The sequence below is a fragment of the Effusibacillus lacus genome (assembly GCF_002335525.1).
Lineage (GTDB): Bacteria > Bacillota > Bacilli > Tumebacillales > Effusibacillaceae > Effusibacillus > Effusibacillus lacus.
This window is the reverse complement of sequence record NZ_BDUF01000121.1, coordinates 1-57,671: the sequence shown is the minus strand read 5'-3', so window position 1 is coordinate 57,671 and position 57,671 is coordinate 1. Positions and strand designations below refer to the sequence as shown.

Genomic DNA, 57,671 nt, shown 5'->3' with positions numbered 1-57,671 from the left:
GATAGTAGCCCTGCTGGTTCAGTTGGTTGTTTTGCCCTATCTGTTTCCAGCCTGGCATTCGGGCAACGGACTTCTGGTTGGAGGAGATTGGCTAACTTTTCATCGTATCGCTGCTGATCTTGCACAAAGAATTCTGATTCACGGATGGTCCGAGTGGGAACTGAGGCCTGATGGACAAGCTCCTGCTGGAATTGCGGCGATTGTCTATGCCTTAACAATACCCGAACCGTGGACATTGGTTCCGATTCATGCAGCGCTGCATGCAACAGCCGGAGTAGTTCTGTTACGTATTGTCAAGGTTTTTGTGTCTGTCGATCGTTATGCTTTATGGTGCGTTCTTCCATTCGTGATGTATCCGTCCGCAGCTACCTGGTATACGCAAATCCACAAGGATGGATATTCCATATTAGGATGCTTTTTGTTTGTTTATGGATGGATACGGTTGGCGCAGATGAAAGACCGATGGAATTTCTGGTTCGTTTTACGAGTTGTACTATGGATAATGACCGGAAGTTTCTTGGTTTGGGTTGTCCGCCCATATGGAACACAAATGCTGCAGGGTACGGCGGTATTATTAAGCATTTTTCTGACATTCATCTTTTTTCTTAGGGCGATCCAGACAGACTGGCCATGGGAGCGGGCGGTATCCGGAATCTTGTTGATGTGGAGTCTGGTGATTGGAATCTCCCCGCTGGCGCAAACCGGTATTGTGAAACAGGTACCGGTTGCAGAAGATAAGAAAGTACCGGTTGCAGAAGATAAGAAAGTGCCGGTTGCAGAAGATATGCAAAAAAAGACCGTACCAGACAATCATTGGCAAGCGACGGGGTGGATGCCTAGTGCTCTGGAAAGCAAAGTGTATTCCCTTGCAGTAACAAGGGAGGATTTTCTTAGAGGGTACCCGTCTGCGGCCAGCAATATAGATATGGAAATCAGTTTTCACAGCGTAAAAGACATGATCTTGTATCTTCCGAGAGCTATTCAAATCGGCTTTTTGGCTCCGTTTCCAAGTCAATGGTTTGAGGGAGGGAGCTTGGAATCTAATACGATGATGCGGCGATTGTCGATGTTCGAAATGATAGGCATTTACATTTCGCTAATGGCATTTCCAATTGCAATCGCTCGTTGGGGACGACGTACAGAATTTTGGATTGTCCTTATATTTAGCTGCGTTATGATCCTGATATACAGTTATACGATTCCAAATGTAGGTACTTTGTACAGAATGCGATATGGATTTCTAATGTTGATTGCAGCCGTCGGATTCGCTGGGCTGTTGTCTTTTATCAAAAATGAATACCAGTATTTGAACCGGGAGTGATGGGCATGAACCGAAAAATTGCGGTTGTAGGGCTTGGATATGTAGGCTTGCCGGTAGCTGTAGCCTTTGGAGAGAGGGTTCCGGTTGTCGGATTTGATATTAATTCAAAACGAATTGCAACATTGCAGCAAAACATTGATTATACGGGTGAAGTGAAATCAGAAGAACTGGAAAGGGCGAAAATCGAGTTCACGAATGATGAAGCTCGCTTGAGAGAATGTGACTTTATTATTATTGCGGTTCCTACTCCGATTGATCATGCAAAGCAGCCTGATCTGACTCCTCTGATAAAAGCGTCAGAAACGGTAGGTAGAAATCTGCAGCCAGGAACGATTGTTGTCTATGAGTCTACCGTGTATCCGGGAACTACCGAAGAAGTATGTATTCCCGTGCTTGAACAGCATTCCGGTTTGCGAGCCAGTCAAGACTTTTTTGTTGGGTATTCCCCGGAGAGAATCAATCCTGGTGACAAACAACATACTTTCAAAACAATCGTTAAAGTGGTTTCCGGTCAGACTGAAGATACGTTGAATGTCATTGCGGATGTGTATGGTATGGTTGTAGAGGCGGGTGTCTACCGGGCATCCTCGATCAGGGTGGCAGAAGCGGCGAAAGTAATTGAGAATACCCAGAGGGATTTGAATATTGCCCTCATGAATGAACTCGCAATTATCTTTGATCGTCTAGAGATAGACACAACCGAAGTTCTTGCTGCTGCTGGAACCAAGTGGAACTTTCTACGGTTTACGCCCGGGCTTGTCGGAGGTCATTGTATTGGTGTAGATCCATACTATTTAACGTATAAGGCAGAGAGTATTGGTTACCATCCTCAAGTAATATTGGCGGGGCGCAGGATTAATGATGGGATGGGGAAATTTATTGCAACATCTTTAGTTAAGCAGATGATACTCAAAGGAATTCCGATTCAAGGTTCTCGTGTGACCATTCTGGGACTCACCTTTAAAGAAAACGTGCCGGATATACGCAATTCTAAAGTGATTGATATCATCCGCGAATTATGGGAATTTGGAGTAGAAGTTCAGGTTACGGACCCCCTGGCAGATGCGAAGGAAGTACATGCAGAATACGGATTGGACCTAATTGAGGTAAATGAGCTCCTGGCGGCCGATGCAGTGATTTTAGCAGTGTCTCACAAGAATTATATCGACATGGGATGGAAAGGTATAACCGCCTTATTAAAGAACGAACAGGGGATTGTAGCGGATGTGAAAAGTGTGTTAGATGTGAACACTATCCCTGACAAAGTGACTCTGTGGAGACTGTAGAGGGTGAAATGTTGTGATTTTAATAACAGGGTGGACAGGTAATACGGGAAGTTTTGTGCTGAAGAAGATACGTGAGAAGTTCCCGCATAAAGAGATAATAGGGATCTCCCGGTCTCATAACGGTCAGAAGAATGAAGGGATATTGGTAGAAATAGCGGATCTTTCCAAAGAAGATCAGGTGAGAGCGGTTTTTGAGAAATACCGTTTTGAAACCATCATTCATATTGCAAATATTCGATACTCTTCACTATTGATGCAATTGGCAAATACCTATCGTGTTCCCCATATCATTATGGTGCATACTACAGGCATCTATTCGAAATATCAAGCGTACAGTTCCCTGTATAAGGAAATTGAAGAATCCATTCTTAAGAAATCGTATGAAAACACCACATTCACGATTCTCCGTCCTACTATGATTTATGGGAACAGTCGGGATCATAATATGCATAAACTGATTCGTTTCCTGGCACGATCACCTGTTTTCCCTGTTTTTGGGGATGGATCGGCAGTCATGCAACCGGTTCATGTGGAAGACTTGGCTGCTGCGATTGTTGCTTGTGTAAATAATGAAAAGGCAAAAAACAAGGATTATGATCTTTCCGGGGGAACTGTTGTAACATATAAAGAAATCTTACAGATGATTATCGGATTATTACAGAAAAAAGTTATTTTTTTTCATGTTCCCTTAAAATTGGCCATAGGGCTGGCTTCTATTTATGGTAAACTGTCAAAGAAACCATTGATTTCTGTGGAACAGATAGAAAGGTTGCAAGAAGACAAATCCTATCCATTTGATAAAGCGGCGGCCGATCTTAATTACCATCCGCGCTCTTTCTTTGAAGGCATTAAACAAGAGATAAGCGAACTCAAAAAAGAAGGGCTAATATAGATGAAGATACTTCAGGTAACTGCGGTTGATTTTACATTAAAAAAGTTTTTGTTACCACTGGTTGACGCTCTTCAGAACGAAGGGCATACGGTTGATACTGCTTGTAATTGCGGAGAAATTGGCACTGAATTGAAGCGGAAAGGCTATACTTTACACCATATTCCCTTTGCAAGAAATCTTAATCTGGTCAGCCATGTTTTGAATGTCTGGAGATTAATTAAACTGATAAAAAGAGAAAAGTATCATTGCATTCATACACATACGCCTGTTGCCAGTATTATTGCACGTTTAGCCGGTAAAATTGCTAGAGTACCGGTTATCGTGTATACGGCTCATGGATTTTATTTTCATGAGAACATGAACCCCATAGCTTATAATATTGCCTATTATCTTGAGAAAATATGGGGGAAGTATTTCACTGACTACCTTTTCTTTCAGAGTAGAGAAGATTATCAATTAGCGTTTGTGAATCGGTTTAATCTTCCTGATCGGTTAATTCATATAGGGAATGGTGTTTCGGCAGAATTATTCAATCCTTCTTTGTATGATAGGGATGTCCTCCGGAAAAATATGGGATTTGTAGAGGACGATATAGTATTGATTTTCGTAGGGAGACAGGTGAGAGAAAAAGGGATTGAAGAGTTGATTGACGCATATAAGATTGTGAAGGAAAAACACGACAGCATCAAGTTAATGGTTGTTGGAGGCAGTGTTGAAGGGGATCGAGATGGTCTTGACGTTTCCTGCTTGTTGAACCGGTTGCCTGAAAAGGTTAGGCGTGATGTATATTTATTGGGATTACGAAACGATATACCGCAATTGTTAAGTATGGCTGATGTGTTTTTGCTCCCTTCATATCGTGAAGGTCTTCCAAGGTCAATCATTGAAGCGATGGCTATGGGAAAACCTATCATTGCAACCGATATTAGAGGATGCAGAGAAGAAATAATTCCGGAATTTAATGGATATTTGTGTCAGGCCAAAGATAGCGATGATTTGGCCCGGAAAATATTAAAGCTACTTGAAGCACCTGATGCTGTCAAGCGTTTTGGCCAAAACTCAAGAGAACTTTTTCTTGAGGAATTCGATGAAAAGAATGTTTTGGAAAAACAGTTGATGGTTTTCCGGAACATAGATGGAGAGATGAAGAGTGTACAATTATCTAAAGCGTACAATTGATTTTTCGTTGGCCATTGTATCATTGGTACTGCTTTCTCCACTCTTTCTTATGATAAGCATTTTAATAAAGATTGAGTCCAAGGGACCCATTTTCTTTACTCAAAAACGAGCCGGTCAAGACGGTAGATTATTTACAATTTATAAGTTTCGAAGCATGAGAATTGATACACCTAACGTTGCTACTGATAAACTTGGCGATCCTTCTGAATATGTAACGCGGGTTGGACGTTTCATCCGCAAAACCAGTTTGGATGAACTTCCTCAATTGATTAATATCTTGCGTGGGGATATGTCCTTCGTTGGTCCTCGCCCTGCATTGTTCAATCAATATGAATTGATTGAAGAAAGACAACGGCAAGGCATTCACCGAATTAAGCCGGGGTTGACAGGGTATGCCCAGATTATGGGGCGGGACTACATCTGTGATGAACAAAAAGTGGCATATGACAGGTTTTATCTGGAACACATGTCCCTTTCTTTGGATTTCAAGATACTATTCTTAACTTTTTTCAAGGTTATGAATGCAGAAAACGTCAAGGGATGACAATCATCAAAGGGTGGGATCGTCTTGGGGGCTCGCCAGCGGTTTCTATTGCTTGGTTTGGTAGACACCATAATTATTGCATGCGCTATCACTCTAGCGTATTTATTACGTTTTGATTTCCAAATTCGAATGCCGTATTTCAAATTGGTTCCATATGTGATACTCATGCATGTAGGTATTCTGCTCCCCGCGTTTTACAAGGCAAAATTGTATCGGAGAGTGTGGCAGTATGCCAGCGTTGGGGAACTCATCTCAATTGTAAAAGCAGTAACTGTTTCAGAGCTGCTTTTTTATGCGATTCATCTTACCCTGCAGATGATTGAACCAACTTTGGTTGTTCCACGCTCCGTATATATTTTGTCTTGGGCATTTATTGTCTTGGGGGTGGGTGGGTCACGGTTTGCCTGGAGGATGTTTCGCGACAGCTATTTAAAAATTCAGCCCCACCACAAACGAACGATGATCATAGGTGCGGGGGATGCGGGGGCCATGATAGCCAAAGAGTTGAAGCATTCTCCGGATACAGATTGCTATCCGGTTGTGTTTATTGATGACGATCCTTCAAAAAAATTGCTGGAAGTTATGGGATTGCCCATTGTTGGCTCGCGACATGACATACCCGAAGTGGTAAAAAGATTCAAGATCCAGGAGATCATCATTGCTTTACCCTCTGCATCCCGGAGTGAGATTGCCGATGTTCTCAATATTTGCAAGAAAACCAGGGCCAATATAAAAATTCTTCCAAGGGTTGCGGACCTGGTAAACGGCAAAGTGTCCTTAAAAATGATCCGTGATGTCAAAATCGAAGACCTGTTAGGGCGCGAACCTGTAAGGGTGGATCTCAATCATATTGTTAATTATGTGAAAGATAAAGTAGTTATGGTGACTGGAGCCGGGGGATCCATCGGATCTGAGCTGTGTCGCCAGATTGCGTCATTTTCACCTGAAAAGTTGCTATTGCTGGGCCATGGTGAAAACAGTATCTACGATATTGAATTGGAATTATTGAGGAACTATCCAGATATTAAGCTTGAACCGATAATCGCAGATATTCAAGACCGACACCGCATTGAGAGTATCTTCGCCCGGTACAAACCAGCCGTTGTCTTTCATGCAGCCGCTCATAAGCATGTACCGCTTATGGAGCGAAACCCCTCGGAAGCGATAAAAAACAATGTTTTGGGCACAAAAAATGTTGCGGAATGTGCCCACATTTATGGTGCGTCGCATTTTGTTCTGATTTCTACTGATAAGGCAGTAAATCCGACCAGTGTGATGGGGACGACAAAGCGGATTGCCGAAATGATTGTTCAAAGTTTGGATAAGGAAAGCAATACAAAATTTGTGGCTGTTCGATTTGGAAATGTCTTGGGGAGCAGGGGGAGTGTAATTCCTGTCTTCAAACAGCAAATTGAACATGGAGGTCCAGTCACCGTTACACATCCTGATATGGTTCGATACTTTATGACCATACCTGAAGCTGTTCAGTTGGTAATTCAGGCAGGTGCACTGGCAAAAGGGGGCGAAATCTTTATCTTGGATATGGGTGAGCCTGTAAAGATTGATGATTTGGCTCGTGATTTAATACGTTTGTCAGGTCTGGAACCTGACGAAGACATCAAAATCATATATACAGGCATCCGCCCTGGTGAAAAACTTTTTGAAGAGATTTTGGCTGATGAAGAGGGAACGGAAGCTACCCGACATGACAGGATCTTTGTGGGGAAACCTCTTGATTTTTCCAGGGACGAATTGTTCTTCATGTTGCGGATGCTTGAACAAACCATATCGAAGGAAACGATTGAATCGGCAAATCAAATCCGACAGATTTTGCGCCAAATAGTTCCCACCTATCAATGGAAACCGGAAAAAACAGGTTCAGCCGTGGGAACTTCCAAATTGGAAGCCATGGCTGCATCCAGAGAATTTGCCGCTGGCACAGAAAAATGATATTCATGAAGAAGCGGAAAGCAGCGGTTATCCTTGTCCTGTCAATTATTCTGGCGGCCACTTTTTTTAGAGATTCCTGGTTGCCCGCTCTGGCGGAACATTTGGCAATTCAAGAGAATGCGACTCCAAGTGATGTGATCATAGTGCTTGGGGGAGAACGCAAGGGTGAACGAACGGAAAGAGCAGTCAAACTTTATAAAGAAGGCTATGCACCTCAGTTGCTGTTTTCTGATGGCACAGACCTTTCGTGGCGAATTCGTTCCGTTAATGAGATGACTGCCTTGGCCAAACAGCTGGGAGTTCCCGAGGCTTCCATCTATATTGAAGACCGGTCACGAAGTACTTATGAAAATGCTTTGTTTACAAAACAAATTCTATTGGACAAGGGTTGGAAGTCCGCAATTATAGTTACTACCAACTGGCACTCTCGTAGAACGAAAATGGTATTTGAAAAAGTGTTTGAAGGGTCAGGAGTTCAGTTGAGTTATGCGGCTGCTGCGGACAAAGTACACAATAGTCTGGACAAATGGTGGAAGGATCCGGAGAAACAACAGACGGTCTTGACTGAATGGGCCAAATTAATTGTATATTGGATAAAGTATTTAATGTAGGAAATTGTCGTCTTCCGGCGAATTCTAGTAGACTAGAAGAATTTGCCGGGGGAGGACTTTTTTTCTATGCGGCGGAGAGGGAACAGGCGGTCTGAACGGAAGATTCCGTTTGTCATACTCGCATTGAGTACTATTTTGGCATCTACTGGGGTGCCTTTCGGGGCAGCGACTGCGTATGGGGCTGAGGGTAAGCAAGTAAATACCGTGCAGCAGGGTGTAATAAACGACATTGTCAATTTGCGGCAGGGGCCGGGAACCACTTTTTCGATACTTACGACACTGCCGCCGGGCACAGTAGTCGAACTGCTGCAGAAGAATCAAGACAATTGGTGGCAAGTACGGGTGAATGGGCAGACGGGCTGGGTTTTCGGAGAATATGTCGTTCCGAAGACTCCCGCTGATCAAACGGTATTGCGGATCGAACAGCATCCGAAAGATCCGAATTTCTATGAAGTGAAAGACGGAAAGCTGTATCATGTTTTGGGGACTCCCGAGAAACGGTCGGCCTCTTTCCTAGTGGGCACTGCGCCTTCTTTCCTGAGAACAGGTGCTGTGTATGTGCGGGATGCGAACTATCAATTCTATCGTCGGGACCCGGACGGGGACAAGAAGGTGGGCACCCATGTGCCTGCTTACGTGACGTTGGATCTGCGCTACCAGGCTCCCATTTCGGCAGCTGACATCGACCGGTTCATCAGCTCCAGTCGCCCCAATAGTCCCTTGGTTGGGAAAGGCCAGATTTTTCTCAATGCCCAGAAACAATACGGGGTGAATGCCCTCTATCTGGCGTCTCATGCGATTCATGAAAGTGACTTTGGCTTGTCGCAGATTGCACGGGACAAGAACAATCTGTTCGGCTATATGGCGTACGATTCTGACCCTTATGGCTCCTCGGCTTATTTCAAGACGATGGAGGACTCGATCCTGTACGAGGCTTATTTTGTCGCCACCCAATATTTGAGCCCTTCCGGCAAGTGGTACCAGAAAGCTTCCACGCTGGACGGCATGAACGTGTACTATGCAACCGACCCCTACTGGGCGGAAAAAATCGCCGGCATCATGGAGCGAATCCGTCCCTACAATGCGAAGGACTATGCCAATTCGCGACCCTTGCCGATTGTGGCTGCGAAACCGGCGGGGCCTGTGCAGGAACCGATTGATACGACTTTGGCGCAAGCATTTCCGGCGGGTACCTTTGCTGTAACGTCGGAAGAGGTGAACTTCCGTGCTCTTCCGTCGACCTCGGCGCAAAAGTATGGGATGCTGCCGGGCGGCCAGAAAGTGACTGTACTCGGCAAGAGCAAGAAGAACTGGTACCAGGTGAAGGTGAATGACCAAATTGGATGGGTGTTTGGGGATTATATCACGGGGATCGCTGTTGCGAATCCGGTACAAGATCCCTCGGGGGTCTTGGGCAGCAGATCCGGTTTGCCCGGCAGTTCCAATGTGATTACCGTATGGTTGGACGGGGAACTGTTGAGCTTTGACCAACCGCCGATCAAGACGAATGATCGGGTACTGGTGCCGCTGCGAGTGATTTTCGAGAAGTTGGGAAGCAAAGTGGAGTGGGAAGGCAGCACGCAAACGGTCACTGCTGTCAAAGGCAAAACCATCGTTACGCTGCAGGTCGGTTCGAAAGTGGCCAAGAAGGATGGTAAGTCGATACCGCTGGATGTGGAGCCAATTACTCTAAACGACCGCACGCTAGTCCCCGTGCGGTTTGTGAGTGAAGCGTTGGGGGCGAAGGTGGAGTGGGATGGCGCTGCCAATAGGGTGAATATATTTACAAAGTAGGAACAAAAATTCTCGGTGGAAGAGATCCTCGTCGGTAGCTGTAGAGTTTACAGGTGCTGGCGGGGGTTTTTCAATTCCTAAGATAATAGTGGGCAGTACCCTGATTTGGAGAATTTTTCTCGAAAACTGTTTATTTTTTTTCGTAAATGTATAATATAGAACTATATAATGAGAAATTTTCGGAGGTGTACTATGCTGGTACAGTTTAGCGTTGGCAACTTTTTGTCATTTAAAGAAGTTGTTACATTAAGCATGGTAGCTTCATCAATCAGAGAACATCGAGACACTAACGTGTTTGAAGTGCATAAAGATCTAAGATTGTTGAAGAGTTGCGTTGTTTATGGTGCAAATGCGAGTGGTAAAAGCAATCTTTTTAAAGCAATGAGTTTCATGCGCAAATTCATTAGAAACTCATCCAAAGAAGGTCAATTTGGTGAAGAAATTGAAGGTGTGGAAAGCTTTCGTTTAAGTACGGAAACATATGATAAACCGAGTCATTTTGAGATTGTATTCTTTCATGAGAACGTCTTATACAGATATGGGTTTGAGGTTGATTATCAAGAAGTCAAGAATGAATGGCTATTTTATATGCCAAAAAGCACAGAAATTGAGCTTTTTACACGTGCTGGAGAAGAGTTTAAGATCTCGAAGGGATTCAAGGAAGGCCACGGCTTGGAAGACAGAACAAGAAATAATGCCCTCTTTCTGTCTGTGGTTGCTAATTTTAAAGGGAAAATCTCTACAAAAATCCTTGAATGGTTTGGAACATTTAACATTATTTCCGGTCTTGAAGATAATTATTTTGATTACACTAGACGAAAACTCAAAGATGAAGATTTCAAAAAACTATTTATTAACCTCATGCACTCCGCTAATTTAGGAATTGACGATATCGAAACTGATGATGAAGATGATGTTCCCAAATTTGTTTTGGAGGATGTGCTTAAAAAGTTTGCCCCAATTGCTAATAGTCCGGAATTGGCGGTTAGGATCAGGAATTTAACCCTTAACACTCTACACAAAAAATATGATCATGACAAAAATATCGTTGGCTATGAAAAATTTCAGTTGTTCGAGCATGAATCCGAGGGAACCAAAAAGTTATTTTCTTTGTTTGGTCCGATTATTGATTCTCTAAATAACGGTAAAATTCTTGTTGTTGATGAATTGGATGCCAAGCTGCACCCATTGTTAACTAGGTTCATTATTCAGTTGTTCCATTCAAACGACCATAATCCGAAGAATGCACAGTTAATCTTTAATTCCCATGACACAAACTTGTTAAGCAGACTTTACTTTAGAAGAGATCAGATCTGGTTTACCGAGAAAGATGATTATGGAGCAACTGATTTGTATTCTCTTGTAGATTACAATGTCAGAAATGATGCATCTTATGAGAAGGATTATTTGTTGGGTAAATACGGGTCGATTCCCTACATTGGACACTTCCATTTTTATGATGAAGCCAAGGAGGATGTCCATAATGGGGAGTGACGATTTATTCAAGAAAAGAAAGACTAGGAAAGACTACCGAAGAAGAGTGGCGCAAAGAGGAAACGATAGAGATCTTATTTTGATTGTTTGTGAAGGAACACAATCAGAACCGCTTTACTTTCAAGGTTTTCGACTAACAAATGTTGATGTGGTGGGAATCGGCGGAGATCCGTTAACTGTAGTGGAAAGGGCCAAAGTAGAAAGAAATAAGGCTAAAAAAGAGGGAAAAGTATACGATCAAGTGTGGTGTGTATTTGATCGAGATAATTTTCCAAAACAAAGATTTAATGCTGCATTGCAAAAAGCTGACAGTTATGGTTTTAAAGTCGCTTATTCGAATGAAGCTTTTGAATTGTGGTACGTTCTTCATTTTGAATTCCTGAACAGTGGGATAACACGGGAGGATTACAAGGATAAATTGTCTGCACGCCTTGGTTTTAAATATCAAAAGAATGACCCCAAGATCTATGAATATCTTTTGGTTAAAGGCAATCAAGAAACGGCCATTCGAAATGCTGACAGGCTATTGGGTCTGTATCCATCCTTTAATCCTGAAGCGAATAAACCTTCAACCACTGTACACCACTTGGTTCAGGTGCTGAAACAATGGAAAAAAAGTTGATTCAACAACAAGCCGGATCTTGCAACAAGACCCACTTTAAGTTGACTCAAGTTTGACACAGCCGTACGGGACGAAACCTCCCGGAAAGTGATCCTGGAGAAGCAATGTGATAACCGTATGGCTGGACGGGGAACCGTTGAGCTTCGACCAGCCTCCGATCAAGACGAAGGATCGGGTTCTGGTGCCGCTACGAGTGATTTTCGAGAAGTTGGGAAGTAAGGTGGAGTGGGAAGGCAGCACGCAGACGGTTACGGCTGTCAAAGGCAAAACCACCGTTACACTGCAGGTCGGGTCGAAAGTGGCCAGGAAGGATGGTAAGTCGATACCGCTGGATGTGGAACCAATTACCCTAAACGACCGCACGCTAGTCCCCGTGCGGTTTGTGAGTGAAGCGTTGGGGGCGAAGGTGGAATGGGATGGCGCAGCCAATAGGGTGGATATATTTACAAAGTAGGAACAAAAATTCTTGGTGGAAGAGATCCTCGCCGGTAGCTGTGGAGTTTACAGGGGCTGGCGGGGTTTTTCAGAGGATTTCGCTTCATTACAAAAAGGTGTTCGAGGGACGTTTCTGTGGTATGCTGAAAAGTAAAGAAAGTATGATTTTGAAAGAAAGGTGGAGTCGTATATGGAAGTATCACGTATTAGTTCAAAGGGGCAGGTTACGATCCCTAAGTCGATTAGAGAACGGTTGAAGCTTGACGCAGGGGATAAGGTTGCATTTATTGAAGAGAACGGCAAAATTATCATCACAAAATCAAGTACTATTGCTTTAAGAGAGTTTTTTGAGTCCGTTGCTAAAGAGGCTGAAGCCAAAGGAATAACTGGAGAGGATCTGCTAAATGATTTAGAAAAAGTCCGGGAGGAAATGTGGAATGAGCGGTACAAAAAATAATGCGATGAGGGTATTTGTCGACTCAAACGTACTCATATCCGCTATTCAAACAGACAAGACGCTATCGTTAAAGCTATTGCTCACCCTTTCAGAAGAACATAGGCTGATCATATGTAGTCATTCAATAACGGAAGTATCAAAGGTTTTGAGTATGCGGTTTCCAAATAAAATGGCAGAGTGGGACCGGTTATTATCTCGGCTTGAGTTTGAATTAGCGTATACCCCGTCAGACTTGTCCGCATTCAAAGCCCCTTATATCCGTGATGATAAGGATATTCCCATCCTGGTGTCAGCCGTTATTGCCCAGCCCGACATTCTCATTTCCGGAGATCAGGACTTTCACACAAAAGAAATTCGTGAATATTTTGCGGTATATACACCGGCTGAATTTTTGAGGTATTTTGGATACATAAAATAAGCAAGCTAGTAACCCGTTATTTGTTTTGTTCATTCCACATTTCCTCCCGAACTTTCTTCAACTCCTCTAACAAATCTTCTTCAGTGATTCCTTTTTCCTTTGCCTCTTTACTTAAAGCATCCTGCAGATTTCGCAACGCAACTAAGCTGGCTTTGGTTATGACCACCTTGCCATTCTCTTCAATGAAGGCAACGCGATCCCCTTCGTTTAACTCAAGCCTGTCACGAATCGATTTGGGAATTGTAACTTGCCCCTTGGAACTGATTCTTGATACTTCCATGATCGTATCCCCCTTTTCTTTACATTCTTACTTTCTTTACTTTTCAGTATACCACAGGTGGCTGTTAAAAACGCAAGTGTCGTCCACAATGTATAGCCCGTTCTTAGACGCTTTTATAGTTTTTTTCTGGTTGAAATAGACGAGAATAGCGGCCAAAAAAGAAAGAGAAGAAAGAGAAAAAACAGAGAACAAGTTGTGGCGAAGTTAATCCTAAACTATAGCACCCATTTGCATTTAAAAATAATTTGTAAGCATGTTGGGCAAATAGTCTTGGCCTCCCCTGTAGTAAACGAAATCAAAGAGCTTGCTGAAAGCGATTGTGTTGAATTGGGGAGTAAAATTATAGAGCCGGATAGCGTAATAATCCTAAGTATATTACAGATGAGATTGTAAAAAGGGCTTTTCAAAGATTAGGACTCTGACAACCTACTCCAACAAACCTTCTTCAGTTATCCCTTTTTCCTTTACCTCTTTACTTGAAGCATTCTGCAGATCCTGCAATGCAATCAGGTTGGCTTTGGTCATTTCTTACTATTCAGTATACCGCAAGATACTGTCAAAAAAATTGAAAGTGCCGCCTGGATCCCCTATTGTGGTGCACTCCGGTCAAATTGGGGAAAAATAGGTCTGATTGACAGTCTTATAATTGATTTTTCGATGGATACCCAATCAATAGAACTGATTTCCAGTTCTATTCGGGGAGATCTCGGGGTGGGTACCCCTAATCTGGTATATAGGACGGAAAAACAGTCCTATTTTGAGAAGTTCCTCTGAAATCGGCAAAATAAGACTGGAAAACAGTCTTACTGTTACCGTCACCTTTATGCCGCCTTTTCGTTCGCATTTGGGGCAGGGGGCAGCTCTCGGTTTCGGGAGCCGATTTTAAGCCGAATCCGCAACCCAGTCAGTACCCGCAACCCAGTCAGTACCCGCAACCCAGTTCATACCCACAACGTTGTTTAACAAAACGAGAAATCTTGAAGGCCCCCATCCACCTCGCAACGTCTAATCCATTGGCATGGTTCGCCGACCACCTCACGCCAAATTTTTTCCAACGCCTCATAATCAACAACTGTGTGCTGGGGGTAGAGGACTCCTCGCTCCTCTGGATTAAATATGTATAATAAACAAAAGGACGGTGACCGGAAATGAAATTTATTACTGCCGATAGGGTTGAATGGTCCAGAGCAGGATTGATTGAGCTGGCCAGGATGTATGCTGATCCCTTGGAACTATTTCAATTGACATGTTGATAATGAACCAAAAGTATCATATGCTTGAAGAAAGTAAATTTGGTTTTGGGAAAGAGGCGATATCTTATGAAAAAGGTCGCTGGCTTTCTTGTCTTTTTGGCAGCGGGCATCTTAGTATATGGCTCCCTCGGTGCGACCGGAGTCCTGCCGGAATCGAATTGGGACCCCGTTGCTTTCTTGCTGGGTGTTTGTGGATTGGCAGCCACGATAGCCGGAATAGGTTTTGCACTTTACGGTTATTACAATATAAACCACGCTGAAAAAATTATAGAACAAAAGCTTCGGGTGAAGCTCGAAGAGTTTAAACAAGAGGCCCATGAAGAAAGTATTAAAATGCAAGAGGCGTTACAAAAACTAATAACCGGTTATAACATGGAATTCAACGTCAAAAATATTGACGCTGCGATTAGTTTGTATGAGCAAGCTGTTCAAACGTATCCAAAAGTTTATAATGGATTCACCGCTCTTGCCTATGCTTACTGGAACCATAAAAATGACCTTGTGTTAGCGAAAGAGTACTTCGATCTGGCTTTACAATATAGCCCAAACTCTTATCAGGCTTTGTTTGACTTGGCACGCTTCTCGGCTTCGAACGGCGAACTCCTTTCCGCCTATAACTATCTGAAACGGGCTTTAGACATTAACCCTGATTCCTATAGAGATATTGAACCCGATCCTGCATTCCATCCTGTTCGCAACCATTATCCATGAAATTGACCATGACAAAGTTATTGGTGAAGTGCTAAAAATCAAAAGAAACAAGTTTGATGAAAACCAAATAAGGAAAGCGATGGATGAGTTAACTCGTATCCCTTGGCTTTCTTTATGAAAAACAGGACGTGTAGCCGATTATGATGAACGACAGAACGCTTGTCCCCGTACGGTTTGTGAGTGAAGCGTTGGGGGCAAGGGTTTTTTCTTCCACATTTCCACCGGGTTTTTCTCCAACTACTCCAACAAATCTTATTCTGTTATCCCTTTTTCCTTTACCTCTTTACTTGAAGCATTCTGCAGATCCTGCAATGCAATCAGGTTGGCTTTGGTCATTTCTTACTATTCAGTATACCGCAAGATACTGTCAAAAAAATTGAAAGTGCCGCCTGGATCCCCTATTGTGGGGCATTCCGGTCAAATTGTGGCAATTTTTTTCGCGAGTAACTCTTCATAACATGCCTACTGAAAAAATAAGCCTGGTTCTCAGTCTTATAATTGAGTTTTCGATGGATACCCAATTAATAGGACTGAATTCCAGTTCTATTCGGGGGGATCTCGGGGTGGGTACCCCTAATCTGGTATATAGGACGGAAAAACAGCCCTATTTCCGGGAGTTTCTCTAAAATCGATAAAATAAGACTAGAAAACAGTCTATCTATTACTATCCTTTATTAGACCGCATTTCAGGCAGGGGGTAGAGGACTCTTCGTTCCTCTGGATAAAATATGTATAATAAACAAAAGGAGGGTGATCGGAAATGAAATTTATTACTGCTGAAGACCCTGATGTGGTTAGCCAAATAGAGGATAGTCGAGAAGATCGCAAAGTGGGTAGAACTTATTCTGGGGAAGCGGGATTGGAATTTTTACGCCAACAAATCCGTGAGTTTGAACTTGAACGTGAATCGAACCTATAGGTTTGAATGGTCCAGAGCAGGATTGATTGAGCTGGTCAGGAAAGACGGCCAAATCTATTGGTTAGGTGCGTATTCAATCTAACTTAAGCGCCATAATAACTAGAGACCGATCTTTTCTTCCTAAAAATTTAAAGTCATATTTTTTATAGAATTCAATTGTATTATCAAATGCCTCTACGGTTACGAAATTACATCCACTTACTTCCGATATCTCGTAAGCGCTTTTAATCGCTTCAAGCAGGAGATATTCGCCATATCGTTTACCTCTAAAACGACTGTCCACACCCAAGTAATGTATTTTTACTGCTGGAAGGTACTTAACCTCCGGGAGTGTCCATTGATGGTGTATAGCTTGTTCTCTTCTGATTTGTACTAAATCGTTATATAATGTAAAATACCCGACTAAATTTTGATGATCGTCAAAATAAAGTCGAGTAATGGCAGACTTCATGAGATGTAATTTAATGGCATGTTCTTTAAGAAAAAGCTCAACACTAAATTCATCTTCGCATTGGAAAGTGTCAATTAGGTTCTTGTGATCCTCACTAAGATATTCAAAAGCAAGCACTGGTTCTTACTTCCGCTCCTTAGCAGGTCTGTGATTTTTCAAAAGCTCTTTTAAATGCGAACGTTCAGGAGTTTGTGTTTTTCCGAATGCGTAATTAAGAAACTTTTGTTCTTGAGCTTCATCTTTAAATTCAACGATTGTAGGACGAATAGGCTTCACATGTGTTACCATGTATTTACGTCCTCCTTCCCCCTGCGTCATCATTCATCCCTCCTAGTCTTAGCATTGGTAAGAAAAACCTGCGCTATACTTAGTAAGGTTAGAACTGATAACGTCCCCCATTAATAAAATACATGTATTTTTTATAAACTACATGTTTTGTATTCTTTATACTATATGTTCGACAGAATTGTGTAAACACCTTTTTACGAAATACTGTTGAAAATTATGTAAACAAAACCCCGAACTAATCCGGATTTCTTCGACTCCTTCAACAAATCTTCGTATTGTTTAACAAAACGAGAAATTTTGAAGGCCCCCATCCATCTCGCAACGTCTAATCAATTGGCAAGGTTCACCAACCACCATCCGCCAAATTTTTCCCAACGCCTGAAACCTGACTCATAATCATCCGTATGATTCTATATGGTTATGAAGGATATGCCGATTGGCATATGCAGATCGACACTTGGAATCCTGTGGCACCGAGAGTACTCTAATTCTGTTGAATGGGGTGCGTGCGAAAGCAAACGTTTGTCCTTGGAAGGCGGGGAAGCAGTACCATGCAATAACCGGGCAGTGACATGCCTGGGGGAAAGTAGAGGGGAGAAACAGCACAATGGAGTTTTTGACCAGGTTTTCCTTGAAGAATACGGTCGCCGTTCTGATCATTACCTTTCTGATCGCGGCCGGTGGGATTGTGGCGGCCACCTCCTTGAAGGTGGAGAACATGCCTGACATATCCTTCCCGGTTGTGCTGGTGACGACTACATATCCGAACGCGTCTCCGGAAGACGTGCTGGAGGATGTGACCAAACCGCTGGAAAAGGCGGTATCCGGAATATCCGGATTGAAGACGCTCGAATCTTATTCGAATGACAACTACTCGGTTCTGGTGCTGAACCTGAACTCCGGAACGGATGTGGAAGAAGCGAGGGATGAGACCGAGCGGAAAGTGGCCGAGGTGAAGCTTCCTTCCGAAGCGGAGCGGCCCAAGGTGTCGACCGAATCTTTCGGCTCCGCGCCGATCTACTATCTGTCCGTCAGTTCCAAGAGCAAAAGCCTGTCGCCGGAAGCTCTCAACCAGTTGGTGAAAGACACCCTGATTGAAGAGATCGAAGGGCTGCCCGGTGTGGAGAAGGTCAAAGCCATCGGGGACCAGGTTCAGGAAGTTCATATTTACCCGAACCTGCAGGCGCTTGACCGGCACAACATTTCGCCGTCCCAGTTGAAGCAGCTGATTGAGTCGAACCACGTGGGAATCCCGGTGGGTTCGGCAAAAATGGACCAGGAGGACCGCGCAGTACGGCTGCTGAGCGAGTACACCAATCTTGAGCAGATCCGGCGTACGAAACTGTTCCTTCCGACCGGTCAAAATGGGGGCGGTCTCTCCTACGTGCAGCTGGGTGAACTTGCCGATGTGAAGATGGCGAGCGAATCGGAATTCCTCAGCCGTTTGAACGGGGACTCCGCCATCAGTTTGCGGATCTACAAGAAACGGGAAGCGAATGAAGTGGAGACCGGGAACGCCATCAATCAAAAAATCGCCGAGTTCAAGACTAGATACCCGGACCTGAAGTTGCAAACCGTGTACGACAGCTCGGTCGACATTAAAAATTCCATCAGCGGCATGTTGAAGGAAGGACTCCTGGGAGCGGTCATGGCGTCCGTCATGATTCTGTTCTTCCTGCGGAACCCGAAAGCGACCTTTGTTGTTCTTCTTTCCATTCCGTTGTCGATTCTCGTCAGCTTGATTTTTATGTCCCTCATGGGCATTACGCTGAACATCATGACCCTTGGCGGTCTGGCCATTGCGGTGGGCCGGGTGGTGGACGACTCGATTGTGGTGATCGAGAACATCTTCCGCCATCTGCAGTTGAAGCGGGAAGGCCGGGATCCGGAGCTGATCCGAGTGGCGTCCAAAGAAGTAACGAACGCTATCACCTCTTCCACTCTGACGACGGTTGCGGTGTTCGTTCCGATCGCTTTTGTCAGCGGGGTCTTGGGAGAAGTGTTCCGCCCCTTTGCGGTAACCGTCGTGTGCTCTTTGCTGGCATCCCTGATTGTAGCGGTGACAGTGGTTCCGCTGATGACCAAGTTGACGCTCTTGCGTTCCACCAACATTAAGGAACATGAACCGGGCAGGATTGCCCACATGTACCGAAACATCCTGACCTGGTCTCTGCAGCACAAGGGAAAGACCTTGATTCTGGCCGCCCTGCTCCTGTTCGGAAGCTTCGGTCTGGCGGCTACCCTGCACACTGCCCTTATGCCGGAGTCCGATCAGAAATACATTGTCGCCAACCTGACCATGTCAAAGGGAACTTCTTTGGAAGTGACCGACAAGATGGCGCAGCGAGTGGAAGCGATCTTTAAGCAGGAGCCGACGCTCGAATACCTGGAGTCCTACATCGGATCGAACTTTGAAGGGGCCGAGAGCCAGATCTCCAACCGGGCGTCGATGTTTATGAAGCTTCACAAGGATGCGGACATTAACGCCGTGGAAGCGAGATTCCGAAAGGAAACGGAAGCGATCATGCCGGCCGGCGCCAAGATCTCCATCAACCAGTTGACTGGCGGCGGGCCGCTGGAAGCCTATCAGATCGTGTTGAACGGTCCCGACAAGGCCAAGCTGCGCCAGGCAGCCGAAATGGTCCGGGCCAAACTGGAGCAGAATCCGCTCATGACCAACATCACCGACAACCTGTCCGACACGAAGTCGGAAATTGCGGTCCGGGTGGATCGTGACAAGGCAGCTGAGTACGGGTTGTCTCCGATCCAGGTGGCGGGTGATGTCAGGAGCCTGCTGGCCGACCTCGAACTTGGCAAGATGACCATTGACGGAACGGAATACGACCTGATTCTGGGGCTGCGCGAAGAAGATGTGGACTCCATTGAGAAAATCCGGGCTCTCATCATCAAGACCCCGACGGGTCAACAAGTGCGTCTGGGCGATATTGCGAAGGTTGTGCAGGAGGAAGCGCCGTCCCAGATCCGTCAGCGGGATGAGAAGCAATACGTGCTCGTATCGGCTGATATCACCAGCACCGACAAAGGCGGTGTGGGGGCAGCCGCTACCGCGGAAGTGAAAAAGCTGAAACTTCCGGATGGAGTGACCCTCTCGACAGCAGGTGTAACGGAAGAAATCCAGAAGAGTTTTATTGAAATGTTCTACGCGCTGGGCGCAGCGGTGTTCATGGTATACATCGTGATGATCATCAGCTTTGGCAACGCGATGGCGCCTCTCTCGATCCTGCTGTCCCTGCCGCTGGCCGCCATCGGCGGATTGTTCGGCCTCTTTGTCACCCAATCGACGCTTGACATCACCTCGATGATCGGCTTCCTGATGCTGATCGGGATTGTGGTTACCAACGCCATTGTGTTGATTGACCGTGTGCAGCAGCAGCGGGAAAACGGCCTCAGTACTCGGGAGGCGTTGATTGAAGCGGGGATTACCCGTCTGCGTCCGATCATCATGACGGCGGTTGCCACGATCGTGGCGCTGTTTCCGCTGGCGCTTGGCATGTCTGAGGGCGCCCTTATCTCCAAAGGTCTGGCCATCGTGGTGATCGGCGGTCTGATTACCTCCACCTTGTTGACGCTGGTGGTGGTGCCTGTTGGATACGAATTTTTCGATAAGGTCCGGACCCGTTTCTTCGACAGACGGGAGAGAAAGCTGGAGGCAAAGCGCCTCAAAAAGGCCCAAAAGACTGCGGTTGAAGGAGTGTAACAGGAGTCACAGCCTGCTGCCATCCCACTGTCGACAATTATGATCACTGTCAGCAATCTGACCCACTGCGGTGTTGCGGTGGATTCAATAGCACGAGTTCAAGAGAAGGAGTTTATTGAGATGAATCGGAAACTGGTAGTCATAGGAATGGTGAGTGCGCTGTCGCTGTCTGTCCTGGCGGGCTGTTCCGGCACCAATGACAAGGAAGCGATGGCAACGGTTGACCCGGGCGCCAATGCCGTAACTGTGAAAGTGGAAGATGTGAAAGAGGGAGAGGTCAACGAACCGATCCGTCTTCTGGCGGAAGTGTCCGCCAACACCAGCCTTGGGATTCTGCCCAAGGTGGGAGGCACCCTGCAGGAGATCTTTGTGAAGAAAGGCGATGCGGTGAAGAAGGGCCAGGTGCTGGCCCGGCTGGATCAAAAGGATTATGTGCTCGGCGTGAAAGCGGCGGAAGCGCAGCTGGGTGTGGCGAGGGCCAACCTGCAGTCGCTGAACGGGGATGAGACGGCGAAGCGCAGCCTGGAGATTGCGCAGGCGAACTATGACCGGGTGAAGGCGCTGTATAACAGCAAAGCCGTCTCCCAGTCGCAGCTGGAGCAGGCGGAGGCGCAGCTGCTGCAGGCGCAAAGCCAGTTCGCACTGGCGCAGGCCAACGTCCGCCAGGCGGAAGTGGGGCTTGAGAAAGCCAGTTCCTCGCTGGATGACACCAACATTCGCGCAACGGTTGACGGCATCATCACTGCCGTTCACTTTGAGGTTGGCGAGTCGGTCAGTCCGCAAAGCCCGGTTTTTAACCTGATCAATATCGACCCTGTGCTGGTAAAGCTGAATGTGGCGGAAACCCACCTGTCCAAGTTCAAGCAGGGCATGGAGGTCGAAGTGCAAACCCAAACCGGTCCGTACAAGGGGAAGGTCACCTTCATCAGCTTGGAAGCGGATGCCCAATCGAAAATGTACCCGGTGGAAATTGAAATTCCGAATGGCGAGGGCAAGCTGCTGCCCGGCATGAAGGCGGATGTGTTTGCAAAGGATGCGGAGAGCAAGAAAGGGCTCCTCGTCTCCACCGATGCCATCGTCGAGCAGGACGGCAAGAAGTTCGTCTATGTAATTGAAGGCGACAAAGCGGTCAAGCGCGAAGTCACAGTCGCAGAAGGCAACACCACCAAAGTGATCGTCCAGCAAGGACTCAACGCCGGCGACAAAGTCGTCGTTAAGGGTCAATCGAACCTGAAAGACGGGTCGACGATCAAGGTTGAGCAGTAATCACCCATCTTAGTAAAGCCTATTCACATAGCAGCGTTCATTCACAATAACGTGACCATACCATATAACGTGACCATACCATTAGTTATAGCACGTGGTATCTAATAGCTATTCCTGGTAGAATTGATTCGCAATAACGCCACTCACATGGGCAAAGCCTCTGGCAGAACAAGCGCCAGGGGCTTTTCTGTGATTTAGGGGCCATTCTCATGCATGTGCTGGCCGCCGGACGCTTCTGCACATTGTCCTGTACGGACGTAAAGTCAGCAGGTGGTTTGCATTAGCGGCACTGCGTGCCGTTAAGTCAGCAGGTGGTTCGCGATAGCGGCACTGCGTGCCGTTAAGTCAGCAGGTGGTTTGCATTAGCGGCACTGCGTGCCGTTAAGTCAGCAGGTGGTTCGCAATACCGGCACTGTGTGCCGTAAAGTCAGCAGGTGGTTCGCATTAGCGGCACTGTGTGCCGTTAAGTCAGCAGGTGGTTTGCATTAGCGGCACTGTGTGCCGTTAAGTCAGCGGGTGGTTTGCATTAGCGGCACTGTGTGCCGTTAAGTCAGCAGGTGGTTTGCATTAGCGGCACTGCGTGCCGTTAAGTCAGCAGGTGGTTCGCGATACCGGCACTGTGTGCCGTTAAGTCAGCGGGTGGTTCGCGATAGCGGCACTGCGTGCCGTTAAGTCAGCGGGTGGTTTGCATTAGCGGCACTGTGTGCCGTTAAGTCAGCAGGTGGTTCGCGATAGCGGCACTGTGTGCCGTTAAGTCAGCGGGTGGTTCGCGATAGCGGCACTGTGTGCCGTTAAGTCAGCGGGTGGTTCGCGATAGCGGCACTGCGTGCCGTTAAGTCAGCAGGTGGTTTGCATTAGCGGCACTGTGTGCCGTTAAGTCAGCGGGTGGTTTGCATTAGCGGCACTGTGTGCCGTTAAGTCAGCAGGTGGTTCGCGATAGCGGCACTGTGTGCCGTTAAGTCAGCAGGTGGTTTGCATTAGCGGCACTGTGTGCCGTTAAGTCAGCAGGTGGTTTGCAATACCGGCACTGCGTGCCGTTAAGTCAGCGGGTGGTTCGCGATAGTGGCACTGCGTGCCGTTAAGTCAGCAGGTGGTTTGCAATACCGGCACTCTGTGCCGTTAAGTCAGCAGGTGGTTTGCAATACTGGCACTGTGTGCCGTTAAGTCGGCAGGTGGTTTGCATTAGCGGCACTGCGTGCCGTTAAGTCAGCAGGTGGTTTGCAATACCGGCACTGCGTGCCGTTAAGTCAGCGGGTGGTTCGCGATAGCGGCACTGCGTGCCGTTAAGTCGGCAGGTGGTTTGCAATAGTGACACCATGTGCTTGCAATGGAGGGGCCCTTTTTTATATGTTTGGCCGCCGGACGCAGTTTGGGATCGGGATGTTCGCAGGAAACAAGATTTACATAATCTATCTTGGGGGGAATAGGGGATTATCAGGCAGTAATTCAATTTTTGCATCCTCCTCTTTTTCCAATAGAGGATTATCAGGTTCCTATCGGCCTCTTTTTATTAAAAGGTCATGTGCAGATTCCCGGATAAGGGCCTCAAAATCACTTATTCCCAAAACCACTCCCCGAAAAGGAAAAATAAGGGCGTCAAAATCCCTAATTATGAACAGCAGGGAAGCATCCGCACTCATTCTTCCACCCACCCACAAAGTTGCATAACAAATAGGTACTATCAGAATCCCTGCTCACCCACAAAGTTGCATAACAAATAGGTACTATCAGAATCCCTGCTCACCCACAAAGTTGCATAACAAATAGGTACTATCAGAATCCCTGCTCATCCACAAAGTTGCATAACAAATAGGTACTATCAATTCCTCCTGCATGCCGATGTGGAGGTTGACAAACTGAATCTTTATGTCAACCGCAGATGCCTGCTCCTCTGGAAGGATTTTGCAGGCGAAAAGAGAATTAGTAATACGTCGAGTCCAGCTGGGGGGAACTACTATGCGGTTTATGAGAACAATCGGGTGCACGCTGGCTTTGGTGTCCTTGCTCGCGGCACCGCCGGTTGCGGATGCCCAAAGTCTGAGCATCGTCTCCATTACAGTAAACGGAAAACAGGTACCGCTTTCCGATTCCGTACCTTATCTTGATTCTGAGAGCGGCAGGGTAATGGTGCCGATCCGGTTTGTTGCGGAACATATGGGGGCTGCCGTGAACTGGAACGAGTCCGCACAGCAAGCCACCATTGTTCTCAATTCCAGACAGATTACTCTGACCATCGGGCAAAAAACGGCCTATGTAAACTGGCAACCTTATCAATTGGAAACGGCGCCTGTATTGAGGAACGGTCGTACATACGTGCCTGTAAGGTTTGTCGGAGAGGCCTTGGGCGCCAATCTATACTGGCACGAAAACACAAAGACGGTAGAGATTGTGCAAAACAATGGATCCTCTACGCCTGACTACAGTGATCCCTATACCCCTGGCACCCCTTCTGGCGACCAGTCGGATTACGGGGATGACTGGGACACTTTTTCCCACAAATGGGACGAGTATTCGATTCAGTACCCGGAGGATTGGCCAAAGCCGAGAGTTGTGCCCGGGTATGTCAAATGGGAACTGGATGATGACGATGAGGACGCCTATGCGTACATTCGCTTCTCGCGAACCACTCCGGTTTCCAATCCGATTGGAGAGGATGACGCCGATCCGATTGATCTGAATGACGGGACCGATGCCGAATACGAGAAAGACGAATATTCAAACCGGACCGTCTACATGATGCGTGTGGACGAAGGGGATTACGAAGCCACCCTTTATGTCAGCTTGCCGGATGACATGGATGACGATTACGACATTAAGAAAATGTTCCGGAGCTTTGAAGTGGAGGAGGAAGACGGGAACGAGGATCTCGTTGACTATGTGAACACCAAGTACTTCTTCTCCTTGCAGTATCCGGAAGAATGGGATGATGGCGACAATGATGTGGACACCCATTCGAACGGAATTGAGTGGGATCTGTCTCATGCAGATGTGGAATTCTATGCCTATGACGAAGAGGACCTCGATTGGGACGACCTGGAGGACGACTACGCTGACGCCGACGAAGAAGAACTGCGGGACGGCACGGATGCCTATCTCTGGATCGACGATGATGGAAGCTATGTCGACTACGTGTTCTTTTTCCGCAAGAACGACGTGGTGTACAAAGGGGAAGCCCGGGTCCACGAGGATTACCAGGATGAGTACGAGGACGAGATCCTAGATATGTTTAAGAGTGTGGTGGCGGATTGATCACCCACAATGTTGCATAATAAATGTTGCATAATAAAAGAATCATTCACGGAAGGCGACCCTGTCACGAGGGTCGCTTCTTGACGTACGGTCCAGTTTGGAGTATTTATAAATACATTGCTAATATTTCGCATCAGAAATTTTTCTGTTGAAAATTTTTCGGGAGGTGACGCCGGTGATGAAAGAGAAAGCGGCGGAAATCCGCCAGTTGTTTCGGAGAATCAACAAGCTCTTTGAGAAAATCGTGGCCCGCGATCTGGCCGAATTGGGCATAACGGTGCCGCAGATCCTGGTGATGAAGCAGATTTACCATGAACCCCGGACGATCGGGCAGATCAGTGAAGCGGTCCATCTGTCCTACAGCACCGTATCGGGCATCATCGACCGCCTGGAACGGCAGGGACTGGTCGAGCGCCAGCGGGATGAAACGGATCGCCGGGTGATCTGGATCCACAACACCGGCAGGGTGGAACAGATCAGGAGCCAGATTCCCGCACTGCGAGACGAATATTTTGCCGATCTGCTGAAAGGGCTGACGGAAGCGGAAGTCGATACGGTTGTACGGGCGCTGCAGCTGCTGTACAAACACTTGGAGGAGAAAGACGGGGGTACCAAATGAAGCGAAAAATCATTCTGTTGGTCCTATTGGCCGTCATGCTGGGGAGCGGTGCGGGAATCGGTTATTACTACTGGTACCAGGAAGCCCATTACGTAAAGACGGAAGACGCCCGCATCGCCGGCGACATTTACCGGGTGATGCCGCGGATTGCCGGGAAACTGACCCAGTTTGGCATCAAGGAAGGAGATGCCGTGGGGAAAGATCAGATTGTCGGTCAACAGGACATCGGCAATTTGCCGAACAGCATGCTGGAAAACGCTGTGCTTCGCTCGCCGGTGGAGGGCACGGTGATCAAGACCCTGGCGCATGTCGGGGAAGTGGTGTCTCCGGGCCAGACGGTTGCGATGGTGGTGAACAAAAAGAATCTGTACGTGTCTGCCAACATTGAAGAAACCGATCTGCAAAAAGTTCAAACGGGCCAGTACGCGGAGTTTACGGTGGACAGTTTCCCCGGCCATACCTTCAACGGGAAGGTGGCGGAGATAGGGGAAGCGACCGCTTCCACTTTTGCACTGCTGCCCGCGATGAATACCAGCGGCAACTTTACGAAGGTCACCCAGCGGGTGCCGATCAAAATTGCGATTGAGAATCCGCAAGGGGTGCGGCTGTCTCCGGGCATGAGCGCCGTCGTCAAGATCCATTTGAAAGCAAGGTAGAAGGAGGGGGCTGCAATGACCGCTGCATCGAAATCCCCGACGGGGGACAGAAGCACGACCGGTGGGGGCAACTCCTCCCATGGGGGCAACCCCGCCAACGGGGGAAATCAGTGGCTGGCTTTGCTGGCGGTGATTGCCGGAGCGTTTGTGGCAATCCTCAATAACAGTCTGATCAACGTCGCCTTGCCCAAACTTATGGCCGTCTTCGGGTCCACAACCGACACGATCCAGTGGGTGCTTACCGGGTATATGCTGGCTTCGGGGGTCATTATTCCTCTGAGCGGCTATGTGGGAGACCGCTTTGGATACAAAACATCGCTGGTCCTGTCCCTGACAGCCTTCGTTCTCGGATCCTTGCTCTGCAGTCTCGCCTGGAACGATTCGAGCCTGATTGCCTTTCGCATTGTTCAGGGTCTGGGGGGCGGTATCATCATGCCGCTGAGCATGGCCATCATCTACAAAGTGATGCCGCCGAAGCAAATCGGTCTGGCGCTTGGCCTTTGGGGAATCGCGGCAATGGTGGCCCCTGCGGTAGGTCCTACCTTAAGCGGGTATTTGGTGGAATATTTCAGTTGGCGGATTCTGTTCGCATTGAATGTGCCTGTCGGCATCCTGTCCATTATGCTGGTGCTGGCGCTGCTTAAGGAAACGGACACACGGGAGAATCTCCATTTCGACAGGTGGGGGTTCCTTCTCTTTACGATTGCCGCAGGCTCACTGCTGCTGGCACTCAGCCAGGGGCAAAAAGAGGGATGGTCTTCCCTCTACATCGTAACCCTGTTCTTTGTGTCGTTCTTCAGTTTTGTCTTTCTCATATGGCTGGAAACCGGCAAGAAAAATCCTTTGCTGGACCTCAGTCTGTTTGGCAACCTGCGGTTCACGATCAGCACTCTTTCTTCCAGTCTCGTGATGATCGGGATGTTTGGCGGAATCTTTCTTACCCCCTTGTACCTTCAGAACATCCAGGGGCTGTCTGCCGTGCAGACCGGGTTGATTCTGATGCCGCAGGCGATAGCGATGGGTATCATGATGCCGATTGCCGGCCGGTTGTTCGACCGGTATGGAGTCCTTCCACTGGGTTTGACAGGGTTGACGATTGTCGGCATTACCACTTATGAACTGCATAATTTGACAGTGGACACCCCGAATCGCTGGCTGGACATGGTTCTTACCATCCGCGGAATCGGAATCGGTTTGTGCATGATGCCGTTGACGACCGCAGGCATGAACGCCGTTGAAAAGCATCGGATCGGCCAGGCATCGGGTCTGGGGAACGTGGTGCGTCAGATTGCGGGCTCTTTCGGGATAGCCGTGTTGACCGCCATCATGCAGCAGAGGCAGACTTTCCACAGCGCCCGAATCAATGAAGATGTCAGCCTTGCATCGGATGCGGCCCTACAGGCACAGGCGATGCTGACCGTTCATTTTACTCAGTCGGGGCTTGATATGGCCTCGGCGAAAGCGTCCGCCATGGCGGTGCTGAGCGGCATGATCCAGAAAGAAGCAGCGGTTCGCGCCATAGCAGACACTTTCATGCTGTCGGCCATTCCATTTTTCCTGGCGATTCCCATGTTATATTTCTTGAGGGTTACTTCTCCACGATTCGGATCTTCGAATCCTCTTTCAACAAAGTATGACCGCGGACGATGATTTTGTCGCCCGGTTTGATGTCGCCGGAGATCAGGGAATCGGTGCTGGTTTGTTCTTCTACCTTGATTTCCCGTTTGACCGCCTTGTCTCCGTCAGCCACGTAGACGTATGTTTTGCCGTCAATCGTCAGGATGGCGTCGGTCGGCACCTTCATGCCTTTTTTCTGGTTGTCGCTGATGCTGCGGCTGATGGTCAGCTTGGCGACCATGCCCGGCTTGATCTTGGCATCGGCGTTGTCAATCACAACCACCACCGGATAGCCTTTGGACGGGGTGTTATTCAACGGGCTGACCGAATCCACTTTGCCGGTTGTTTTCAGACCCATCGAGTCAAACTCGATCTCCACCGTGCTGCCTTGCTGGAAGTAGGGTAGGGAAGACTCGGGGATTTCCAGCTTCACTTTCATGCGGCTCATGTCTACCAGAGTGACGAGCGGAGCCGACGGGCTTGCCATCTGCCCCACTTCCGTGCTGATGGCCGCAACCGTCCCCGCTTGCGGGGCCCGGATGGTGGCGTTGGCCAGATTGTTTGCGGCAATGTCATACCCGACCTGCGCCTGATTCACCGCCTGTTCCGCCACCTTTACCGCTTCCGACCGGGCGCTGCTTTGCTGGGCGGCGACGGCGTTGTTATACGCTGCTTCCGCGTTCACAAGTGCCGTCTTCGCCTGATCAAACTGCTGCCTGGAAATAGCCCCAGCCTTAAACAGGTTCTCCATGCGGGCAAAGTTGGCCTTCGCATCTTCCAGTGCCTGCCTGGCCTGCACCAGACCATTTTCTGCCTGTACGGCCCCCGTTTCCTGGGAGGCGCGGACCTGGGCCAGGTTGGCCTTGGCGGAATTCAGGGACGCTTCCGCTTGCCGCAGGGCGTTCCGCAGGTCTGTTTCTTCCAACTGCAGCAGCACATCGTTTGCCTGCACCTGGCTGCCTACGGCAACCGGGATGGAAACCACCTTGCCGCCGGTCTTCGACGACAGTTGGATGACGGCGTTGGCTTCGGCTGTACCTGTCATAGTTATCGTTTGTTCAATATTTCCTTCCGCGACGGTCTGGACAACGACGGGAACCGATTTGTCCTGGGCGTCTGTCGCTTTCGACTTGCTGGAGCAGCCGGCAATCAAAGGCTGGCTGACCAGCAGTCCCAGGGCCAGCGTCAGGGCAGGCCACCGTTTCCACGACGACAGACTGTTCCGCCCAGCGGAGTGATTTCCGTCGATAGGATGATTCGCGTTCATGCAGTTCCCTTCGTTCATAGGGCTCTCCCCTCCAATGCGGCTGAATGGGCGGCGGCTTTGGCGGCACGCTGCGCTTTCCGCGCCATCTTTCGTTCTTTTCGTTTCTGAATCCAATCATCGAGCACCGTGTACACCACCGGTACCAGCACCAGGGTGATCAGGGTGGAGAAGGTCAAGCCGAACACCACCACCACAGCCATCGGTGCCGAACCTTCGGTTCCCTCGCCGCCGCCAAACGCCATCGGAATGATGGCGAGGACGGTGGTCAGAGTCGTCATCAGAATCGGACGAAGCCGGACAGGGCCTGCTTTCAGGATGGCTTCATTGCGTTCCATGCCTTGTCGGCGCAGGGTATTCACGTAGTCGATCAGGACGATGGCGTTGTTGACCACGATCCCCACCAGCAAAATCGCCCCGATCAAGGCCGGAACACTAAGCGGGTATCCGGTTACCAGGAGTCCGAAGACAACCCCGATAAAAGTGGGCGGTACCGAAAACATGATGACAAAAGGATGGAACAGCGACTCAAACTGGCTTGCCATAACCATGTACACAAGCACAATGGACAGGATGATGGCAAGACCGAGGCTGCCGAATGCATCGGCCATCTCTTTGGTCTGGCCGCCGATTTCGATAAAGTACCCGTCGGGCAGATTGAGACCGGCCAAACGCGCTTCGATGTCACGGCTGACGGAGTTCAGGTCACGGCCTGAAATGTCCCCGGTAATGCTGACTTCACGGGTCTGGTTGACCCGGTTGATCTTCTCCGGTACGTCTGTTTTTTCAATCTTGGCGAGTAGGGATACCGGCACCTGGCTGCCTGTTGGGGACGTGACCAGCAGTTGGCTCAGGTTCGATTTTTCCTGCTGCAGGTCTTTCGGGTACATCACTTTGATGTCAAACTCGTCGTCCCCTGTTCGGAAGCGGGTGACCACCTGCCCGTCAAAAGCGGTGCGGATGGCCGAGATGACCTGCCCGGTGCCGATTCCGTACTTGGCTGCCAGTTGTTTATCAATGAAGATCTGGTATTCCTGCTGCTTGTCCTGCAGGGAGGTCTTAAGGTTACGGGTTCCCTCCACCTGTTTGACTTCTGAAAGGACGATTTCACTGATATCTTTCAGCACTTTCTCATCATCGCCGCGAATGCTGATCTCCAGGGGAGCCTGCATCGGTCCGCCGGCGTTGTTGGCCAGCTTGACAGTCAGTTTGGCACCCGGAATGTCGGCAACCTTCTTGCGGATTTCCTCCACCACATCATTTGTGGAGCGATCCCGCCGGTCTTTGGGCTGAAGCTTTACCTGAACGGACGCGATGTTGGTCGTGATCTGCTGGGAGATGTTGGGCCCGGTGGTGCTGCCGATCGTTGTGAAGATGGCTGACCGCTCCGGGATCTCTTTGACGATCTGCTCGATTCGCTGGGCCATCTTTTCCGTTTCTTCCAGTTTTGTTCCATTGGGCATTTCAATGTCGACACTGAACTCGCCCTGGTCCATTGCCGGAATAAATTCGGCTCCCACCAGCGGGGAGACCGCCACCGATCCGCCAAGCAGCAGAACCGTTGACAGAATTACCGTCTTTCTGTGACCAAGCGCCCAGCGAATCAGGCGGCCATAGCCTTTGGACACCCGGTTGAAAAATTTGGCGAACAGCACAAACGGATTCCTGGATTCAGACTCCAGCAGCTTCCGCTCGTCTTCTCCGGTGGGGACCCGCTTCAGCAATTTCGATGCCATCATCGGCACCAGGGTAATGGCTGCAAAAAGGGCGGCGATATGGGAGTACACAACGGTCATGGCCAGCGGGCCAAACAGTTGGGAAGCGAGACCTTCCACAAAAACAATCGGCACGAACACGGCAATCTGCGCCAGGGCAGAGGCCATGACGGCCGTGCCCACTTCTTTTGTCCCGATGATGGAGGCAAGCTTCAAGTCTTTGCCTTCCTGCCGGTGACGATAAATGCTCTCCATAACCACCACGGCGAAGTCGACCAGCGATCCCAGCCCCAGGGTCAGACCGCCCAGGGTCAGCAGGTTGATGGTTTCACCGGTGAAATACATCAAACTGAAGGTGGCAATCACAGAAATCGGAATGACGATGGCAATCACAAGTGTGGAACGGTAGCTGTTCAGGAACAGCAGCAGGATGAAGACAGCCAGCAGCCCGCCGATTACCGCGTGCTTCGCCACATTGTTGATGGATTGCTTCACAAACTTGGAAGTGTCAAGGATCGTGTTCAGCTCCACGTTCTTGGGAAGCTGTTTCTTGATGTCGTCCAGTTCCTTGAAGACAGCATCCGCCACCTGCACGGAGTTGGAACCGGTTGCCTTGTTGATGGCGATTCCGATACTGGGCTGCTCATTGACAAAGGTCTTCTGATTCACGTCTTTGAAACTGTCCCTGACAGTGGCCAGTTCCTTCAGGGGGACGGTGCCTCCGGCCGGCAGGCGAACGGGGGTTTCCCCGATCTGGTTGACCGTTTCATACTCGCCGTTGATCTGAATCCGGATCAGCTGGCTTCCTTCATAGATCAAGCCGCCGGAGCCCGAGATATTCTCGCCTCTCAATGCCTGCTGCACCTGATCGACTGTCAGGCTGTAGGCGTTCAGTTTGTTGGGATCAAGGACCACTTGGATCTCCCGGTCTTTTCCACCTGTTACCGAAACAGCCGCCACCCCTTCCACCCGTTCCAGCCGGGGTTTGATGATGGTATCGGCCAGATTTTTCAATTTGACTACGTCTTGTTCGCCCGACAGGGACATGGTAAGCACCGGCATGGCGTTCGGATCCAGCTTGATCACGCGCGGGGAGTTGCTGTCCTCCGGCAGACGCCCTTCGATCAGGTCGACTTTCTCCCGCATATCAAGGGCTGCCTGGTCCATGTCGGTTCCCCAGTCAAACTGCACAATCACCTGGGACGCTTCGCCGATGGAGACGGAGCGGATTTCCTTCACGTTGCTGACCGTTCCGATCACTTCTTCAATCGGCTTGGTTACCAGTTTCTCCACTTCCGTGGGGGTGGCTCCCGGATAACTTGTGGCAACGACGGCCACCGGCAGGTTCAGCTCAGGGTAGAGATCGACACTCAGCTTCGGTAGAGACACCACGCCAAAAATCACGATCGCAATGATCAGCATCGCGATCGACACAGGTTTTCGAACGGAAAACTCCGCCAGTTTCATCTGTTGCTGCGCTCCTTTCCGTCTGTTCCCGTGACTGTGCCAGGGGAGGTTTTCCTCACGCTCAGGGCCATTTTTTCGTAGATGCGGATCAGTTGATCCAGTTCCGTTTCGTCCAGCAGCGACAGGTATTTCACCAGGATTTCCCGGCGGGTCTGCTCCGCCTTGTCAAGTGCGTCCAATCCCGCCTGGGTCGGTTTGATGTAGACGACCCGGCGATCCTCTTCAATCCGGTATCTTTCGACCAGTCCGTTTTTCTCCATGCGGTCGATCAGCGACGTCATGGCGCTTGGCTTGACATTCAGGACTTCTGCCAGGTGAGTGGGCATCAGATACCTTTCTTCCTTTAAAATTTTCAGCACCAAAAACTGGGTCGGCGGCAATTCCGGCAAATCCGAAAGTTCCGCGCCCATCTTCCTGATGGTTTTCAAGCAGGCGTCTTCAAACCTGCGCAGGTATTCATCCATTCGCTTGTGATGCATGTGTCACCCTCCGAATAAACCGCCGGCTATTTCATCACCTAAATATTTCACGTGGTTAAATATAATACATATGAAATACCCTGGCAATAGAAAAAATAGGATTCCTCCAATAGAGAAACGGACCTCTCACAAGGAAAGGCCCGTTCTCGAAAAACCGCTTCTTAATTCCGGTTCTCCAAATATTCAGCGCACCAACCGCGCAAATATTCTTCCAGTTTGTCCTTCATCTCTTCCCGTTCCAGGGCGAATTCGATGTTGGCTTTCAGATATCCCAGCTTGTCGCCGATGTCGTACCGCCTGCCTTCAATCTCACAGGCAAAGACGCTGTGGTTCTTGCAGAGGGCGTCAATCGCGTCGGTCAACTGGATTTCGCCGCCAACGCCCGGTTCGGTCGCTTCCAGATAGGCAAACACTTCCGGCGCGAGAATGTAGCGACCCATAATGGCCAGTTGGGACGGTGGATTGGACGGCGGCTTTTCCACCACATGGTGAACCCGGTATTCCCGATCTCCCAGCCGTTCCGGGTGAATCATCCCGTACCGGTTGGTTTCGTGTAGAGGTACCTGTTGGACTCCCAGCACGCTGCCGCCGTTCCGTTCGTAGATGTCGATCAGTTGGCGGAGGCCCGGTTTGCGGCTGTTGACGATATCGTCCCCGAGCAGTACGGCAAAGGGTTCGCTGCCGATGAAGTTCTTGGCGCACAGAACCGCATGGCCGAGGCCCAGGGCTTCTTTTTGCCGTATGTAGTGGATATTGGCCATGTTGGAAATGCGGCGGGTCTCCGCAAGAAGCTGCTGCTGCTCTTTGCTCTCCAGCATCAGTTCCAGCTCTACGGACCGGTCAAAATGGTCCTCAATCGCCCGTTTGTTGCGGCCGGTGATGATCAGGATATCTTCGATCCCCGATGCGACAGCTTCTTCAATAATATATTGGATGGTCGGTTTGTCCACAATGGGCAGCATTTCCTTCGGCTGCGCTTTTGTGGCCGGCAGGAACCGCGTGCCGAGTCCGGCTGCCGGAATTACCGCTTTGCGTATGGTCATGGCTGCGCTCCTTTTTTACCAAAAATGATTTCAACCTAATTCTACATAAAGTAACCCAATCCTGCACGGGGAAAATTGCGACTTGGAAAATTGTGACTTTTGACTCATGTCTCATTGGGGGCTGCAGAGTATAGTTTACTATACAGGCGGACACCGCCTCCCTTTAAGGCAGGGTAACGGGTGATAAAAATGCTTGATTTAAAGGGGAGACATGGATGAAAAAGGTAGTTGCGTGGATCATGACAATGTTGTTGGCGCTGGCGGCCCCGCTGCTTGGCGGCACGGCTGCAGCCAAGGCAAACGGTTCGGGTTCGTCGAACACCACGGGGTCTGCCAGCAACGTTTCCGGCAGCGCGGATACGGGCAGCCAAGAAGACATTGACGATGATGAGGATGAAGAAGACGAAGAAGAGGATAAAGACGATGAGGACGACGAAGACGAGGATGAAGATGAGGAAGAAGACGAGGATGAGGATGGCGAGGGGAAAGGCAAGGGAAAGAAGCGCGGGCTTGAACGTGCGATTGAAAGCCTGACTAAGAATTTGGAAGACGGCAAGGGCACACCGAGTGACGCGGCCTTGAAGGCTGTGATCGAGAAGCTGCAGGCCAAGCTGCAAACCAAACTGCAGGAAAGCGATTCCTCCGAAGGGGAGGAAGATGCGGAGGAAGCGCTGGAGGAAGCCCTCGAGGATGTGCTGGACGAGCTTGAAGAAGAAGAGATCGAGGACGTCGAGGAAGAGTTGGAAGCGGATGTGGAGGACGGCACCGCCACCGAAGAAGATGTGGAAGTGCTCGTGACCATCAAGATCAAGGGCAAGAAGGCTGAGGAAGCCCAGGCTGATCTGGAAAAAGCGCTTTCCAAAAAACCGGATTCCGACAAGCTTTACGAACTGCTGAGCAAGGTCTTCAAAGAGCAAGGCGATACCCAGGAAGTGAAAGTGTACGTCAATGGGAAAAAGCCGGTTATGGATGTGAAGCCTGTCATCAAGGAAGGACGCACCCTTGTGCCGGTCCGGGCGATTACGGAAGCCTTAGGTGCGAACGTGGAATATGACGAAGCCACACAGACCGTGATCATCGAGAAAGACGGCAAGAAGATCGAACTGCCACTGGGCAGCACCACCATCAAGGTCAATGGGGAAGAGAAGACGATTGATAAAGCGGCAGAACTCACCAATGGACGCACCCTGGTGCCCGTTCGTTTCATCTCTGAGTACCTGGGACACAAGGTGGAGTTCGACGAGACGGCAAGCATCGTGATCGTGAAGTAAAGGAGCATAATAAAACGGAAAAGAGGGCCTTTTCGGGCCCTCTAGCTTTTGTAACCGTTTTAAAAAATTCACCTTTATAATGAACAGACAAAGAACTTTAGTTACATTCGCCACCGTGGTAATATTTTGTCAGGGAACTTCAATCGGTTGGTCTGAAAATTCAACAATCTCAAAATGAAGTTGCAGGTTGTTATATAGGTACTTGACTAAATGCTATACTGTAATTATGGAATTTTGTTGTCTAGGCTGGTATAGAAATGAGGAATATAAATGCTTAAGTCTTTTTCGGTAAAAAGGTTTCGGAACTTGAATTTAGACAATTTAGAGTTTAACAAAGTAAACCTGTTAATTGGTCCAAACAATTCAGGTAAGACGAACCTTATTGAAGCAATTCGGTTTTTTTCCAATCTCATCCTTCATGAGAAACGAGACAGTGCCTTTCATGATGAGTTGGCCCAGCATGGTTGGGACGAGCTTTTAGATCGAAGATTTGAGAAACCGGGAATTATTGAGATGAAATGGGTAATAGATACCGACCCCAAATATCCAGAGTTAACTTACGAACTAAACTTCCGAGTGGGAACAGCTGATCAAATTCCTAGAGGGTTTTATATTACGGGTGAAACTCTTCGGTATGAAAAGCCCGCAAAAAATCAATCGCGGCCCTTCAACTTTATAGAATGTCATAAACAGATTCCTGGGCAGGGTAAATTTTCGGTACGCCAACGTTCTGTGGAACATGGTCTTAAAAATGTGTCACTCACATCACTGGATGTCAACGCAAATGATACTGTTTTCAATCAACTAAGTAACTTACTGGACTCTGAAACATTTCGAATGGAATTCTATCCAAACTTTAAACAGACAGTGAATACTGTACAGGAGTTTTTTAAAAAATTTTTCGCGTATTCCAGCACGGAATTTGATCTTAAGATTATTAGAGAACCCGCTAAGATCGAGGCTGGTTCAAAATACCTGAAACCTGATGGAAGTAATTTTGTAAATGTACTCAATTATTTAGATGAGCAATATGACTTCTTGGATGCATATACTCAATATCTTCGTGAATTGATACACGATCTGGATTCCGTAAAAATTATTTCAGTCGGAGATACAAGACGAGCGTTGCAGTTGAAGATCAAGGGGCAGATATTTAAGCTTCATGAACTTTCTGACGGTACGATAAAAGCAATGCTTTTAACTTTATTAATGTGGACGCCTGAAAAGATGACAATTCTTGCTTTAGATGAACCTGAACTAAACTTACACCCTGCATGGTTAAAGGTAATATCCACTTGGGTAGAACGTACCGACTCAATGGAACAACTTTTTATTAGTTCGCACTCACCGGACTTTTTGGATGGGTATACAGAGTTGTTCCTTAAACAAAAAGTGGACCTCCTAGTTTTTGATCTAAAAGAAGAGCCAACTGTGAAGGTTGTAAAACCTGACAATCTTAAAGACCTTTTGGAGAGAGGATGGGAAATTGGAGACTTATATCGGGTTGGCGAGCCTGCACTAGGGGGGTGGCCTTGGTGACAAAGGTAGGCTATTTTTGCACCGCAGGTCATACCGAGCTTGGTGGACTAAATGCTTTTCTAACTAAAATAAACCCACGATTGAAGTGGGTGCGGTGCTTTCCAACAAAGATTAAAGAAGCACCAAAGCTAAACCGAAACTACCCTGAGTTTCCGGCTGAGCAAGAAGGAAGAACTGGAAATAAGCTAGTTAATGAAATGGTTAAACGAATTAGGGCTTTTGCAGTTCACAGACAATTTGACCTTTTGCTATTAATTGATGACCTGGATTGTCGTTTTAATGGTTCAGAACTGACTAGAGAGAATAATTTCGATTCAATACAACAAAGAGTTAACGAAGCTGCTGGTGAAGTGGTGAGTTTTGAAGTTTTATATGCTTCACCTGAGGTTACGGTCTATCACAGATTAAAAGCTCTTTAACTTACTAAATAACAGCGTCCTTAAAGTACACTCACACTGCTGAGAGTTTCTCAACAGTCTGAGCGGATTTTCAATCCGCTATTTCACGTTTTTGATTTGTTTAATCTAAAATAACAGATTTTGAGTCTCTAATTTGGTACCCAAAGTCTTATTTCAGTAAGAAAAATCATGAATAGTTACTTCAAAATCCGTTATTTATGTCTCTGACCTCAAAAATCAAAAATAGTAGATCCAAAATCCGCTATGGCCTATTGGGCCCTTTTTTTATGACGATATTGGTGTGCGAGTGCCTGCAATTATCCATAATTTGGAAAAGGAGAGGAAACTTACCTGTCGTGGTACCGCTTCAACTTTGCAAGCAAGTCTTCCGCCGACAAGCCTGCCTGTCCTGCGTTCACACGGGCGACGAGGGTGTCATCCCTGTCATTGATTCCTTCCTGCAAATAGAGAAAGAAGAGGTCAATCCCCAACTCTTTCCCCACTTCCAACACCGTATCGTTATACTGGCCGTAGGGGAATGCCAGCAGATTGGGCTGGTCGCCCAACTCTTCGTCCAACCTTTTCTCGGCCAGCGCCAGGTCTTGCCGGATGCGAGCCTTGTATTCCTCGTGAGTCTCAGGGCGATTTTTATCAACAAGAAACAACGGGTTGGCCAGCATCGCCCTGGGGTTGCCGCCTGCGTTCGTATTCTCATGACGATGCTGATCATAGGTATGGTTGTAGAAGCTCATCCCGTTTTGCTTCATTTCCCGCATTTGGTCCCAGGTCAGATGGGGCAAGGCTTTGGGGTTTAAAACGTCTGTCGATTTGACGACAATAAAATTGGTTGCCGGATAGCCCATTTTTTTCAAGGCTGGATAGGCATATCTATAGAAACTTTCATACCCGTCGTCAAAAGTGATTACCACTGCGTTTGGCGGGAGGCTTGCGCCTTTGGTTACATACTGCCGATAGTCTTCCATGCTAACGACGTTATAGTTGTGTTTCTTAAGAGCTTCCAGGTGGGTGACAAACCTGTCCGGAGAGATGGTGAAATCCAATTCTGCCGGATCGATGTGGTGATAGGTGAGAACCAGGACCTTGTCCTCATAATAGATAGGGATTGGCAGCTGTTCCGAAGCGCCCGCCGGACTGTCCCCGGAAAAGACCGATTGACAACCGACCATTAGTAGCCCCAGACAGAGCATGGTTAGCATTAATAGTACCCGTGGCATTACTGTTCTCCCATACTTGTAAGATTGATAGTTACATAATACCACGGATACTTGTAAAAAGGCTTGCAATCTATTACCATAAGTAAAGTTCAGTTCTGGCAAGTGTATGGCAAAGGAGCAGTCAGGCATGAATGAGATCCGACCCGGCACCCTGCCTCTGTTGAGCATCGTGGTGCCCTGTTACAACGAAGAAGAGGTGCTTCCCGAAACGGTCAAACGGTTGACGAACGTGCTGGATAACCTGATCGGGGAACGGTTGATCTCCGGAGCCAGCCGCGTCCTGTTTGTGGATGACGGCAGCCGGGACGAAACCTGGAATCTGATTGAAGTTTTCAACATGACGAACAAATACGTAACCGGACTCAAACTGGCCCGCAATGCCGGGCACCAGAATGCCCTGTGGGCAGGCCTGATGAAAGCCAGGAAGCAGTCGGACATTGTGATTTCGATTGATGCGGATCTCCAGGACGATGTAGACGCCATTCGGGAGATGGTGCTTCGCTTCCATGAAGGTTATGAAGTGGTGTACGGGGTCCGCAAGAGCCGGGGAACGGATACTTTCTTCAAACGGTTCACTGCCGAAGGCTTTTACAAACTGATGCAAAAAATGGGTGCCAACATTGTGTTCAATCATGCGGATTACCGGTTAATGAGCCGGCGGGCGCTGGACAACCTGGCCCGGTTCGAGGAAGTGAACCTCTTTTTGCGCGGGATCGTGCCGATGGTGGGGTTCAAATCTACCAGCGTTTACTATGACCGGCATGAAAGGTTTGCCGGTGAATCCAAATACCCGCTGAAAAAAATGCTGATGTTCGCATTCGACGGGATCACGTCTTTGTCTGTGACGCCGATCCGGCTGGTGACGCTTACCGGGTTTATCCTGTTTGTTGTCAGCATTGCGGCTGGCATCTATGCCATTGTCGACAAACTGGTGGGCAACCCCGTATCCGGCTGGGCTTCGCTGATGGTGTCCGTCTGGTTCATCGGCGGCATTCAGTTGATCAGTCTGGGTTTGATCGGCGAATACATCGGCAAGATATATAAAGAAACGAAACGCCGTCCGCGATATATTGTGGAAACGGAATTGGAGCCGCAAACCGTGGACAGGGAGGATCCCCGTGCGATTTCGACGCCTTGACAACAGTTTCACCCGTTTCCTGCTGGTGGGCGTTCTGAACACCATAGTGGGGCTGTGCGCCATGTATTTTTTTCTGAATCTGGCCGGGTTCAACTATTGGGCATCGACATTTCTCGGGAACTCCATCGGGGCCGTGGTCAGCTACGTGCTGAACAAGACCTTTACCTTCCGGCATAAGGGAACGGTTCGCAGCAGCGCCTGGAAGTTCGTGCTGGTGATCCTGGTCTGCTATGGCTTGTCCTATTGGACCAGTCTGCAGCTGTCCTCGCTGCTTCAGAACGCGCTCCCGCTCAGTCAGAAAGTGATTGAAAACATTGCGGTTCTGGTTGGAGCGGGCATCTATACTATCGCCAATTATCTTGGCAACAAGTTTTTTGCCTTTCGGCACCCGGGAGAGGAAGTATGAGGTTGCGAAATCGCTTGGATCTGAAAGTGATTGGCTTTCTTCTGATTCTGTTTCTAGTGAACAAGATCCTGATACTGGCCCCCGCTTTCTGGGCGACCAAACAGCACCTGGCAGGCATGGGGGCGCTTGACTCGCTGAAGTTTCTGCTCTTCAACAACTTCTTCAAATGGGATTCCGGTTGGTACGCCCGCATTGCGGAACAGGGATATGATCCGAAAAGTTCCGCTTTTTTTCCTTTGTATCCGTTCCTTATAGCGATGGTGCGGCAATTGCTGGATGTCACGTCCGCTACGGCCGGGGTGCTCGTCTCCAATGTCGCCTTTTTCCTGATGCTTTATGTGGTCTATCATTTGATTCGAATCGATTACGAAGAGAGGGACACCCGGCGGATTCTTTGGCTGTTCTGCCTGTATCCCACATCGTACTATTTTTCTGCTGTGTATACCGAGTCCCTGTATCTGCTGCTGATGGCACTCACCCTGTACTGCATCCGTATCGGCAATTGGGCCGGGGCAGGCATCAGCGGATTTGTCACGAGCATTACACGCAACACCGGTGTGTTTTTGACGATTCCATATGCGCTGGAGTATTTTAAGATTCGAACCTGGGGGGACATCCTGCCTTTCCTGCGAAGGGGCTTTGGCAATCTGGGGCAGGCCAATCCAGGGCGGAAAAGATGGAAAGGGTTCCTGTGGGTGTTTGTCATTCCCCTTTCGTTCTTTCTGTACATGGGGTATCTGGGCTGCCGGTTTGGGGATCCCTTTGCCTTCTCCCATGCCCAGGCGCAATTCGGGCGCGGATTCCTCAATCCCTTTGCGACAATTGTTCAGGGATATCAGATGCTGGTCAATCACTTGACCGCTCAGCCTCTGAACTGGCTGTGGATGTACTTTTTTACCGAGTTTTTCTTTGTCACGTTGACCTTGGTGGTGCTGCTGGTCACTGTCCGCAAACTGAGGCTCTCTTACTGGGTGATCATCCTGTATGCGTTCCTGATCCCGCTGACCGCACCTGCGACAGGCCGGGTGGTGGATTACTTTGTCAGCTATTCCCGCTATTCGCTGGTGATCTTCCCGCTCTACCTGGGAATCTATGAGTTGGTCAAGGGAAACCGGCTCTTCTATTACGCCACCAATCTGGTGTTTGCTGTGCTGCTTGTGATTCTGGTCTACAACTGGTCGCTGGACCGGTGGGTAGCGTAAGAAAGGAGAAAGTTGATGAAAGGAACAACGAAATTTGCCATCGGCGGGTTGTTGGCAGCGCTTGCGGTCGCAGGCGTTGTCTACGGCAGCCGTCTTTATACAGAGAAGGAAGAGAAGAAGAATCTTGTGTCCCCGGAACAGACGGTACAGGCTCGATCCATCAGCCGCGGGGAATTGCTTGAGTTTGAAGATCGGGCGCTGGTCTTCAGCAACGGCCCCGAGTTTGCCCATTATCCGGGCATCCTGTGCCGGGTGGACAACGCGACGTCAAACAACGGCAAAGTCCGTTTGCTTTACAGCCACTTGAACCTGTTGACCGATCCGGCCAATCCGGAAGAAAATGTTCCGGGCAAGATCGGGTTTGTCATGGTGAACAATACCGGGCGCACCATTGATGTGATGTGGGAACGGAAAGCTCTGGTGCGCAATATCGACGAGCACGGGAAACCGCTGGTCAAGGCAAATCCGGCCCCGCTCAATCCCGAAACGGGAACCCAAACCGACTACGGCGCTCTGATCGGGCTGGAACTGCTCAAGAAGTGGTTTGATTCCGGCAATGGCAAAGACCGGCAGCTGCTGGTGACCCTCCAACCCGGCCAAAAGCACTTCATCCATGAAGTGGCGGGCAAGCGGGGCTGGAGCATGGGCATGTTTGACCTGGTGCTGGTCGACCATGAGACGAAGAAGCCCATTGTCCGCAACGATCTAAAGGAAAAAGAAGGGTTTGGGATTCAGGTGTTTGCCGCGCATAAAGACGCGGACCTGGAGCAGTTCTATGCAAACTCGCAAACGGAGAAGTCCATCATGCCTGCGGAGGATGTGATCAACAAGACTAATTTCCACCACCGCGGCTTCTTCCTTCCGGGCGTGTATCCCACCGCCCCGCAAGGGGAAGGGATCACCCGGAAGAAGACCATCACCTACGATCCGCAAAAAGACGGTCCGGTGCACATGCAGGTTCACAATCCATGGAGATATCAGCATGAGGACCCAAACAAGCCCTTCTACAATCCGGAAATGTTCTTAAACGACACCATCAAAAGCGGGATTGACGAATACGGTGTCAAAGAAGTGGATGGCAAGCGAGTCGTTGAGAAGATGAACGGCCAGGTGAACGGGGAGTACGGGGCGGACTATATCTTTACCCTAAAGCTGAAAGGCCCGACCCATGTGGCGATCCAGGCGGCCGGGTGGAATACCAAGCCGGACCAGAAGGCTCCCGTTGACGTGTACGACCAGTATTTCGCTTACCAGTGGGACGGCAAGACGGAAACTGTGAATATCAAGGATCCGCATTTCGAGGATTACTACAAAGACTTCTCGAAACTGAGCCCGCCGGGGCTGACCAAGATCATCAAGACGGTGGATCCGGCCAAAGACGGGGAGGAGCACACTCTCCACATCATGATCATCCCCAACGGCTACGGTCCCTTCCGGATCCACTTGATTCCGGCCGCCGACTCAAAATAATTCAGCCATTCCCATAGAGACAGGGGTGCCTGTCTCTTTTTTTCTATTTGTTAAACAAAATTGTGGGTGGACTTGAAACCAATAGAGGATCTTAACTCAACTGGTTGGCGGGACTAGGTTTACATAATATTTCTATTGTTGAAATAAGGCTGATTGTCAGCCTTATTTTTGATTTTTTGATTGTCACTTCAAGAATAGAACTGATTTTCAGCCTTATTCGGGTGAGTTTCGTGGTGCACAAGCAAGAACTAGCATATAGGACTGAAAAACAGTCCTATTTCCGGGAGTTCCTTTGAATTGACAAAATAAGACTGAAATTCAGTCCTATTTTTTCATCCATCAGATCTTTGCCCATTACATAATCGTCATTTACCATCACCCCTATTTTCAATATTGGCAATGCTCATTGCCCAGAAATAGACCGATTCAGACAAAGGAAACCGCCTCTTGATGTCGAAATCCTTTAGGAGCCGTATTCCGCATTCCCGCTAAGGGAGTGGCGACGGGCGAGTGGAAAGGAGAAACGACATCTATGCAGAAACGAGCCTGGCATAAAAAGATGGCGGCAGCAGTTTTGGCACTCGGGCTGGTGGTCCCGGCGGGGGCCCTGTCGGCGCCGGTTGCAGTATTGGCGGAGGAGCCCGCCTCCACCCCGCAGCAGAACTCTCCCAATTCGCATGAGATCACTTTGTATCAAGTGTTTGAGTCTTTGCGCGAGCTGCATTGGCCCAAAGTGGACGACGATAAACTGGTCCACGGCGCCGTGCAGGGCATGCTTGAAGTTCTGAACGATCCGTATACGGAGTACTTCACAGCCAATGAATATCAAAACTTTGTCAACTCCATCAATCAGAAATATGCAGGGATCGGGGCGCGTATGTCCCAGGACGACCAGGGCTTCCTGGTGGAAGAAGTGTTTGCATCGTCGCCGGCGGAAGCGGCCGGCATCAAAAAGGGGGATCGGGTTCTCGCAGTAAACGGCACCGATGTAACGGGGAAACAGCTGCAGGAGGTGACCGGCATGCTTCGCGGCGAAGCGGGCACCTCCGTAACGGTGACCCTCAGACGACAGGGCCAGGCACCCTTCAGCGTCACCGTCACCCGGCAGCAGATCCAGCTTCCTACGCTGCAATCTTCGCTGCTGGATGAAGATACCGGGTACATTCGCATCTTGTCCTTCAGCGAGAACGCAGATTCTGAATTTGACAAGGCGCTGGCCGATCTGCAGGAAAAAGGAATCAGATCGCTGGTGCTGGATGTCCGCGGGAACGGCGGCGGGATCATGGGTCCAGCCCTGAACATCGCCGACCGGTTCCTGAAAAATGGGACGCTGCTGGAGATCCGATACCGCAACGGCTCCCAGAAATACAATGCAGACAGCGAAGGCGTGGATCTGCCTCTGGTGGTTCTGGTTGATGAGGAGAGCGCCAGTGCGTCCGAACTGTTGGCGGGTACACTGCAGGCTCACAAGCGGGCGAAACTGGTGGGCAGCCAAAGCTTCGGCAAGGGTGTCTTGCAGCGTACGGAAAACCTGGCAAACGGGTACACCCTGAAATTTACCGTGGGACAATTTTATTTTGCGGACGGCACCTCGCCGCAGGCCACCGGTCTCAAACCGGACGTGCCCGTAAAGCTCCAACAATTGCAGGTTCCGGCTGCTTTGCGGACCCTGTATCCGGACAGGGAACGCAGCGTGACCTTTGACCTGGCCAACCAAAAGACCTATGTGGACCGGATCGAGATCACCGATCAGAAGACCGTCGATAAAAACGGAACAAAATATTTGCCGCTCCGTCTGGTTGCCGAGGCTCTCGGTTCGGAAGTGGTTTGGGACGGGAGCCAGCAGTCGATTTCCTTCCAGTATGGCGGACGTGCAGTAAAGCTGCATGTACCCACCGGAAAGTTTCTTGTTAACGATGAGGACAAAGCCTACCAAGAGCCGTTCTTTGTGGAATCGGGAGTGACCTACGTGTCCCTGGAGGCGTTGAAAGAAGCATTCAAATCCGCCCAGTGGCAAATCGGCAGTGAAAAAATCGTGGTCAAGGGTATCTAACCGGTTGATCCGATAGCCCCGTTTATGCGGGGCTTTTTCTTTCTATCTGGCATTATGGTCCAAAATATGCTATATATTGGCGGATAGATAGTACGGATACAGGAGCTTAGTCAGAGAAAGGGTTGAACTGAATGCGGCGAAGCAAGCATCCTGTACTTTGGAGCCTCGCATGGGCGGGTCTGTTCGTGTTTCTCCTGTTGAACTTGCCCGGCCTCCTGGTGGGGGGGCAAACTTCGCTTACACGTGAAGAGGCGTCGCAGCGGGCGGCCCATTTTTTATCGGAGCAAGGCATTTCCGTCACCGGCAAAATCGAAACGGTTCTCTACACGGGCGACCCGGACATGGAAGCCTATCTGAAACGGCATGGACTGATGGAATCCTTTGAACGGAACCTGCAGCGGTCACGCCCATTGGCCTATTGGGAAGTCAGCTTCTTTGAACCTGACGGGGCTTTCTATGCGGTTTCCATTGATGAAGTGAGCGGCAGGGTACTGGGCTATCAATTGAAAGGTACGCGCAAACAGGAAAAACCGCTGTTGAATGAACGAGAAGCGCTGGAAGTGGCACAGGGAGAACTTTTGCGACGGAACGTAGACCCGGGGGAACTTGAGCTTGTTACGCAGGTTCCTGAAATCCCGGAAAAGGGTGAGGACGGTACCAGGCCTTTTGATTACCGTTACCGCTGGCTGAATACTGTCTGGGATGTCGGGAAGTCCAGTTATGCATACGTTGTGGAGATTACTGACAACCGGGTAACGGGCTTTCGAACGGAATTTGCCGTTCCCGGTGAAGATCTCGATTGGCTGGAGCAGCAGCGGAGTTTCGGTTTGCTGCTAACCGGGATCAGCTTGCTTGGCATGCTGCTGCTGGTGATTCTGTCGCTTGTTGTGGCATTTGTCTATCCGAAGCGGGAAGTGGATTGGCAAAGGGGGCTGATGATCGGGATCCTGCTGCTCGGCATCACTTTGCTGACCAATCTGAACGAGTGGCCTGTTTTTCTGGCCAATTTGAGCTCGTATTCCGACTTCTCACAGGAGTTGATCTTGTGGGGGACAGCTTTCTCGGTTACCGGCATTGCGGTTCTGTCCAGCGTCAGCACCTATGCCACTACAGTGGCGGGTGCCGTGCTGCAGCGCAATCTCTGGCCCGGCAAATGGTTGAGGTGGGGAGACGCCGATTGGCCGGAACGGATAAGGGCCGCCGTCTTTCGCGGGTATCTGTTGGCATTTGTTTGGCTCGGAGTGCAGGGGATTTTTTACTGGGTGTCCGAAAGGTATTTCGGGGTTTGGGAAGAGAGCGATTTTACCATGACGCCCTGGAACTTCCTGGTGCCCGGACTCTTCCCGCTGCTTGCCTGGATTGCAGGCATCGGGGAAGAGATTACTTTCCGGCTGCTGGGAATCGGTCTGGTGAAGCGATATCTGAGAAGCACATTCCTGGCTCTGCTGCTGCCCGCAATGGTGTGGGCGCTCGGACATTCGTTGTACCCGGTGCATCCCTTTTATACCCGGTTTATTGAACTGACGCTGCTGGGCATGCTGATCGGCTGGTGCTTCCTGCGGTACGATTTGGAGACCGTTATCTTTGCCCATGTGATCTTTGATACGGTGCTGATGTGTCTGCCGCTCCTGTTTGGCGGGACATGGAGCGACCAACTGCTGGCCATTGGCTGGCTGATCTTGCCCGCAACCATTGGCAGATATGCACGTTGGCTGCAGCCTGGTTCAATCCGGCTCTCCGGAACCTAAAGGTCAACAAACAAGCAATCGGTCTGCGGGCTCTACCGATTGCGTTTTTTGCTGGTCAATCATTCTGATAAAAAATTTTTTTCGGAATCAGAAGGAATATTAAAACTAGAATCGAATATAGAGTAATGTAACCGATTACAATAACAAATCGATCAGATCCACGTCGATTGTTATTCATTTTCTTACGAATGAAAGGGTTTACAAAGATGGTGAGGATAAAAGACGTAGCCAGATTGGCAAATGTGTCTACCGCTACAGTGTCGCGGGTTTTAAGCAATGCCGATAACGTAACAGAAGAAACAAAAGAAAAAGTGTTAAACGCAATACAAGAACTGAACTACTCACCCAATATCCTGGGCAGATACCTTCGCAAGATGGAAACACAAACGATCCTCGTGGTGGTGCCCGATATTACAAACACATTCTTCTCCAAGATTTTGCGGGGAATTGAGTCGATAGCGGTTCAAAACGGCTATCAAGTGCTGTTGGCGGATACCCAAAACAATGTTCGCCAGGAAGTCGAGTATTTGAATCTGCTGCGGCAAAAGCGGGTGGACGGAATGATTCTGTTGACGGCCCGCATGGATCGGAGTCTCGTTGAGGAGATAGCGGAAGAATATCCGGTTGTCCTTGCGTGTGAATATCTGGAAGGCTCCAGGTTACCCACTGTCTCGATCGACAACGTCAGCAGCGCCCGAAAGGCGACCGAGCATTTAATCAAGCTTGGCCACAGAAGGATCGCGCACATTTCCGGTCCGATGGATATTATTTTGAGTCGTGACCGCCTAAGAGGATATCAACAAGCGATGGCTCAGTATGAATTGAAGTTCGATCCGGTGCTGATTCAGGAAGGCGATTTTAGTTATGAAATCGGTTACAACATGGCGATGAAATATCTTGCTTTGGAAAATCTCCCAACCGCAATTTTTGCTGCAAATGACGAAATGGCTATTGGAGCGATGAAAGCCATAAGGGAACATTCGCTGAATGTTCCCGATGATATAGCCGTTATGGGGTTCGATAATATCAAGATTTCATCGATTGTTGAACCCGCATTAACGACTATCGCCCAGCCGATGTATGAAATCGGCACCACGTCGATGGAGATTCTTCTAAAACTGATTAACGGAGAAGATTTAAAGAAGCGACAGTTTGTGCTTGAGGATCAGTTGATAATACGGGAATCATGCGGAGGTAAAGTAAGGTTTTAAAACATTGACCAATGTAATGGATTACATCAAGGGGGTGAAAAAGTCCGTTCCAAGATTTGGTGAAATATTAACTGCAAATGGGCAGGCGAATAAAAAACTTTATCATAGGAGGTTTTTCGGGATGAAATTAGGTTATCAGACAAATACCTGGGGAGGAGTGGTTGGCCATCCAGCAGGAGTAACATCTGTGAAAGATTTGTACTATCTGGCAAATGGTTCAACAGAACAAGCGTTGGCGGACATCTCAGCGGCAGGATACAAAGGGTTTGAAATTTTTGACGGCAACTTGATGCAGTACATGGATCGGAAAAATGATTTTCGCGGCCTTATGAAAGCGCATTCTTTGGAATTAATAGCGGTCTATTCGGGAGCTAATTTCATTTATCCGGACATTCTGGAAGAAGAACTAGGGAAGATTGAAACGGTCGCTGCATTTGCCTCCGAAATGGGAGCTCAACACCTTGTGGTAGGCGGAGGGGCTATCCGGGCTAAAGGAATATTGGAGGAAGACTACAAAGCTTTGGGAGACGCACTAAATAAAGTGGTCGCGATTGCGGAAAAAAACTCTTTGATTCCAAGTTATCATCCACATCTGGGAACTATCGTGCAGTCCCCGGAACAATTGGATAAATTGATGCCTTTGACTGACATTCATCTTTGTCCTGACACCGCACATCTTGAGGCGGGAGGCGGAAATCCGGCTGAAATCATGAAAAAATACGCAGATCGCATAAGGTATGTTCATTTCAAAGATTACGCCGCAGGAGAATTCTTGCCCTTAGGAAAAGGGAAACAGAACTTTCATGAGATGATTCAGGTGTTGAGGGAAAAGAACTATCAGGGTTGGATTACCGTGGAATTGGACAGCTATGAGGATCCAAAGAAAGGTGCGCAAATCAGCAAAGACTATTTGCAATCGAATTTTCAACTGGTCTAAGTTGGCTTCAATTGATTTCTTGGCGTATTTAAACGCTTGGAAATATAACATTTTTCAAAATAAGGGGGTCAGTTTTATGAAAGTAAAAAAAACCTTTGCATTACTTTTCAGTTCTGCATTGGTTGCCGGCTTAATGGCAGGATGCGGCGGCAACCAAACTCAGGAAACAAAAGCTCCGGCTGCCAAAACGGCAGAAAGCGGCGGGCCAATTACTGTTAACCAAGAGCTTCCGGATAGCGAAATCCTCAGCAAGGGTCCGCACGGTGAATCGGCTGTATCCGCCAAGACGTTAAAGTTGACCGAAGAAGACATCAAGAAAATAAAAGAAAAGAAATACAAAGCAGCTCTTGTTATGCATTATGCGGGTAACGACTGGTCAACCGCTCAGGTTGAGGGCCTCAAAACAACGTTTACTAAGATGGGAATTGAAGTTGTAGCTGTTACGGACGCTCAATTTAAAGCCGAAAAGCAGGTTGCTGATATTGAAACTGTACTGGCAAAGAAGCCGGACATTATTGTGAGTATCCCGGTAGACCCTGTTTCAACGGCAAGCGCTTATAAGAAAGCGGCTGAGCAAGGCGTGAAATTGGTGTTTATGGACAATACGCCAAAGGACTTAACGCATGGCAAGGATTACGTCAGCGTGGTTTCGGCCGACAACTATGGAAACGGTGTGGAAGCAGCAAAGATCATGGCCGAAAAACTTGGCGGCAAGGGGAAAGTGGGAGTTATCTTCCACGACGCAGACTTCTTTGTAACCAAACAAAGAACCGACGCTTTTGAGAAAACAATCAAGGAAAAATACCCCGATATTCAAATCGTCGCTCGTGGAGGCATTACCGGACCGAATGACGGAGAAAAAGTTGCTGCGGCCATGCTGACTAAGAATCCGGATCTCAATGGGATTTTTGTTGTATGGGACGTACCGGCGGAAGGTGCGCTTGCAGCTGCCCGCACAGCGGGACGTAACGATTTGATTATTACAACAATTGACCTGGGTACCAATGTAGCATTGGATATTGCGCAAGGTGGACCCATTAAAGGACTTGGAGCCCAACTCCCCTATGATCAGGGTGTCGCAGAAGCTATTCTTGCAGGGTACGCTTTGCTCGGCAAAGAAGCTCCGGCCTATGTAGCGGTTCCGGCATTGAAAGTAACCAAGGACAACATTCTGAAGGCTTGGCAAATGGTCTATCACCAGGATGCGCCAAAGGATATTCAGAATGCTGCAAAATAATAGGAATTGATCGATTTATGAACACATTGCCGGGATTCCCGGTTGAACAATGTCGGGAATCCTGGCTGAGGAGGCAAAAGTCTATGAAAAAATTAAACGTGGGAATGATTGGTGCAGGGTTTATGGGAAAGGCACATTCGCTCGCTTATGCGGGGATGCCGATGTTTTTCTGGCCGGCGCCGGCTATTCCGCATCGTAAAATGATTGCGGATGTAACTGAAGAAGCGGCTAGAGATGCAGCTGCCCGTTTCGGTTACGACGGCTATACTTCCGACTGGAGAAAAGTGGTCGAGAATCCGGAGATTGATATTATTGATATCGCAACTCCGAATGATTCCCACGCGGAAATAGCAATAGCCGCAGCAAAAGCGGGGAAACATGTTATTTCGGAAAAACCGCTTGCGCGAAACGCCGCAGAAGCGAAGGCAATGCTTGATGCTGTAAAAGAAGCGGGCGTCAAACATATGGTGGCATTCAATTATCGTCGTACTCCGGCTGTGGCTCTGGCTAAAAAGTACATTGAAGAAGGAGCTGTCGGCAAAATTCTGAATTTCCGTGGAACCTATCTGCAAGATTGGTCTGCGGATCCCAATTCTCCTCTGTCCTGGCGTTTTCAAAAAAGCATCGCGGGCTCCGGGGCACTCGGTGATATTGGAACACACGTCATTGATTTCGCCCGCTATTTGGTTGGAGAAATCACGGATGTAATGGCTACAACCCAAACCTGGATCCCGGAGCGTCCGGTTCAATCCGACGGGGTAGATAAGCTGGGAACCGTGAAGGCATCTCAGGACGTTCCGAAAAAACCGGTCGACGTGGATGATGAGTTCACTACACTGGTGAAATTCGAAAACGGAGCAGTGGGAAGCATTGAAGCAACCCGTAATGCTTGGGGACGCAACAACTTCTTAACATTTGAAATTCACGGAGAAAAAGGTTCTCTCTACTTTAATTATGAACGACGCGATGAACTGCAAGTCTGTTTTGCGGATGATCCCGTAGATCGCCGCGGGTTCAGAACCGTTTACACCGGTCCGGCACATCCGTATGGTGAAGGTTTATGGCCTATTCCGGCATTGGGAATCGGTTACGGTGAAACGAAGATTATTGAGGTTTATGATTTCTTTAAGGCAATTGTAAACGACACAGATGTATCGCCGAACTTCTATGATGGCTATCAAATTGCTGTTATCACGGACGCGATTTTGGAATCGGCCGGGAAAAACGCTTGGGTCAAAATTGAAAAGTAAAGCAGATAAACTGAATGGGGCCATACCGACTCACGGTGGCCCTGTTTAGGTAAATTAAAGGATGATATACCATGGAAAAACCGGTACTGAAGATGTCTCAAATCTCAAAGTCTTTTAACGGAATCAAGGTGCTTGACAAAGTGGATTTTGAATTGCGAAGCGGGGAAGTCCATGCCTTGATGGGAGGCAACGGGGCCGGCAAGTCGACATTGATGAAAATTTTGACCGGCGTATACGAACTTGATGAAGGAGAAATTACGATCAATGGTTCCCGGGTAACAATTAAACAACCAAGCGACGCTAAAGAAAATGGAATATCGATGATTTTCCAGGAGTTTAGCCTGATACCCACCCTGACCGTAGCTCAAAACATCTTTCTCAGCCGGGAACCCAAAAACAAATTTGGTTTGATTGACGACCAGGAATGTCTTCGTCTAACAGAAGAACTTCTGATCGAACTGAACGTCAATATTGACCCCAATACCCCGGTTGAGCAGCTTGGCGTGGGATACTGGCAAATGACGGAAATTGCCAAGGCTCTTTCGCAAGATACGAAGATTCTCATCATGGATGAGCCTACTTCGTCTCTCACGAAAAACGAAACTGAAGTATTGTTTCAAATGATCAACAAATTAAAAGATAAAGGAATTGCCATTATTTATATTTCACATCGTATGGACGAGATTTTTCGGATATGTGAACGAATTACAATTTTACGCGACGGAAAACGTGTCATTACCGCGGCCTGCAGTGAGTTAAGTTTGGAAAGTGTCATCCAACATATTGTTGGGGGGAATTTGGAACACGCCTTTGAATGGAAAGACCGCAATTACCAAAGAAATCAAGAGCCTATTCTCCAGGTAAGAGACCTGGTATCCGGGCAAAGGGTGAACGGAGTAAGCTTTGATTTATACCGGGGAGAGATTCTCGGAATTGCAGGATTGATGGGAAGCGGACGATCCGAAACGGTTCGCGCTTTATTCGGGATCGATCCGATCGACGGCGGAGAAATTGTGATCAATGGGCGGCAACAATCGATAAAAAAACCTCAAGACGCCATAAAAGCTGGTATCGCACTGGTTCCCGAGGATCGAAGAATGCAGGGATTAATCCTCGATCACAGTTTAAAAGACAATACCCTTTTGCCGATTTTGTCCAGTGTGAAAAAAGGCCCGTTTATCGATGAACAAAAAGCAAATCAGATAGCCCAAGAGTTTGTTCAACGACTCAACATCAAGACGGACAGTATTTTCAAGACCTCCCGCTTGTTGTCAGGAGGAAATCAGCAAAAAATCGTATTGGCCAAGTGGTTGGCCACTTCTCCTGATATTTTAATTTTGGACGAACCAACCATTGGGGTAGACATTGGGGCCAAAACCGAGATTATCGAAATCATCCGCTCATTGGCGGACAGCGGAAAAGCAATTATCGTGATCTCCTCGGAACTTCCGGAACTCCTTGCGCTAAGTGACCGGGTAATCGTGTTGCACGGGGGAAAAGTGACAAAGGAAATGTATCGGAGAGAGATCAGGTCGGAGGAGGCGCTGCAGCATGCAATCCAAGGTTTCTAGGGCTTCAGAACCTGTACAGGGCAAAAATCCTTTACAAAATTTTGATTGGAAAAGATACATCGTTTATATTGCGTTTGTCGGTGTATTCATTTACTTCTCAATAAGTCTTTATGACGAAGGGTTTCTATCTGCCAACAATCTTCTGAATATTGTAAGACAAACCGCCGTGATCGCGATTATGGGTGTAGCGATGACATTCGTTATTGCGGCGGCCGAAATCGATCTCTCTGTCGGTTCCATTGCGGCACTTTCTTCCTTAACCACAGCACTGGCCATGAAAGCGGGATTCGGTATGGCAGGAGGAATTGTGGCAGGATTGGGAACCGGGGCTGTTATAGGATTGATTAACGGACTGCTTGTAACAAGAGTTGCGATCCCGTCCTTTCTTGTTACGTTGGGAATGATGGGGATAGCCAAAGGGTTCGCGATGTGGATTACCAATACAGCACCGGTGCCGATTTTAAATAAAACTTATAACTTTGTTTTCGGTTCCGGTGATATCGGTCCTATCCCTGTGTTGCTTGTTTGGACGTTACTGGTAGCGGCAATCGGTCACATCTTGCTCCGAAAAACGGCATTTGGACGCCAAACGCTCGCAACTGGCGGTAATGAAAGTGCTGCAAGGTTTTCCGGTGTGAATACCGCCAGAATTAAACTTTTGGTCCTGGTGGGTTCGGGGATATTGGCGGGTCTGGCCGGTATGTTGTACGCAGGCCGTCTGCAAGCGGGACGATTTACGCTCGGTGAGGGAGACGAATTGTCTGTTATCGCTGCCGTAATCCTGGGCGGAACCAGTTTGTTTGGCGGAATGGGTACTGTGATAGGTACTGTGTTTGGGGCTTTGATGATCGGTATGATCAATAACGGTTTGATCATTATGGGGCTCGATGTGAGTCAACAAATGGTGGTAAAAGGTTTGATTATTATCTTGGCAGTTGCCTTCGGTCGCCGGACCATCAAGAGATAAATAGCAAAGCGACAAATAGTTTATGCCAGAATGGTAGGGGACATGGATGAACAAAGTAAAAGCAGGAATGATCGGAACGGGATTTTCCGCCACATCCCAATTGGAACAGTTACGACGTCTCAATCATGTTGAGGTGGTCGCCATCGCTGCCAGCAGCAAAGAGAAAGCGCTGGAAAAAGCCAACCAGTTTGGCATACGAAAAGCGTATGGTGATTATAACGAATTGATCAACGATCCCGAAGTCGAGGTGATCCACAACTGCACGCCGAATCATCTCCACTTCCCTATTAACAAGGCCGTGTTGTTGGCGGGAAAACACCTGTTATCGGAAAAGCCGCTGGCAATGAACAGTGACGAATCAGCCGAATTAAACGAATTGGCCAAAAAGAGTTCGGGCGTCAGCGGAGTCTGTTTTAACTACCGCCACTATCCCCTTGTTGCGCAGGCCAGGGAAGCTGTTGCCGGCGGTGAATATGGAAAGCCGAATCTGGTCTACGGCGGGTACGTTCAGGACTGGCTGTTGTACGACACTGATTATAACTGGCGCTTGAATCCCGAACACAATGGGGCTTCCCGGGCGATTGCCGATATCGGATCGCATTGGTGCGACACGGTTCAGCATGTGCTGGGGAAAAAGATTGTGGAAGTGTTTGCCGATTTGAAAACCGTGCATCCTGTTCGGCGCAAGCCCAAAGACCATTTGACCACGTTTTCGACAAGCAAAGAAGCGGAACGGGTAGATGTCAAGATCACAACGGAAGATTACGGGAGTGTTCTGGTTCATTTTGAAGATGGTGTTCACGGAGTGTTCACTGTATCACAGGTAAGTGCCGGTCGCAAAAATCGATTGTATTTCGAAATTGCGGCAGAAAAAGCAACATTGGCCTGGGATCAGGAAGAACCCAACCGACTCTGGATCGGTCAGCGTGACGAGCCGAACCGGGAACTCGTGAGAGATGCTTCGCTTCTGTCGCCGCAAGCCGCCAAACTCGTTCATTATCCTGGCGGACACCAGGAAGGTTGGCCGGACGGGTTAAAGAATCTTTTTCTTGATTTTTACGGAGCGGTGATGAGAAGGAAGACAGGTACCGAACAGGAAACGGTTTCTTCTTTTGCTACTTTTGACGATGGACACCGCATTATGCGATTAATAGATGCTATTTTGGAGAGCCACCGCGCTAAGAAGTGGATTCAGATCTATTAGGAGGACACAAAATGAAGCTTGGGGTTTTTACGGTTTTATATCAAGATCTGCCGTTTGAACGGATGCTCGATAAGGTTGCCGAAATGGGAGTGGAAACCGTAGAATTGGGTACCGGCAATTATCCGGGCAACAAACATTGCGATCCGGATATATTATTGGAAGATGCGGCGAAATTGACAGCTTTCAAGAAAGCGGTGGAAAGCAGAGGATTAAGTATCAGCGGATTAAGCTGTCACGGAAATCCGATGCACCCGGATCGGGAATTTGCCAGGCAATCGCATGAAACTTGGCGAAAAACGGTTCTCCTGGCCGAACGGTTGGAAATTCCCGTTGTTAACGGCTTTGCCGGATGTCCAGGTGATCATCCGGGAGCAAAGTATCCCAACTGGGTTACCTGTTCCTGGCCGCCGGAATACCTGGAGGTTCTCAAATGGCAGTGGGATGAGGTTGTAGTTCCTTATTGGCAGGAAGAAGCAAAGTTCGCAGAATCCCATGGAATCCGGCAAATTGCGTTTGAGATGCATCCCGGATTTGTAGTGTACAATCCGGAAACATTGCTGAAATTACGGGACAAAGTAGGCCCCAGCATCGGGGCGAATTTTGATCCGAGCCACCTCTTGTGGCAGGGAATCGATCCGGTGGAAGCCGTAAAGAAACTGGGGCGTGAAAAAGCGATTTTTCATGTGCATGCCAAGGACACCTATCTCGACCAGGCAAACATCCGCGTCAATGGGGTGCTCGATACGAAACATTACAGCCAAATTCTGGATCGTTCGTGGGTTTTCCGGACCGTCGGATATGGCCAGAACGAGAAAATGTGGCGGGATCTTACGAGTGCGCTTCGCTCTGTCGGTTATGATTACGTTCTCTCAATAGAACACGAAGATATGCTGGCCTCCATTGACGAAGGGCTGTCGAAAGCGATCGGCTTCCTGCAAGGGCTGCTGTTCAAGGAAGACATGCCGGAGATGTGGTGGGCCTAATATGGTGAGCCTGGCCCTTTTCCAGACCCGCGGTGATTAACGCGGGTCTTTTTAAGTTGGAAGCGGCCGGGAAATGTTGTATATTGTTGAGGAGTGAAGCTGCACGGGAGGTTCCATGAATACAACCAAAAGCCAGACGTTTGTAAAAGGCGCGGCCGCGTTGGCGCTGGCCGGCATGATCTCGAAAGTGCTTGGAGTCGTTTATGTAGTACCGCTGCAAAACATGATCGGAAGCTACGGGATGGGGCTGTATCAAATCGCCTACAACCTGTACATCATAATCCTTTATCTGGCGCTGGCTGGATTCCCTCTGGCTCTTTCCAAAGCAATTGCGGAACATACGGTCCATGGGGATTATGACGGGGCGGACCAGATCTTTAAGATCTCCTTGCGCTTAATGGCTGCCACGGGGATTACCGCCTTTTTTCTCATGTTTTTCGGTGCCCCTTATTTTGCGGTTTTTTTCGGGGATTCGAACTCGGAGTTGGCAATTCGCGCTTTATCCTTTGCCATCCTTGTGGTACCGCTAATGGCCGCATTTCGCGGATATCTGCAGGGCTATCAAAACATGACCCCCTCCGGAATTTCCCAGGTTGTGGAGCAATTTGTCCGGGTGGCCGCCATCCTTATAGGAACCTTTTTTGTCCTCAAATGGGGCTATGATGTCTCGTTCGGGGCTGCAACGGCAACCTTTGGCGGTATGGTGGGGGCCTTGGCCAGCCTTCTGTTTGTTGGTTACTCTGTTATGAAAATGCGGCGGGGCTTTCGGCATAAATTGACAGGCAGGAAAGTGGACAACCGTTGGCCGATGCTGCGCAAGCTGATTGCTTATGCAATCCCCATATCCCTTGGCACGTTGGTGCTGCCCATCGCGCAGCTTGTTGACAACGCGACGGTTATAAACCTTTTGAAGTGGATCGGCGTAGGCCAGAAAGAAGCCACTGAATCCTTCGGAATCCTGACCAATGACGGCTATCGCCTGATCCAGCTGCCCGTCACGCTGGCCACGGCCATTGGCACCTCGCTCCTGCCCGCCATCACCGAGGCGGTCAGCAGTCGAAACGAACGACTCATGCAGGAAAGGATCAACATCTCGTTCCGATTGATCAGTTTGACCATTCTTCCTGCTACGGCAATCCTGTTCGTCTTGGCGGACCCGATCGACATGATGCTGTTCCGCCATACGGAAGGCGCCAATGTCATGCGGATCGTGTCGTTTATGGGCATCCTCATGTCCTTTGAAATTCTGACCACCTACATGCTGCAGGGAATCGGATTGATGTATCTGCCGGTCCGCAACATGCTGATCGGTACCGGGCTCAAATTTCTGCTCAATCTCTCCCTGATCCCCCTGCTGGGGATTGAGGGGGCTGCCCTGTCGGCGTCACTGGCCTACTTGCTGTCGTCATGGCTGAACATGCGGAGTGTGTTTCGATACACCGGCGTTCGGGTGCATCTGGGGTTGATGCTGACAAGGCCTCTGGCTGCCACCTTCTTGATGGGATTGTTCCTTTGGGGAAGCCATTTGCTGTTTGTGACAATATTTCAGGATGCGATTCGTTCCGCCCGTTTGCTGGCAACTTTGGAACTGGCCTTAATCTTGCCGTTGGGAGCCGTTTTTTATGGGGTCATGACACTCGTCATGGGAAGCGTCTCCCAGCAAGAGATCTCTTACATCCCCAAAATCGGTCCACGCTTAAACCGGCTCCTTGAACGGTATCCGTGGCTGATCAGACAGTGATTTTATTTATTAACAATAAGGAGCTATTCCTGTAATGAATTAAATTGTGGTTTGCAAAAGAAAGAGCGCCTCCTGTATGCTGGGTCTCGGAATGGAGCACATTCACTGCCCT

Annotated in this window: 48 protein-coding genes (1 of these 48 running past the window's edge); 40 read left to right on the top strand and 8 right to left on the bottom strand. The window is 48.8% G+C overall.

Annotated elements, in window-relative coordinates; all coding sequences use genetic code 11:
• The 13 genes from EFBL_RS19910 to EFBL_RS19850 form a co-directional block, all read left to right on the top strand.
• Window positions 1-1,321: the 3' portion of a hypothetical protein gene (locus tag EFBL_RS19910; protein WP_096184459.1), read on the top strand. 77 nt of this gene lie to the left of the window's left edge; the window shows 1,321 of its 1,398 coding nt (coding positions 78-1,398); its start codon lies off the left edge, out of view; it ends in the stop codon at window positions 1,319-1,321.
• A 5-nt stretch (window positions 1,322-1,326) separates the two neighbouring features.
• Entirely contained in the window at window positions 1,327-2,607 is a 1,281-nt protein-coding gene (locus tag EFBL_RS19905) for a nucleotide sugar dehydrogenase (protein ID WP_096184456.1), read from the top strand.
• Between the two features lie 13 nt (window positions 2,608-2,620).
• Entirely contained in the window at window positions 2,621-3,499 is an 879-nt protein-coding gene (locus EFBL_RS19900) for an NAD-dependent epimerase/dehydratase family protein (protein ID WP_096184454.1), read from the top strand.
• Window positions 3,500-4,678: a glycosyltransferase family 4 protein gene (locus EFBL_RS19895; protein ID WP_096184453.1), complete on the top strand. Its 1,179-nt coding sequence runs from the start codon at window positions 3,500-3,502 to the stop codon at window positions 4,676-4,678.
• A complete protein-coding gene (locus EFBL_RS19890) occupies window positions 4,650-5,222 on the top strand; it encodes a sugar transferase (RefSeq protein ID WP_096184452.1) in 573 nt (190 codons plus the stop codon). Before EFBL_RS19895 ends, EFBL_RS19890 begins: the two co-directional genes overlap by 29 nt.
• A gap of 24 nt (window positions 5,223-5,246) precedes the next feature.
• Window positions 5,247-7,172 (top strand): polysaccharide biosynthesis protein, encoded by a 1,926-nt coding sequence (locus tag EFBL_RS19885; RefSeq protein ID WP_096184450.1) that lies wholly within the window; start codon window positions 5,247-5,249, stop codon window positions 7,170-7,172.
• 5 nt (window positions 7,173-7,177) lie between these two features.
• Window positions 7,178-7,783 (top strand): YdcF family protein, encoded by a 606-nt coding sequence (locus EFBL_RS19880; RefSeq protein WP_096184521.1) that lies wholly within the window; start codon window positions 7,178-7,180, stop codon window positions 7,781-7,783.
• A 66-nt stretch (window positions 7,784-7,849) separates the two neighbouring features.
• Complete coding sequence (locus tag EFBL_RS19875) at window positions 7,850-9,577, top strand: stalk domain-containing protein (protein WP_096184448.1); 1,728 nt, start codon at window positions 7,850-7,852, stop codon at window positions 9,575-9,577.
• Between the two features lie 192 nt (window positions 9,578-9,769).
• Window positions 9,770-11,071 carry an AAA family ATPase gene (locus tag EFBL_RS19870; protein ID WP_096184446.1) on the top strand — a complete coding sequence of 434 codons (1,302 nt, stop codon included), beginning with the start codon at window positions 9,770-9,772 and terminating at the stop codon, window positions 11,069-11,071.
• The gene (locus tag EFBL_RS19865) at window positions 11,061-11,693 is read left to right on the top strand and encodes an RloB family protein (protein WP_096184444.1); all 633 of its coding nucleotides are present in this window, start codon (window positions 11,061-11,063) and stop codon (window positions 11,691-11,693) included. Before EFBL_RS19870 ends, EFBL_RS19865 begins: the two co-directional genes overlap by 11 nt.
• Before the next feature lie 106 nt (window positions 11,694-11,799).
• Window positions 11,800-12,147 carry a copper amine oxidase N-terminal domain-containing protein gene (locus EFBL_RS19860; RefSeq protein ID WP_096184442.1) on the top strand — a complete coding sequence of 116 codons (348 nt, stop codon included), beginning with the start codon at window positions 11,800-11,802 and terminating at the stop codon, window positions 12,145-12,147.
• A gap of 171 nt (window positions 12,148-12,318) precedes the next feature.
• Window positions 12,319-12,585 (top strand): AbrB/MazE/SpoVT family DNA-binding domain-containing protein, encoded by a 267-nt coding sequence (locus EFBL_RS19855; RefSeq protein WP_096184440.1) that lies wholly within the window; start codon window positions 12,319-12,321, stop codon window positions 12,583-12,585.
• Window positions 12,566-13,003 (top strand): PIN domain-containing protein, encoded by a 438-nt coding sequence (locus EFBL_RS19850; protein WP_096184438.1) that lies wholly within the window; start codon window positions 12,566-12,568, stop codon window positions 13,001-13,003. The genes EFBL_RS19855 and EFBL_RS19850 overlap by 20 nt, the downstream gene beginning before the upstream one ends.
• A gap of 16 nt (window positions 13,004-13,019) precedes the next feature.
• Here the strand turns inward: EFBL_RS19850 and EFBL_RS19845 are convergent, their stop codons facing one another.
• A complete protein-coding gene (locus EFBL_RS19845) occupies window positions 13,020-13,283 on the bottom strand; it encodes an AbrB/MazE/SpoVT family DNA-binding domain-containing protein (RefSeq protein ID WP_096184436.1) in 264 nt (87 codons plus the stop codon).
• Window positions 13,284-14,602: 1,319 nt separating this feature from the next.
• On the opposite strand from EFBL_RS19845, the gene EFBL_RS19840 reads away from it, so the two are divergent.
• The 3 genes from EFBL_RS19840 (at window position 14,603) to EFBL_RS20845 (ending at window position 16,166) form a co-directional block, all read left to right on the top strand.
• Window positions 14,603-15,247: a tetratricopeptide repeat protein gene (locus EFBL_RS19840; RefSeq protein WP_096184434.1), complete on the top strand. Its 645-nt coding sequence runs from the start codon at window positions 14,603-14,605 to the stop codon at window positions 15,245-15,247.
• Window positions 15,248-15,387: 140 nt separating this feature from the next.
• A complete protein-coding gene (locus EFBL_RS22030; RefSeq protein WP_369690114.1) occupies window positions 15,388-15,627 on the top strand; it encodes a stalk domain-containing protein in 240 nt (79 codons plus the stop codon).
• 380 nt (window positions 15,628-16,007) lie between these two features.
• A complete protein-coding gene (locus tag EFBL_RS20845) occupies window positions 16,008-16,166 on the top strand; it encodes a hypothetical protein (RefSeq protein WP_165912602.1) in 159 nt (52 codons plus the stop codon).
• Window positions 16,167-16,239: 73 nt separating this feature from the next.
• Here the strand turns inward: EFBL_RS20845 and EFBL_RS19835 are convergent, their stop codons facing one another.
• Window positions 16,240-16,734: a GNAT family N-acetyltransferase gene (locus tag EFBL_RS19835; protein WP_096184432.1), complete on the bottom strand. Its 495-nt coding sequence runs from the start codon at window positions 16,732-16,734 to the stop codon at window positions 16,240-16,242.
• A 6-nt stretch (window positions 16,735-16,740) separates the two neighbouring features.
• Entirely contained in the window at window positions 16,741-16,938 is a 198-nt protein-coding gene (locus EFBL_RS19830) for a hypothetical protein (RefSeq protein ID WP_165912603.1), read from the bottom strand.
• A gap of 574 nt (window positions 16,939-17,512) precedes the next feature.
• Here EFBL_RS19830 and EFBL_RS19825 point away from each other — a divergent pair.
• From EFBL_RS19825 to EFBL_RS19800, 6 genes are all read left to right on the top strand, one after another.
• Window positions 17,513-20,623, top strand: coding sequence for an efflux RND transporter permease subunit (locus EFBL_RS19825; protein WP_096184428.1), 3,111 nt, complete (start codon window positions 17,513-17,515; stop codon window positions 20,621-20,623).
• Between the two features lie 120 nt (window positions 20,624-20,743).
• On the top strand, window positions 20,744-21,889 hold the full coding sequence (locus tag EFBL_RS19820) for an efflux RND transporter periplasmic adaptor subunit (protein WP_165912604.1): 1,146 nt from the start codon (window positions 20,744-20,746) through the stop codon (window positions 21,887-21,889).
• A gap of 1,956 nt (window positions 21,890-23,845) precedes the next feature.
• Window positions 23,846-25,138: a copper amine oxidase N-terminal domain-containing protein gene (locus tag EFBL_RS19815; RefSeq protein ID WP_165912605.1), complete on the top strand. Its 1,293-nt coding sequence runs from the start codon at window positions 23,846-23,848 to the stop codon at window positions 25,136-25,138.
• 178 nt (window positions 25,139-25,316) lie between these two features.
• Window positions 25,317-25,757, top strand: coding sequence for a MarR family winged helix-turn-helix transcriptional regulator (locus EFBL_RS19810; protein WP_096184519.1), 441 nt, complete (start codon window positions 25,317-25,319; stop codon window positions 25,755-25,757).
• Window positions 25,754-26,413, top strand: coding sequence for an HlyD family secretion protein (locus tag EFBL_RS19805; RefSeq protein ID WP_096184424.1), 660 nt, complete (start codon window positions 25,754-25,756; stop codon window positions 26,411-26,413). The genes EFBL_RS19810 and EFBL_RS19805 overlap by 4 nt, the downstream gene beginning before the upstream one ends.
• A gap of 15 nt (window positions 26,414-26,428) precedes the next feature.
• On the top strand, window positions 26,429-28,063 hold the full coding sequence (locus EFBL_RS19800) for a DHA2 family efflux MFS transporter permease subunit (RefSeq protein WP_096184422.1): 1,635 nt from the start codon (window positions 26,429-26,431) through the stop codon (window positions 28,061-28,063).
• Here the strand turns inward: EFBL_RS19800 and EFBL_RS19795 are convergent.
• The 4 genes from EFBL_RS19795 to galU all read right to left on the bottom strand — a co-directional run bounded on the left by EFBL_RS19795 (window position 28,002) and on the right by galU (window position 33,998).
• Complete coding sequence (locus EFBL_RS19795; RefSeq protein WP_096184419.1) at window positions 28,002-29,315, bottom strand: efflux RND transporter periplasmic adaptor subunit; 1,314 nt, start codon at window positions 29,313-29,315, stop codon at window positions 28,002-28,004. The two genes, EFBL_RS19800 and EFBL_RS19795, sit on opposite strands and share 62 nt — an antisense overlap.
• Window positions 29,312-32,476 carry an efflux RND transporter permease subunit gene (locus EFBL_RS19790; RefSeq protein ID WP_096184417.1) on the bottom strand — a complete coding sequence of 1,055 codons (3,165 nt, stop codon included), beginning with the start codon at window positions 32,474-32,476 and terminating at the stop codon, window positions 29,312-29,314. Before EFBL_RS19790 ends, EFBL_RS19795 begins: the two co-directional genes overlap by 4 nt.
• The gene (locus EFBL_RS19785; RefSeq protein ID WP_096184415.1) at window positions 32,473-32,955 is read right to left on the bottom strand and encodes a MarR family winged helix-turn-helix transcriptional regulator; all 483 of its coding nucleotides are present in this window, start codon (window positions 32,953-32,955) and stop codon (window positions 32,473-32,475) included. The genes EFBL_RS19790 and EFBL_RS19785 overlap by 4 nt, the downstream gene beginning before the upstream one ends.
• Before the next feature lie 161 nt (window positions 32,956-33,116).
• On the bottom strand, window positions 33,117-33,998 hold the full coding sequence (galU, locus tag EFBL_RS19780; protein WP_096184413.1) for a UTP--glucose-1-phosphate uridylyltransferase GalU: 882 nt from the start codon (window positions 33,996-33,998) through the stop codon (window positions 33,117-33,119).
• Window positions 33,999-34,213: 215 nt separating this feature from the next.
• Between galU and EFBL_RS19775 the strand changes: the two genes are divergently transcribed.
• The 3 genes from EFBL_RS19775 (at window position 34,214) to EFBL_RS19765 (ending at window position 37,227) form a co-directional block, all read left to right on the top strand.
• Window positions 34,214-35,269 (top strand): copper amine oxidase N-terminal domain-containing protein, encoded by a 1,056-nt coding sequence (locus EFBL_RS19775; RefSeq protein WP_096184411.1) that lies wholly within the window; start codon window positions 34,214-34,216, stop codon window positions 35,267-35,269.
• Between the two features lie 270 nt (window positions 35,270-35,539).
• Window positions 35,540-36,808 (top strand): AAA family ATPase, encoded by a 1,269-nt coding sequence (locus EFBL_RS19770; protein ID WP_096184409.1) that lies wholly within the window; start codon window positions 35,540-35,542, stop codon window positions 36,806-36,808.
• Complete coding sequence (locus EFBL_RS19765) at window positions 36,805-37,227, top strand: hypothetical protein (RefSeq protein ID WP_096184407.1); 423 nt, start codon at window positions 36,805-36,807, stop codon at window positions 37,225-37,227. Before EFBL_RS19770 ends, EFBL_RS19765 begins: the two co-directional genes overlap by 4 nt.
• Window positions 37,228-37,553: 326 nt before the next feature.
• Here EFBL_RS19765 and EFBL_RS19760 read toward each other — a convergent pair whose 3' ends face one another.
• Window positions 37,554-38,441 carry a polysaccharide deacetylase family protein gene (locus tag EFBL_RS19760; RefSeq protein ID WP_165912606.1) on the bottom strand — a complete coding sequence of 296 codons (888 nt, stop codon included), beginning with the start codon at window positions 38,439-38,441 and terminating at the stop codon, window positions 37,554-37,556.
• A 127-nt stretch (window positions 38,442-38,568) separates the two neighbouring features.
• On the opposite strand from EFBL_RS19760, the gene EFBL_RS19755 reads away from it, so the two are divergent.
• The 15 genes from EFBL_RS19755 (at window position 38,569) to EFBL_RS19685 (ending at window position 57,559) form a co-directional block, all read left to right on the top strand.
• Window positions 38,569-39,579, top strand: a complete 1,011-nt coding sequence (locus tag EFBL_RS19755) for a glycosyltransferase family 2 protein (protein ID WP_096184405.1) — start codon at window positions 38,569-38,571, stop codon at window positions 39,577-39,579.
• The gene (locus tag EFBL_RS19750) at window positions 39,560-39,985 is read left to right on the top strand and encodes a GtrA family protein (RefSeq protein WP_096184403.1); all 426 of its coding nucleotides are present in this window, start codon (window positions 39,560-39,562) and stop codon (window positions 39,983-39,985) included. The genes EFBL_RS19755 and EFBL_RS19750 overlap by 20 nt, the downstream gene beginning before the upstream one ends.
• The gene (locus tag EFBL_RS19745; RefSeq protein WP_096184401.1) at window positions 39,982-41,187 is read left to right on the top strand and encodes a mannosyltransferase family protein; all 1,206 of its coding nucleotides are present in this window, start codon (window positions 39,982-39,984) and stop codon (window positions 41,185-41,187) included. Before EFBL_RS19750 ends, EFBL_RS19745 begins: the two co-directional genes overlap by 4 nt.
• Window positions 41,188-41,202: 15 nt before the next feature.
• A complete protein-coding gene (locus EFBL_RS19740; RefSeq protein WP_096184399.1) occupies window positions 41,203-42,657 on the top strand; it encodes a hypothetical protein in 1,455 nt (484 codons plus the stop codon).
• A 532-nt stretch (window positions 42,658-43,189) separates the two neighbouring features.
• Window positions 43,190-44,710, top strand: a complete 1,521-nt coding sequence (locus EFBL_RS19735; RefSeq protein WP_096184397.1) for a S41 family peptidase — start codon at window positions 43,190-43,192, stop codon at window positions 44,708-44,710.
• 131 nt (window positions 44,711-44,841) lie between these two features.
• The gene (locus EFBL_RS19730) at window positions 44,842-46,458 is read left to right on the top strand and encodes a CPBP family glutamic-type intramembrane protease (RefSeq protein WP_096184394.1); all 1,617 of its coding nucleotides are present in this window, start codon (window positions 44,842-44,844) and stop codon (window positions 46,456-46,458) included.
• A 206-nt stretch (window positions 46,459-46,664) separates the two neighbouring features.
• A complete protein-coding gene (locus EFBL_RS19725; RefSeq protein ID WP_096184392.1) occupies window positions 46,665-47,669 on the top strand; it encodes a LacI family DNA-binding transcriptional regulator in 1,005 nt (334 codons plus the stop codon).
• Window positions 47,670-47,790: 121 nt separating this feature from the next.
• Window positions 47,791-48,606, top strand: a complete 816-nt coding sequence (locus EFBL_RS19720) for a sugar phosphate isomerase/epimerase family protein (RefSeq protein ID WP_096184389.1) — start codon at window positions 47,791-47,793, stop codon at window positions 48,604-48,606.
• Window positions 48,607-48,682: 76 nt separating this feature from the next.
• Window positions 48,683-49,843, top strand: coding sequence for a substrate-binding domain-containing protein (locus EFBL_RS19715; RefSeq protein ID WP_096184387.1), 1,161 nt, complete (start codon window positions 48,683-48,685; stop codon window positions 49,841-49,843).
• Between the two features lie 83 nt (window positions 49,844-49,926).
• On the top strand, window positions 49,927-51,093 hold the full coding sequence (locus EFBL_RS19710; protein ID WP_096184385.1) for a levoglucosan dehydrogenase: 1,167 nt from the start codon (window positions 49,927-49,929) through the stop codon (window positions 51,091-51,093).
• Between the two features lie 71 nt (window positions 51,094-51,164).
• Complete coding sequence (locus tag EFBL_RS19705) at window positions 51,165-52,664, top strand: sugar ABC transporter ATP-binding protein (RefSeq protein ID WP_096184383.1); 1,500 nt, start codon at window positions 51,165-51,167, stop codon at window positions 52,662-52,664.
• The gene (locus EFBL_RS19700; RefSeq protein WP_096184381.1) at window positions 52,645-53,631 is read left to right on the top strand and encodes an ABC transporter permease; all 987 of its coding nucleotides are present in this window, start codon (window positions 52,645-52,647) and stop codon (window positions 53,629-53,631) included. Before EFBL_RS19705 ends, EFBL_RS19700 begins: the two co-directional genes overlap by 20 nt.
• A 46-nt stretch (window positions 53,632-53,677) precedes the next feature.
• Window positions 53,678-54,835 (top strand): Gfo/Idh/MocA family protein, encoded by a 1,158-nt coding sequence (locus EFBL_RS19695; RefSeq protein WP_096184379.1) that lies wholly within the window; start codon window positions 53,678-53,680, stop codon window positions 54,833-54,835.
• Window positions 54,836-54,846: 11 nt separating this feature from the next.
• Window positions 54,847-55,818: a sugar phosphate isomerase/epimerase family protein gene (locus EFBL_RS19690; RefSeq protein WP_096184377.1), complete on the top strand. Its 972-nt coding sequence runs from the start codon at window positions 54,847-54,849 to the stop codon at window positions 55,816-55,818.
• 115 nt (window positions 55,819-55,933) lie between these two features.
• A complete protein-coding gene (locus tag EFBL_RS19685) occupies window positions 55,934-57,559 on the top strand; it encodes a putative polysaccharide biosynthesis protein (protein WP_096184375.1) in 1,626 nt (541 codons plus the stop codon).
• Window positions 57,560-57,671: the final 112 nt, after the last annotated feature.

Bases quoted from the DNA above. Each gene is read 5' to 3' on its own strand.
- EFBL_RS19795 (WP_096184419.1), bottom strand. From the start codon at position 29,315: ATGAACGAAGGGAACTGCATGAACGCGAATCATCCTATCGACGGAAAT.
- EFBL_RS19895 (WP_096184453.1), top strand. From the start codon at position 3,500: ATGAAGATACTTCAGGTAACTGCGGTTGATTTTACATTAAAAAAGTTT.
- EFBL_RS19785 (WP_096184415.1), bottom strand. From the start codon at position 32,955: ATGCATCACAAGCGAATGGATGAATACCTGCGCAGGTTTGAAGACGCC.
- EFBL_RS19760 (WP_165912606.1), bottom strand. From the start codon at position 38,441: ATGCCACGGGTACTATTAATGCTAACCATGCTCTGTCTGGGGCTACTA.
- EFBL_RS19830 (WP_165912603.1), bottom strand. From the start codon at position 16,938: ATGATGACGCAGGGGGAAGGAGGACGTAAATACATGGTAACACATGTG.
- EFBL_RS19695 (WP_096184379.1), top strand. From the start codon at position 53,678: ATGAACAAAGTAAAAGCAGGAATGATCGGAACGGGATTTTCCGCCACA.
- EFBL_RS19825 (WP_096184428.1), top strand. From the start codon at position 17,513: ATGGAGTTTTTGACCAGGTTTTCCTTGAAGAATACGGTCGCCGTTCTG.
- EFBL_RS19720 (WP_096184389.1), top strand. From the start codon at position 47,791: ATGAAATTAGGTTATCAGACAAATACCTGGGGAGGAGTGGTTGGCCAT.
- EFBL_RS19905 (WP_096184456.1), top strand. From the start codon at position 1,327: ATGAACCGAAAAATTGCGGTTGTAGGGCTTGGATATGTAGGCTTGCCG.
- EFBL_RS19685 (WP_096184375.1), top strand. From the start codon at position 55,934: ATGAATACAACCAAAAGCCAGACGTTTGTAAAAGGCGCGGCCGCGTTG.
- EFBL_RS19815 (WP_165912605.1), top strand. From the start codon at position 23,846: ATGCGGTTTATGAGAACAATCGGGTGCACGCTGGCTTTGGTGTCCTTG.
- EFBL_RS19865 (WP_096184444.1), top strand. From the start codon at position 11,061: ATGGGGAGTGACGATTTATTCAAGAAAAGAAAGACTAGGAAAGACTAC.
- EFBL_RS19850 (WP_096184438.1), top strand. From the start codon at position 12,566: ATGAGCGGTACAAAAAATAATGCGATGAGGGTATTTGTCGACTCAAAC.
- EFBL_RS19775 (WP_096184411.1), top strand. From the start codon at position 34,214: ATGAAAAAGGTAGTTGCGTGGATCATGACAATGTTGTTGGCGCTGGCG.
- EFBL_RS19790 (WP_096184417.1), bottom strand. From the start codon at position 32,476: ATGAAACTGGCGGAGTTTTCCGTTCGAAAACCTGTGTCGATCGCGATG.
- EFBL_RS19820 (WP_165912604.1), top strand. From the start codon at position 20,744: ATGAATCGGAAACTGGTAGTCATAGGAATGGTGAGTGCGCTGTCGCTG.
- EFBL_RS19725 (WP_096184392.1), top strand. From the start codon at position 46,665: ATGGTGAGGATAAAAGACGTAGCCAGATTGGCAAATGTGTCTACCGCT.
- EFBL_RS19770 (WP_096184409.1), top strand. From the start codon at position 35,540: ATGCTTAAGTCTTTTTCGGTAAAAAGGTTTCGGAACTTGAATTTAGAC.
- EFBL_RS19805 (WP_096184424.1), top strand. From the start codon at position 25,754: ATGAAGCGAAAAATCATTCTGTTGGTCCTATTGGCCGTCATGCTGGGG.
- EFBL_RS19800 (WP_096184422.1), top strand. From the start codon at position 26,429: ATGACCGCTGCATCGAAATCCCCGACGGGGGACAGAAGCACGACCGGT.
- EFBL_RS19745 (WP_096184401.1), top strand. From the start codon at position 39,982: ATGAGGTTGCGAAATCGCTTGGATCTGAAAGTGATTGGCTTTCTTCTG.
- EFBL_RS19735 (WP_096184397.1), top strand. From the start codon at position 43,190: ATGCAGAAACGAGCCTGGCATAAAAAGATGGCGGCAGCAGTTTTGGCA.
- EFBL_RS19840 (WP_096184434.1), top strand. From the start codon at position 14,603: ATGAAAAAGGTCGCTGGCTTTCTTGTCTTTTTGGCAGCGGGCATCTTA.
- EFBL_RS20845 (WP_165912602.1), top strand. From the start codon at position 16,008: ATGAAATTTATTACTGCTGAAGACCCTGATGTGGTTAGCCAAATAGAG.
- EFBL_RS19810 (WP_096184519.1), top strand. From the start codon at position 25,317: ATGAAAGAGAAAGCGGCGGAAATCCGCCAGTTGTTTCGGAGAATCAAC.
- EFBL_RS19740 (WP_096184399.1), top strand. From the start codon at position 41,203: ATGAAAGGAACAACGAAATTTGCCATCGGCGGGTTGTTGGCAGCGCTT.
- EFBL_RS19700 (WP_096184381.1), top strand. From the start codon at position 52,645: ATGCAATCCAAGGTTTCTAGGGCTTCAGAACCTGTACAGGGCAAAAAT.
- EFBL_RS22030 (WP_369690114.1), top strand. From the start codon at position 15,388: ATGATGAACGACAGAACGCTTGTCCCCGTACGGTTTGTGAGTGAAGCG.
- EFBL_RS19870 (WP_096184446.1), top strand. From the start codon at position 9,770: ATGCTGGTACAGTTTAGCGTTGGCAACTTTTTGTCATTTAAAGAAGTT.
- EFBL_RS19755 (WP_096184405.1), top strand. From the start codon at position 38,569: ATGAATGAGATCCGACCCGGCACCCTGCCTCTGTTGAGCATCGTGGTG.
- EFBL_RS19875 (WP_096184448.1), top strand. From the start codon at position 7,850: ATGCGGCGGAGAGGGAACAGGCGGTCTGAACGGAAGATTCCGTTTGTC.
- EFBL_RS19710 (WP_096184385.1), top strand. From the start codon at position 49,927: ATGAAAAAATTAAACGTGGGAATGATTGGTGCAGGGTTTATGGGAAAG.
- EFBL_RS19705 (WP_096184383.1), top strand. From the start codon at position 51,165: ATGGAAAAACCGGTACTGAAGATGTCTCAAATCTCAAAGTCTTTTAAC.
- galU (WP_096184413.1), bottom strand. From the start codon at position 33,998: ATGACCATACGCAAAGCGGTAATTCCGGCAGCCGGACTCGGCACGCGG.
- EFBL_RS19730 (WP_096184394.1), top strand. From the start codon at position 44,842: ATGCGGCGAAGCAAGCATCCTGTACTTTGGAGCCTCGCATGGGCGGGT.
- EFBL_RS19845 (WP_096184436.1), bottom strand. From the start codon at position 13,283: ATGGAAGTATCAAGAATCAGTTCCAAGGGGCAAGTTACAATTCCCAAA.
- EFBL_RS19880 (WP_096184521.1), top strand. From the start codon at position 7,178: ATGAAGAAGCGGAAAGCAGCGGTTATCCTTGTCCTGTCAATTATTCTG.
- EFBL_RS19690 (WP_096184377.1), top strand. From the start codon at position 54,847: ATGAAGCTTGGGGTTTTTACGGTTTTATATCAAGATCTGCCGTTTGAA.
- EFBL_RS19855 (WP_096184440.1), top strand. From the start codon at position 12,319: ATGGAAGTATCACGTATTAGTTCAAAGGGGCAGGTTACGATCCCTAAG.
- EFBL_RS19715 (WP_096184387.1), top strand. From the start codon at position 48,683: ATGAAAGTAAAAAAAACCTTTGCATTACTTTTCAGTTCTGCATTGGTT.